Origin of the sequence: Streptomyces sp. NPDC017936 (assembly GCF_044328485.1) — a bacterium.
Taxonomy (GTDB): Bacteria; Actinomycetota; Actinomycetes; order Streptomycetales; family Streptomycetaceae; genus Streptomyces.
On record NZ_JBIRHK010000002.1, the window covers coordinates 453,417 to 510,249 of the forward strand.

Below are 56,833 nucleotides of genomic sequence, written 5' to 3' on the forward strand. Positions count from 1 at the left end.
TCTTCGCCGACTCGACGGCGTGGCCGCCGAACTGGTTGCGCAGCGCCGCGATCATCTTCATCTGCGGCGAGTCCTCCTGGCGGGAGGCGAACCGCGCGAACAGGGACGCGGTGATCGCCGGAAGCGGTACCGCGTTGTCGATGGCGGCCTCCACGGTCCAGCGGCCCTCGCCGGAGTCCTGGGCGTAGCCGCGCAGCTTGTCCAGGTGCTCGTCCTCGTCGAGGGCGTTGACCGCCAGGTCGAGCAGCCAGGACCGGATGACCGTGCCCTCCTGCCAGGAGCGGAACACCTCGCGGACGTCCGTGACGGAGTCGACCTTCTCCAGCAGCTCCCAGCCCTCGGCGTAGGCCTGCATCATGGCGTACTCGATGCCGTTGTGGACCATCTTCGAGAAGTGGCCCGCGCCGACCTTGCCGGCGTGGACGTAGCCGTAGGGGCCCTCGGGCTTGAGGGCGTCGAAGACCGGCTGGAGCCGGTCGACGTGCTCCTTCTCGCCGCCGACCATCAGCGCGTAGCCGTTCTCCAGGCCCCACACGCCGCCGGAGACGCCCGCGTCGACGAAGCCGATGCCCTTGGCGCCCAGCTCCGCGGCGTGCTTCTCGTCGTCGGTCCAGCGGGAGTTGCCGCCGTCGACGACCGTGTCGCCGGCCTGGAGGAGGCCGCCGAGCTCGTCGATGACGGACTGGGTGGCGGCGCCGGCCGGGACCATCACCCACACCGTGCGCGGGGCGTCGAGGCGCTCGACGAGTCCCGCGAGGTCCTCGACGTCGGAGAGGTCGGGGTTGCGGTCGTATCCGACGACGGTGTGGCCCGCGCGGCGGATCCGCTCGCGCATGTTGCCGCCCATCTTGCCGAGACCGATCAGACCGAGCTGCATGTCAGTTCACTTCCTTCAGTTCGCGGTGGGCGGCCACGGGGGCGGCGGGGGAGGGGTCAGACATGGGCGGCGTGCTCCTTGGCGCCCTCGCCCCGGAGGGCGACGGCGTACATCTCGTCCGCGTCGAGGCGCCGGAGCTCCTCGGCGATGAGTTCGGAGGTGGTGCGGACCTTCAGGGCGAGGGTGCGCGGGGGCTGCCCCGGCAGGGTGAGGGTGGCCAGCGGGCCCTCGGGGCGGTCGATGACGATGTCGCCGTCCGCGGTGCCCAGGCGCACGGCCGTGACGACCGGCCCGGCACTGACCACGCGGTCGATCGCGACGTCCAGCCGTGCCTCCAGCCAGCGGGCCAGCAGCTCGGCGGCCGGGTTGTCCTCCTCGGCCTCCACCGCGCCCGACACGACCGGCACGCGGGCCTGGTCCAGGGCGGCCGCCAGCATCGAGCGCCACGGCGTCAGCCGGGTCCAGGCCAGGTCGGTGTCGCCGGGGGCGTAGGAACGCACCCGGGCCTCCAGCGTCAGCTGCGGGTTCTCGACGGCGTACAGGTCGGTGATCCGGCGCTGGGCCAGCGCGCCCAGGGGGTCCTTGGACGGGTTCTCCGGCGCGTCCACCGGCCACCACACGACGACCGGCGCGTCCGGCAGCAGCAGCGGCAGCACGACGGAGTCGGCGTGGTCGGACACCTCGCCGTAGGTCCGCAGGACCACCGTCTCGCCGGTGCCGGCCTCGGAACCGACGCGGACCTCCGCGTCCAGCCGGGACCGGGTGCGCTCCCGCGGGCTGCGGGCCTGCCGCTTGATGACGACCAGGGTGCGCGAGGGGTGCTCGTGCGAGGCCTCCTCGGCCGCCTTGATCGCGTCGTAGGCGTTCTCCTCGTCCGTGACGATGACCATCGTCAGGACCATGCCCACGGCCGGCGTGCCGATCGCGCGCCGGCCCTGCACCAGCGCCTTGTTGATCTTGCTTGCCGTGGTGTCGGTCAGATCGATCTTCATGGCCTGCGCCAGCTCCGTCCGTCTCGTGCGAGCATCTCGTCGGCTTCCCCGGGTCCCCAGCTGCCCGCCGTGTACGTGGCCGGCCTGCCGTGCGCGTCCCAGTACTCCTCGATCGGGTCGAGGATCTTCCAGGACTCCTCCACCTCCTGGTGGCGCGGGAAGAGGTTGGCGTCGCCGAGCAGCACGTCCAGGATGAGGCGCTCGTACGCCTCCGGCGAGGACTCGGTGAAGGACTCGCCGTAGGCGAAGTCCATCGTCACGTCCCGGATCTCCATGGAGGTGCCCGGCACCTTGGAGCCGAAGCGGACGGTGACGCCCTCGTCGGGCTGGACCCGGATGACGATGGCGTTCTGTCCGAGCTCCTCGGTGGCGGTCGTGTCGAAGGGGGAGTGCGGGGCGCGCTGGAAGACGACCGCGATCTCGGTGACGCGCCGGCCGAGCCGCTTGCCGGCGCGCAGGTAGAAGGGGACGCCCGCCCAGCGGCGGTTGTCCACGTTCAGCCGCAGGGCCGCGTACGTGTCCGTCGTGGAGGCCGGGTCGATGCCGTCCTCCTCCAGGTAGCCGCGCACCTTCTCACCGCCCTGCCAGGCGCCCTCGTACTGCGCGCGGACCGTGTGCCGGCCCAGGTCCTCCGGCAGCTTCACGGCCTTGAGGACCTTCAGCTTCTCGGTGAGCAGCGAGGCCGCGTCGAAGGAGGCGGGCTCCTCCATCGCGGTCAGGGCGAGGAGCTGCAGCAGGTGGTTCTGGATGACGTCGCGGGCCGCGCCGATGCCGTCGTAGTACCCCGCCCGGCCGCCGATGCCGATGTCCTCGGCCATCGTGATCTGCACGTGGTCCACGAACGACCGGTTCCACACCGGCTCGAACATCTGGTTGGCGAAGCGCAGCGCCAGGATGTTCTGGACGGTCTCCTTGCCCAGGTAGTGGTCGATGCGGAAGACCTGGTCCGGGGCGAACACGTCGTGCACGATCGCGTTCAGCTCGCGCGCGCTCGCCAGGTCGTGGCCGAACGGCTTCTCGATGACCGCCCGCCGCCACGAGCCCCGGGGCGCCTTCGCCAGGCCGTGCTTCTTCAGCTGCTCGACGACCTTCGGGAAGAACTTCGGCGGCACCGACAGGTAGAAGGCGAAGTTGCCGCCCGTGCCGCGGGAGGCGTCCAGCTCCTCGACGGCGTTCTTGAGCTGCTTGAACGCCGTGTCGTCGTCGAAGTCGCCGGGGATGAACCGCATGCCCTCGGCGAGCTGCTGCCAGACCTCCTCGCGGAACGGGGTCCGCGCGTGGTCGCGCACCGCGTCGTGGACGACCTGCGCGAAGTCCTGGTCCTCCCAGTCGCGGCGGGCGAAGCCGACCAGCGAGAAGCCCGGCGGCAGCAGACCCCGGTTGGCGAGGTCGTACACGGCCGGCATGAGCTTCTTGCGGGACAGGTCACCGGTCACACCGAAGATCACCAGCCCGGACGGGCCCGCGATCCGCGGCAGGCGCCGGTCGCGGGAGTCCCGCAGCGGGTTGCTCCAGAGGGGGGTGTTCATTCCGCGTCAACTCCCTTGCTGTCCATCGACTTGGCGACCGCGTCCAGGAGGTCCTGCCACGCCGCCTCGAACTTGGCGACGCCCTCGTCCTCCAGCCGGGTGACGACCTCGTCGTAGGAGATGCCGAGCGCCTCCACGGCGGCGAGGTCGGCGCGGGCCTGGGCGTAGCCGCCGCTCACCGTGTTCCCCGTGATCGCGCCGTGGTCGGCGACGGCGTCGAGGGTGGCCTGCGGCATGGTGTTGACGGTGCCGGGGGCGACCAGCTCGTCGACGTACAGCGTGTCCTTGTACGCGGGGTCCTTCACACCGGTCGACGCCCACAGCGGACGCTGCTTGTTCGCCCGGGCGCCGCCGAGGGCGGTCCAGCGGTCACCGGCGCCTGCCGCGCGGCCGGCGGAGCCGAACCTCTCCTCGTACGCCTCGTAGGCGAGCCGCGCGTTGGCGAGCGCCGCCCGGCCCTTCAGCGCGAGCGCCTCGTCCGTGCCGAGGACCGTCAGCAGCTTGTCGATCTCGGCGTCGACCCGGGAGACGAAGAAGGAGGCGACGGAGTGGATCGCCGCCAGGTCCAGGCCCGCCGCCTGCGCCTTCTCCAGGCCCGCGAGGTAGGCGTCCACGACCTCGCGGTAGCGCTCCAGCGAGAAGATCAGCGTGACGTTGACGCTGATGCCGAGGCCCACGACCTCGGTGATCGCCGGGAGACCGGCCTTCGTCGCCGGAATCTTGATCATGACGTTCGGGCGGTCCACCAGCCAGGCGAGCTGCTTGGCCTCGGCGACGGTGGCCGCCGTGTCGTGCGCGAGACGGGGGTCGACCTCGATGGACACCCAGCCGTCCCGGCCGCCCGTGGCGGTGTGTACGGAACGCAGGACGTCGGCGGCGGCCCGCACGTCCGCGGTCGTCATCATCCGCACGGCCTCGTCGACCGTGACGCCCCGCACGGCCAGATCGGCGAGCTGCTCCTCGTAACCGGCACCGGAGCCGATGGCGGCCTGGAAGATGGACGGGTTGGTGGTGACGCCGACGACGTGCCGGCCGGCGACCAGTCCGGCGAGGTTGCCGGACGTGATCCGCTCGCGCGACAGGTCGTCCAGCCAGATCGACACGCCCTCGTCGGAGAGGCGTTCGAGTGCTCCCGCGGTCGCGGTCGCTTCGGTCACAGTGATCATCTTCTTTCTGGCGGTCGGATCAACCACGCGCGGCGGCCAGCGATTCCCGGGCTGCGGCGGCGACGTTCTCGGGGGTGAAGCCGTACTCGGCGAAGAGGGTGCCGGCGTCGGCGGAGGCGCCGAAGTGCTCGAGGGAGACGATGCGTCCCGCGTCACCCGTGAACCGGTACCAGGTCAGGGCGATGCCCGCCTCGACCGCGACGCGCGCCTTCACGGACGGCGGAAGGACGCTGTCGCGGTACGCCCGCGGCTGCTCCTCGAACCACTCCACGCACGGCATCGACACCACGCGCGCACCGATGCCGTCGGCCTCGAGCAGTTCCCGCGCGGCGACGGCGAGGTGCACCTCGGAGCCGGTGGCGACGAGGACGACGTCCGGGGTCCCGGTGGAGGCCTCCTCCCGCACGTAACCACCGCGCGCCACGTCCGGGTCGGGCGCGTACGTCGGGACGCCCTGGCGGGTGAGGGCCAGGCCGTGCGGGGCCGGGCGGGTGGTGTGGCGCCTGAGGATCTCGGCCCAGGCGATCGCCGTCTCGTTGGCGTCGGCCGGGCGCACCACGTTCAGACCGGGGATCGCGCGCAGCGAGGCCAGGTGCTCGACCGGCTGGTGGGTGGGGCCGTCCTCGCCGAGGCCGATGGAGTCGTGCGTCCACACGTACGTCACCGGCAGCTGCATCAGCGCCGACATGCGGACGGCGTTGCGCATGTAGTCGGAGAACACCAGGAAGGTGCCGCCGTAGATCCGGGTGTTGCCGTGCAGCGCGATGCCGTTCATCTCGGCGGCCATCGAGAACTCGCGGATGCCGAAGTGGACGGTCCGCCCGTACGGGTCGGCCTCGGGCAGCGGGTTGCCCTCGGGCAGGAAGGAGGAGGTCTTGTCGATGGTGGTGTTGTTGGAGCCGGCCAGGTCGGCGGAGCCGCCCCACAGCTCCGGGACGACCGCGCCGAGCGACTGCAGGACCTTGCCGGAGGCGGCCCGGGTGGCGACGGACCTGCCGGGTTCGAACACCGGCAGCGCGTCCTCCCAGCCCTCGGGGAGCCGGCCGGCGACGACCCGGTCGAACAGCGCCGCCCGCTCGGGCTGGGCACCCCGCCACTTGTCCAGCTGCTTGTCCCAGGCGGCGTGGGCCTCGGCGCCCCGGTCGAGGGCGGCGCGGGTGTGCGCGAGGACCTCGTCCGCGACCTCGAAGGTCCGCTCCGGGTCGAAGCCGAGGAGGCGCTTGGTGGCGGCCACCTCGTCCTCGCCGAGCGCGGAGCCGTGGGAGGCCTCGGTGTCGCGCGCGTTCGGCGCGGGCCAGGCGATGATCGTGCGCATCGCGACGATCGACGGGCGGGCGGTCTCGGCCCGCGCCGCCGTGAGGGCCGCGTACAGGGCGTGCACGTCGACGTCGCCGTCCGCCGACGGTTCGATCCGCTGCACGTGCCAGCCGTAGGCCTCGTAGCGCCCCAGCACGTCCTCGGAGAACGCGGTCGCGGTGTCGCCCTCGATGGAGATGTGGTTGTCGTCGTAGAGGAGGACGAGGTTGCCGAGCCGCTGGTGGCCGGCGAGGGAGGAGGCCTCCGCGGAGACTCCCTCCTGGAGGTCGCCGTCGGAGACGATCGCCCAGACGGTGTGGTCGAACGGGGAGGTGCCCTCGGGGGCGTCCGGGTCGAACAGGCCGCGCTCGTAGCGGGCGGCCATCGCCATGCCGACGGCGTTGGCGACGCCCTGGCCGAGCGGGCCGGTGGTGGTCTCGACGCCGGCCGTGTGCCCGTACTCGGGGTGGCCGGGCGTCTTGGAGCCGTGCGTGCGGAACGCCTTCAGGTCGTCCAGCTCCAGCTCGTAGCCGGCGAGGAAGAGCTGCGTGTAGAGGGTCAGCGAGGTGTGACCGGGGGAGAGGACGAAGCGGTCACGACCGGTCCACTCCGGGTCCGCAGGGTCGTGCCGCATCACCTTCTGAAAGATCGTGTACGCGGCGGGCGCGAGGCTCATGGCGGTGCCGGGGTGGCCGTTCCCCACCTTCTGCACGGCATCGGCCGCCAGAAGGCGCGCGGTGTCGACGGCACGCCGGTCGAGGTCGGTCCATTCCAGGCTGTCCGCTGTATGCGTGCTCATCTTCAAGAAGTCCTCGGTGTGAGCGGAGGGGCTGGTCTGATGCGTTCAAAGGTAAAAGTCTGACTTTTTCGCCGGAAGGTCTCGGTGTGTCAGGCTGTGGTGAAACTGGGACACCCGGCGGGCGCGGGGTGCGAACGAGGCGGCACGAGACGGACATGACGGACAACGCGATCCGGGGCAGCGGGATCAGCACCTTCCCCTTCCCGGTCGGTCTCAGCGTCGGGGGCGTCGGCATGCACGTCGGCCCCATGGGTGCCCAAGGCGCCTGGCACGACGCCCACGCACCCCTGGAGCGTGTGCACCGGATCGACTTCCACGTCGTCCTGCTCTTCACCGACGGCCCCGTCCGTCACATGGTCGACTTCTCCGAGTACGAGGCGACGGCCGGCGACGTCCTGTGGATCCGCCCGGGCCAGGTCCACCGCTTCTCGAAGTCGAACGAGTACCGCGGAACCGTGCTGACCATGCAGCCCGGCTTCCTGCCCCGCGCCACGGTCGAGGCCACCGGCCTGTACCGCTACGACCTCGCGCCGCTGCTCCACCCCGACGGACCCCGGCTGGCCGGCCTGCGCGCGGCCCTCGACCAGCTGCGACGGGAGTACGAGGACACCGCCACCCTGCCCCCGAGCCTGCACGCCGCGGTGCTGCGGCACTCCCTGACCGCGGTCCTGCTGCGGCTCGCGCACCTCGCGGTCAGCACCACGGAGGCGGCCCGCCGGCAGGCGGACACCACCTTCACCCTCTTCCGGGACGCCGTGGAACGCGACTTCGCCGTCAACCACAGCGTCAGCGCCTACGCCGACGCGCTCGGCTACTCCCGCCGCACCCTCGTGCGCGCGGTCCGCGCCGCGACCGGCGAGACGCCCAAGGGCTTCATCGACAAGCGGGTCGTCCTGGAGGCGAAGCGCCTGCTCGCCCACACCGACCTGCCGATCGGCCGGGTCGGCGCGGCCGTCGGCTTCCCCGACCCGGCGAACTTCTCCAAGTTCTTCCACCAGCACACGGACATGACACCGGCGGCGTTCCGCGCGGAACTGCGCTGAAACGCCGCCGGGCCGGCCGCCGTCACCGGGCCCCGGGGCCCGCCTCCGGGCTCAGCGGCCGAAGGTGAACCAGTTCACGTTCACGAAGTCCGACGGCTGACCGCTGGTGAAGGTCAGGTAGACGTCGTGGGTTCCGGTGACCGGGGTGATGTTCGCCGGGACCGTGCGCCACGACTGCCAGCCGCCGGTGTTGCCCACCGCGAAGCTGCCGACCGGCGCGTTCCCGCGGCTGTCCAGGCGCACCTCGACCAGGCCGCTGACGCCGCTCGCCGCGCCGCTCGCGACGCGGCCGTGGAACTGCGTGGCCGCCGAGGAGCCGAAGGTGACGCCCTTGAACAGCGCCCAGTCGCCGTTGGCGAGGGAACCGATGTTCTGGCCGCCGCCGGTGTCGGTGGTGGTCTCGGTGATCACTCCGGACTGGCCGTCGTGGGACTCGGCCTGGATCGCGGCGTAGGCGTCGCGGTTGCCGGTCGGGGGCGGCGTGGTGCCGCCCCCGCCGCCCGAGGCCTGGAGCACCTGCACGTAGTCCACGACCATGGGGACGCCCGAGCGGGTGTCGCCGTCGAGGCCGCCGCCGAACGCGTCGGGGAAGCCGCCGCCCATCGCCACGTTCAGGATGACGAAGAAGCCGTGGTTGGTGGCGTTGTTCCAGGTGGTGGCGTCGACCTGGTTGGCGCTGACGGTGTGGTAGGTGACGCCGTCGACGAGGAAGCGGATCGCCTCGGGGCTCGCCGAGCGGTCCCACTCCATCGTGTAGGTGTGGAAGCCGGACTGGCAGGTGGTGTTGGGACAGGCGGTGGAGTTGCCGATGCCGCTGGTCTCGTTGCACGGGCCGCCCGGGTTGGTGCCGCAGTGCATCGTGGACCAGACCCGGTTCAGGCCCTGGACGTTCTCCATGATGTCCAGCTCGCCGACGGCGGGCCAGTTCTGGTAGTTGCCGCGGTAGGGGGCGCCCAGCATCCAGAACGCCGGCCAGTAGCCCTCGGCGGCCGTGCCGGTGACGTTGGGCATCTGCAGCCGTGCCTCGACGCGCAGTTTGCCGCCGGACGGGGGCTGGAAGTCGGTGCGCCGGGTCTCGATGCGGCCGGAGGTCCAGCGGCCGGCCGAGTCGCGCAGCGGTGTGATGCGCAGGTTGCCGTTGCCGTCGAGCGAGACGTTGCTGGTGCTGCTGGTCATCGTCTCGACCTCGCCGGTGCCCCAGTTGGCGGGACCGCCCGGGTACGAGGTGCCGGTCGCGTACTGCCAGTTGGAGGTGTTGACGCCGGTGCCCGCGGCGCCGGTGAAGTCGTCGAGGAAGACCTGCGTCCAGCCCGTGGGGGGCGTGGGCGCGGAGGCGTTGGCCGACGGGGTGGCGACGGTGGCGGCGGCCGCCGCGAGGCCCAGCGTGCCGACGGCGGCGACGACCGCCCGCCACAGGGAGCGGCGCCGTCTGGGGGAGGTGCCGGAGGGTTCACTCATGGGTGTGCCTCTCGGGTACGGAAGTGGGGGTGCGCGGGTGCCTCGAAAGCGCTGCGGGGAGTTTCTGAGAGCGCTCTCAGAGTGGGCCCAATGTGCTCCCGACCCCTCCGGCCGTCAAGAGGTGAAGCGGTGAAAGTCCCCCCGGTGCCGGTGAGTTCATTCCATGAATGGGTGCGAATCGGCTGAAAGCCGTGGTGGACCGCTCCGCCGCGGCACGGGCGGCGGGGGCCGGCGTGGTCGGCCCGCGCGGCCCGCGCGGCCGCCCGGGGCGCGTCAGGCGGCCAGTCGCGTCAGGGTCTCCTCGAAGGACACCGCGTCCCGGGGCGGCCGGTTGTGCGGGAGCCTGGCCAGGAGGGCGGCCATGCCGCAGGTGTCGGTCACGCCGGAGAAGACCAGGCCCGCGCCGACCAGTCCGGACAGCCAGTGCGCACGCGACCGGGCCAGGCCCGCCGCGAAACCGGCGACGACCAGCGACCCGGCGGCGAGGCGCACCTGGCGGTCCATGGGCCACGGTGCACGGGATCCCGTCGACCGCTCGACGGGGTGGCCGGCCGCCGCCCAGGCGCCGGTGCCGCCCTCCAGCGTGGCGGCCGCGATGCCGAGCGACGCCAGCCGGTCGCAGGCCTCGGCGGACCGGGCGCCGGACGCGCATACGATCAGCAGCGGACGGTGCGCGGTCGCCGAGCCCAGGGCGCTCGCCGCCTCGTCGAGCCGGTCCAGGGGGACGTTGTGCGCGCCGGGGAGGTGGCCGCCCGCGTACTCGCCGGGAGTGCGGACGTCGACGACGGTGTACTCGCCGAGGCGGCCGGAGACCGCGGGAAGGGTCACCGCGGTGGGTGTGGTCACGGGAAGAGAACCTTTCTGTGGAGCGTTTCCCCCACGGGTAGAATACCTACGGGGGTATCGGGCGGAGAAGGAGGAAGTGTGCAGCTCGACATGTCGGCCGAGGAGCTCAAGTCGGCGCTGAACCGGCTGCGGCGGGCCCAGGGCCAGCTGGCGGGGGTCATCCGGATGATCGAGGAGGGCCGGGACTGCGAGGACGTCGTCACTCAGCTCGCGGCCGTCTCCCGGGCCCTGGACCGGGCCGGTTTCTCGATCATCGCGACCGGCCTGGAGCAGTGCATGACCAGTGAGGACCCGCAGGTGCGGGACTCCGCGCAGATGAGGGCCCGGCTGGAGAAGCTCTTCCTGTCCCTGGCGTGAGACGCCCCCCGGCGCGCGCCGCGCGCCGGGGCCCTCCCCTTCGCGCGGCTCGCGTCGGGACCGTTCCCGTTCCGCGCGGCCCGCGTCGGGAATCCTCCCGCCCCGGGCGGCTCGCGTCGGGACCGTTCCCGTTCCGGGCGGCTCGCGTCGGGACCGTTCCCGTTCCGGGCGGCTTGCGTCGGGGTCGCTCTCGGTCCGGGCGGCTCGCGGTGGAGCCGTTCCCGTTCCGGGCGGTGGCTCGCGGTGGGGTCCGTTCACGGCGAGGTCCTCACCGCAGGGCCGTGACGCTCATCGCGAGGGCCACGGCCGTCGGGGCGGCGCCGAAGACGCGCCGCGGCGTCCCGGCACGCGGCCGCCGCGGCCGGCCGCGTGCCGGGCGGTCCCCAGGAGGTCCGGACGCGTCCCGAGCGGCTTCCGCGCGGGTCCGCGGCGGCTCCCGGGCGGGTCCGCGGCGGCTTCCGGGCGGGTCCGCCGCGGGTTCGAAGCGGGGTCCGCGCGGGTTCGAAGCGGGGCCCGAGCGGTCGGAGGGGGTTTGACCGGTCGGAGCGGGTTCAGGCGCCCGTCGTCGCGGGCGGCCGTGCCGTGGCCTCCTCCTCCCGCAGCCCGAACCGCTCGTGCGCCCGGCGCAGGGGAGCCGGCGCCCACCAGGCCCGCCGGCCCAGCAGGGCCATGGTCGCCGGGACCAGGAGCATGCGGACGACGGTGGCGTCGATGAGGACCGCGAGGGTGAGACCGAGACCGATCTGGAGGATCGGGGAGAAGCCGCCGGTCATGAACGCGGCGAAGACGACGGCGAGCAGCAGGGCCGCGCAGGTGACCACCCGGCCGGAGCGGCGCAGGCCGGTCACCACGGCCTCCCGGTCGTCGCCGGTCAGCTGCCGGGCCTCGCGCATCCGCGCCAGGATGAACAGCTCGTAGTCCATGGCCAGGCCGAACGCGATCGCGACGATCAGCGGCGGGGCGGTGAGGCTGAGCGCGCCCAGGCCCTCCGCGCCGAGCAGGCCGGCCAGGTGGCCGTCCTGGAACACCCACACCACCGCGCCGAGCGCCGCGCCCAGGCTGAGCAGCGTGGTGACGATCGTCCGCAGCGGGAGCAGCACCGAACCGGTGAAGGCGAACAGCAGGGCGAAGACGCCGGCCAGCACGGTCAGGGCGGCCCACGGCGCCCGGTCGGCGAGCATCGCGCGGAAGTCGACCAGGCGGGCCGCGGGCCCGGTGACCCGCACGGGCTCGTCACCGCGGAGGTCCCGCACCCGTTCCACCAGGCCGGTCGCGGCCGCTCCGTCGACGCCGCCGGCCGGCGGCAGCTCCACGACCGTCGTACCGTCCGGCAGGTCGTGCGAGGCGGCGCGCGGGGACAGGGCGCGGATCCGGCCGGCGGTCGCCGCCGTCGTGCCCGGCTCCAGGACGACCGTCACGGGGGAGACGCCGGTGCCCGGCGGGAAGTGCGCGCCCACCGTGTCGTACAGCCGCCGCGCCTCGGTGTCCGCCGGGAGCTGCCGGGCGTCGCCGAGGTGGAGCCGCAGCCCGGCGACGGGCAGCGCCGGCACCAGCAGGACCGGGACGACCACCGCCAGGACGGCGACCCGGTGGCGGGCGGAGAAACGGGCCAGCCGGGCGAACACACGGCCCTCCTCGCCCCCCGGGCGGACCTTCGCCGGGGGGATCCGCCCGCCGAACCGGGCGAGCAGCGCGGGCAGCAGCGTCACCGCGGCCAGCATGTCGACGACGACCACCGCGGCCACCGCGAGCCCCATGCTGCGCAGGAACGTGCTCGGGAAGACCAGCAGCCCGGTCAGACTGACCGCCACCGTCAGCCCCGAGAACAGCACCGTCCGCCCGGCCGCGCCGACCGTGCGGTGCACCGCCGCCACGACGTCGTCGGTGCGGCGGCGCTCCTCACGGAAGCGGACCAGCATCAACAGGGCGTAGTCCACGGCGAGTCCGAGCCCCAGCATGGTGGTCACCTGGATCGCGTGGACCGAGATGTCGGTGACCTCGCTGAACGCGAACAGCGCGAGGAACGCGCCCGCGATCCCGCTCACCGCGATCACCAGCGGCAGCACGGCCGCGCGCAGCCCGCCGAACACCACGAGCAGCAGCGCCAGAACGACCGGCAGGGAGATCAACTCGGCATCGCGCACGTCCTCCTGGGCCCGCTCGCCGATCTGCGTACCGAGCAACGGCCCGCCGCTGACGTGGACTTCGGGCGCGTCGATCTGCCGTATCCGGGCCGCCGCCGCGTCGACGGCCGCCTCCTCGTCGTCGTCGTCCAGACCGCCCTCGAGGGTCACGGGGATGATCAGCGCCCGCCCGTCCCCGGCGGTCAGCCCGCGCGTCGCGTAGGGGTCGGGTACGGCGGCGATCCCGGCGATCGTACGGACCTCGGCGACGGCCCGCTCGACCTGCGCGCGCAGCCCGGCGTCGGCGACGGCGACGCCCCCGACGACCGCGGTGATCGACTCCCCGGCGGGGTCGGCGCGGTCGAGGTACCGGGCGGCCGCGTCCGACTCCGTGCCCGGCACCTCGGGGACGTTGTCCGACAGGCGCCCGAAGACGCCGGTGCCCAGGCCGAGGCCGAGCAGCAGGAAGAGCACCCAGAGCAGGATGACGGTGAGCGGGCGGCGGGTGGCCGCCCGGGCGAGTGGGGACAGCACGGTTCCTCCCGGCGGGGCATCGGTCGACATGCCGTCAGCCTCCTGCGCAAGGGGCCGCCGCCGGATCGCCGTCGGGAGGGGTTTCCGCGCCTCCGCCGCACGGGGGAGACACGGGCGCGGCTCACTCCCGCGGGGGAGGGGACGCGGGCCCGACACCCGCCCGGACGCGCCGGGCGCCCCGCGGCCGTCCCTCCTCGAGGAACCGGACGGCCGGGATTCGCGCGAGGGGACGGCCGTCGGCCACGGTCACGGCGTCCCCAGCTCGCCGGGCGCCCCCGGCGTCACCAGCCCCGTCTCGTACGCGCAGATCACCGCCTGCACCCGGTCCCGCAGCCCCAGCTTGCCCAGCACGTTGCTGACGTGCGTCTTGACGGTGTGCTCGCTCACGAACAGCGTCGTGGCGATCTCCGCGTTGGACAGGCCGCGGGCCAGCATCCGCAGGGTCTCCACCTCGCGGGCGGTGAGCACGTCCAGACGCCGCGGGGCGGCCCCGGCGGCGGCCTCGGCGGCGGCCTCCGCACGCCGGCGGCGCACGAGGTCCGCGACCAGCCGGCGGGTCACCGCGGGCGCGAGCAGCGAGTCACCGGCCGCCACCACCCGCACGGCGTGCACCAGGTCCTCACGCCGTACGTCCTTCAGCAGGAACCCGCTGGCGCCCGCGCACAGCGCCTCGTACACGTACTCGTCGAGGTCGAACGTGGTCAGCATGACCACCTTGCAGCCGGACCGGGCGCAGATCCGCCGGGCCGCCTCCAGGCCGTCCAGCACCGGCATCCGGATGTCGAGCAGGGCCACGTCCGGCGCGTGCCGCTCCACCGCGGCCACCGCCTGCTCCCCGTCGCCGGCCTCGGCGACCACCTCGATGTCCGGCTGCGCCTCGAGGATCATGCCGAAGCCGCTGCGCACCAGTTCCTGGTCGTCGGCGACGACCACACGGAGGCTCACCCCCGCGCCGCCCGACGGTCGCCGGCGACCGGCAGGCGTACGACGACCCGGAAGCCGCCGTCCGGGCCGGGGCCGGCCTCGGCCGCGCCCCCGCAGGCGGCGGCCCGCTCACGGATGCCGATCAGTCCGTGCCCGCCGGCCGCCCCGGGCACGGGACCCCGCCCGTCGTCCGTCACCGTCAAGGTCAACGCGTCCTCCGCCCAGTCGAGTTCGACGACCGCTGAGGAAGCGTACGCGTGCTTCACCGTGTTGGTGAGGGCCTCCTGCACCACGCGGTAGGCGGCCACCTCGCCGTCCGGGGGCAGCGGGCGCGGCTCGCCCGAGGTCCGCAGCCGCGTGCGCAGACCGGTGGACTCGCCGACCCGGCCGACCAGTTCGGCGAGCGCGGCCAGCTGCGGCTGCGGCAGCCGGTGCGCGCCGGCCCCGCCCGGCTCCTCCTTGAGGACGCCGAGGATGCGCCGCAACTGGGTCATGGCGTCCCGCCCGGTCGTGGCGATCGCGTCGAACGCGGCCTCCGCGCGCGCCGGGTCGCTGCGCACCACCACCGGTCCGGCCTCCGCCTGCACCACCATCAGGCTCACCGCGTGCGCGAGGACGTCGTGCATGTCCCGGGCGATACGGGCCCGTTCCTGCGCCCGCGCCCGCTCGGTGTCCGCGGCCCGCTCCCGCTCCAGCCGCCGGGCCCGGTCCTCCAGCTCGGCGGCGTAGGCGCGCTGGACCCGGGCCAGCACGCCGAGCGCGTACGCGCAGACCACGCTGAGGAGCTGGAAGGCGTACTCGTAGGGATCGGTGCCCTCCTTGTGCGCCATGGTGACCGAGACGCCGATCAGCCAGCCCACCAGCATGAACCGGCGCTGCCCCGGCGTGGACAGGGCCGCCGTCGCATGCAGGACGACCAGGCCGCCGTACATGACGTCCGGCGGCGGCGCGTGGTGGACCGCCTGCGCCGTGGTGGCCGCCGACACCGCCCACGCGGCCGCGAACGGCGCCCGTCTGCGCCACACCAGCGGTACGGCGGTGGCGGCGCCGAGGAGCCAGCCCGCTGCGCTGAGCCGGTCACCGCCCTCCTCCGGGAAGATCCACTGCAGGGAGGCGGCGAACAGCACCAGCGCGGCGAGCGCGGTGTCCACGGCGTACGGGTTCGCCGTGCGCAGCCGGGCCACGGCGGACGTGAGCAGGGGCCCGACCGGGCGGAGCCGGGACGGGGGGACGCGTGACGGCACGGGCGGCTCCTCGGGGGAAGGGCCGTCCCAGTATCGCGAGCGGGCCGCGGCCGGTCCTCACCGGTGAGAGGGAGATCGTGGGAGGCCGGTCCGGCTGCCGGACCGGGGTGCGGCGGACGCCGCGCCGCGCGCGCCGCACCGCCCGGCCCGTGGGAGCGGGGCGGGCGCTCGCAGCGGCGGGGCGTGCGGGCGCTCCCTCTCCGAGCCGGGGCGAGCGTGGATTCGGCCGGAGAGGATGAGTAGCGTTCGTCGCGTGCTGGCGGAACGGCGACACCGACTCATCCCGCGCGCCCCGCGCTCCGGCGGGCCCGCGGCCGTCACCGGTTCCCCGCGGCGGCCCGGCGCCGGCCCGGCCACCGCCGGGCGCCGCCCGTTCGGGCCGCAGGAGGGGGACCGGCTCACGCGGGACCACGTCGGCGCCGTCGTCGCCGCGGTGGTCCCGGAAGGAAAGGAGACCACGTGAAACTGACGATCCTGGGCGGCGGCGGATTCCGGGTGCCGCTCGTGTACGGAGCGCTCCTGGGGGACCGTGCCGAGGGGCGGGTGACGCGGGTCGTCCTGCACGACCTGGACGCCGGTCGACTGCATGCGGTCGCCCGTGTCCTGGCCGAACAGGCCGTCGGCGTCCCCGACGCCCCCGAGGTGACGACCACGACCGACCTCGACGAAGCCCTGCGCGGCGCCGACTTCGTCTTCTCCGCGATCCGCGTCGGCGGCCTGGAGGGCCGCGCCGCCGACGAACGGGTGGCCCTGGCCGAGGGCGTCCTCGGCCAGGAGACGGTCGGCGCGGGAGGCATCGCCTACGGGCTGCGCACGGTTCCCGTCGCCGTCGACATCGCGCGGCGCGTGGCCCGGCTCGCCCCCGACGCCTGGGTCATCAACTTCACCAACCCGGCCGGCCTGGTCACCGAGGCCATGTCCCGCCACCTGGGCGGGCGCGTCATCGGCATCTGCGACTCCCCGGTCGGCCTCGGCCGCCGGATCGCCCGCGTGCTCGGCGCGGACCCGCGCGAGGCCTTCATCGACTACGTCGGCCTCAACCACCTCGGCTGGGTGCGCGGTCTGCGCGTGGCCGGCCGTGACGAACTCCCGCGCCTGCTGGCCGACCCCGGCCTGCTCGGCTCCTTCGAGGAGGGCAGGCTCTTCGGCGTCGACTGGCTCCGCTCGCTCGGCGCGATCCCCAACGAGTACCTGCACTACTACTACTTCAACCGCGAGGCCGTCCGCGCCTACCAGCGGGCCGAGAAGACCCGCGGCGCCTTCCTGCGCGACCAGCAGGCACAGTTCTACGAGGAGATGCGCGACCCGGACGCGGCGGCCCTGGCGGCCTGGGACCGCACCCGGGCCGAGCGCGAGGCCACCTACATGGCCGAGAACCGGGAGGCGGCCGGCGCCGGCGAACGCGAAGCCGACGACCTCTCCGGCGGCTACGAGAAGGTCGCCCTCGCCCTGATGCGGGCCATCGCCCGTGACGAACGCACCACCCTGATCCTCAACGTCCGCAACAACGGCGCGCTGTCGGCGCTGGACTCCGAGGCGGTCGTCGAGGTGCCCTGTCTGGTCGACGCCAACGGCGCCCACCCGGTGGCGGTCGCCCCGCTGCCCGGCCACGCCACCGGCCTGGTCTGCTCGGTCAAGGCGGTCGAGCGGGAGGTGCTGGCCGCCGCGGCGTCCGGCTCCCGCGCCACGGCCGTGAAGGCCTTCGCGCTGCACCCGCTGGTCGACTCGGTCACCGTGGCCCGGCGGCTGGTCGAGGGCTACACCGCCGTGCACCCCGGCCTGGCCTACCTCGAGTAGCCTCCCGGGAGAAAGCGCTTTCCCCCCTCTCTGTCCGCCTCCTCCCCTGGAGACCCTCCATGCACGACGAACGCCGCCGGATCGAGCAGCGCGTCGAACGCGCCCACACCCAGCGCATCAAGCCCGCGATCTACGCCGCCGCCGTCCCCCTCGAGGTCGAGGCCTGGCAGGCGCCGGGGGAGCCGGTTCCCTTCGAGGAGGCCGCGGCCGCACGGTACGCGCCCTTCGCGATGGGCACCCCGTGGGGCCCGCCCTGGGGCACCACGTGGTTCCGGATGCGGGGGCAGGTGCCCGCCGAGTGGGCCGGGAAGCGCGTCGAGGCGGTGATCGACCTCGGCTTCGTGGGCGGCTGGCCCGGCAACCAGGCCGAGGCGCTGGTGCACCTGCCCGACGGCCGGCCCCTGAAGGCGGTCAACCCGCTCAACCACTACGTGCCGGTCGCCGACCCGGCGACGGGCGGCGAGCGGATCGACTACCTGGTCGAGGCGGCCTCCAACCCCGACGTCCTGGCCGACGACTTCGCGGCGCCGACGCCGCTGGGCGACGTACTGACGGCAGGCGACCGTCCACTGTATGCATTCCGCCGCGCCGACCTCGCCGTCCTCGACGAGGAGGTCTGGCACCTCGACCTCGACCTCCAGGTGCTGCGCGAACTCATGGTCCACCTCGGCGAACACGAGCCGCGCCGCCACGAGATCCTGCACGCCCTCGACCGGGCCATGGACGCCCTCGACCTGGACGACGTCTCCGGCAGCGCCCCGGCCGTCCGCGCGGTGCTCGCCCCCGTCCTGGCCCGGCCCGCGCACGCCAGCGCGCACACGATCTCCGGCGTCGGCCACGCGCACATCGACTCCGCCTGGCTGTGGCCGATCCGCGAGACCAAGCGCAAGACGGCCCGCACCTTCTCCAACGTCACGTCGTTGGCCGACGAGTACGACGACTTCGTCTTCGCCTGCTCGCAGGCCCAGCAGTACGCGTGGGTGCGCGACCACCACCCGCACGTGTGGGCCCGCATCCAGGAGTCGGTGAAGAAGGGCCAGTGGGTGCCGGTGGGCGGCATGTGGGTCGAGGCCGACGGCAACCTGCCCGGCGGCGAGGCCCTCGCCCGCCAGCTCGTCCACGGCAAGCGGTTCTTCATCGAGCACTTCGGCATCGAGACCAAGGGCGTGTGGCTGCCGGACTCCTTCGGCTACACCGCCGCCTACCCGCAGCTCGCGCGGCTCGCCGGCAACGAGTGGTTCCTCACCCAGAAGATCTCCTGGAACCAGACCAACAAGTTCCCCCACCACACCTTCTGGTGGGAGGGCATCGACGGCACCCGCGTCTTCACCCACTTCCCGCCGGTCGACACCTACAACGCCCGTTTCAGCGGCGAGGAGATGGACCGCGCGGTGCGCAACTACTCCGAGAAGGGCGCCGGCACGCGCTCCCTCGCGCCCTTCGGCTGGGGCGACGGCGGCGGCGGCCCCACCCGCGAGATCATGGAACGCGCGCGCCGCCTCGCCGACCTGGAGGGCTCGCCCAAGGTCGTCGTCGAACACCCCGACGCCTTCTTCGCCAAGGCCCGCGAGGAGTACCCGGACGCCCCGGTCTGGAACGGCGAGCTGTACCTGGAGCTGCACCGCGCCACCTACACCTCCCAGGCCCGCACCAAGCAGGGCAACCGGCGCAGCGAGCACCGGCTGCGCGAGGCCGAGCTGTGGGCGACCACGGCGGCCCTGCACGCCCCGGGCTACGCGTACCCGTACGAGAGGCTCGACCGCCTGTGGAAGACGGTGCTGCTGCACCAGTTCCACGACATCCTGCCGGGATCGTCGATCGCCTGGGTGCACCGGGAGGCGGAGGCCGAGTACGCGCGGGTCGCCGGCGAACTGGAGGCGCTGACGGCCGAGGCCGTCGCGGCGCTGGGCGGCGGCGGCCCGCGGGTCTTCAACACGAGCCCGTACGACCGCGCCGAGGTCGTGCGGACGGCCGGAGGCGCACCGGTGTTCGTGGAGGTCCCCGCGAACGGCAGCGCGCCCCTCACCGGCGCCGAGCCGCCCCGGCCGGTCACGGTCGACGGGCGGGTCCTCGACAACGGACTGGTGCGGGTGCGGGTGGCGGACGACGGGACACTGTCCTCCGTCCACGACCTGCGGGCGGACCGTGAGGTCCTCGCCGGCGCGGGCAACCTGCTCCGCCTGCACACCGACCTCCCGAACCACTGGGACGCCTGGGACATCGACAAGCACTACCGGAACCGCTTCACGGACCTGCTGGAGGCCCAGTCCGTGACGGTGACCGAGGAGGGCCCCCTCGTCGGCGCGATCCGGGTCACGCGCTCCTTCGGCAGGGGCTCCTCGATCACCCAGACGATCACCCTGCGCGCCGGCAGCCCCCGCGTCGACATCGAGACCGACATCGACTGGCACGAGGCGGAGAAGATCCTCAAGGCGGCCTTCCCGGTGGACGTCCGGGCCCCGCACTCCTCCGCCGAGATCCAGTTCGGTCACGTCCAGCGCCCCACCCACACCAACACCAGCTGGGAGGCGGCCCGCTTCGAGGTCTCCGGCCACCGCTGGGTGCACATCGGCGAACCGGGCTACGGCGTCGCCGTCCTCAACGACTCGACGTACGGGCACGACGTCTCCCGCACGGTCCGCGAGGACGGCGGCACGACCACCACCGTCCGCCTCAGCCTGGTCCGCGCCCCGCGCATCCCGGACCCCGGGGCCGACCAGGGCAGGCACCGCTTCACCTACGCGCTGCTGCCCGGCGCGAGCATCGAGGACGCGGTCGCCGAGGGCTACGCCCTCAACCTCCCGCTGCGCGTGGCGGACGCGGACGGCGCACCCGCACCGGTCGTCTCCGTGGACGGCGAGGGCGTCACCGTGGAGGCGGTCAAGCTGGCCGACGACGCGTCGGGCGACGTCGTGGTGCGCCTGTACGAGTGCCGCGGCGGCCGCGCCCGGGGCGTGCTGCGCACCGGGTTCCCGCTCGCCGGGGCCCGGATCACCGACCTGCTGGAACGCCCGCTGGAGGACGTGGACCTCGACGGCGACGGCGCGGTCCCGGTCGTCCTGCGCCCCTTCCAGATCCTGACGCTGCGTCTGCGGCGCGCCGAGACCGGCTGACCCGTCCGCACCACGCCGGGGGGGCGAGTCCGCCCCCCCGGCGACGCCGTGCCGTCGGCGGTCCGCACGAGCGCCGGCGCGCCGCGGACCGGTCCGCCCCGGTCCCCGCACGCTTCGGGCCGGCCGGTCGCTCCCCGTGACAGCGGCCGGCCGGCCCGATCCCCCGTTCCCCCGTCCGGGAATCCCCCGTCGATCCCCGGTCCCCCCACTGGCCGGTGCAGGACGTGCGGGGGGCGCTCCCACGGAGGTCCCCCGTGATCCCCCGTGTCCCCCCTCGTTCCTCCGTCGGCCTTCGGTGCTACACGGTTAAGAGCGCGCACCTCGGCGCCTGATACACCCCCGGACGAAAAAAATCCCCCGGACTCGTGCGTCCGGGGGTTCTTCGCCACGGAGGTCCCGTGACCGAGGAGGTCAGAGCGGCAGCGCCGCGGCGACCGCGGGAGCCGGGGACGACGCCTCGACGGACTCGGCCTGCGCGGGCACCGCGGGCAGCAGCGTCTCCGTCTCCTCGACGCGCTGCTGCGGAAGCGACACCGGCCGCAGCGGCCGCGGCCCCGCCACCACCGTGTAGTCCTGCCCCAGGAACGGCGGCACGACCTCCCCGGGGTCCTCGCCGAGCGCCAACTGCACGGCGGCCCACGGGGCGTTGACCCCGCACAGCGACAGCTGGTGCAGCCCGCCGGCCGGACGCGTGTTGACGTCCATCAGGACCGGCCGCCCGCCGAACATCCGGAACTGGATGTTGGACAGGTAGTGCAGGCCGAAGCCCTCGGCGATCCGCCGGGCCGGCTCCAGCCACTGTTCCTGGAGCGTGAAGCCGCGGCGGCGGCCGTTCTTGACGCGGCCGATGGCGAGGCGGACCAGGTTGTCGGGTCCGGTGAGGCAGTCCACGGACACCTCGGGCTGCTCCAGGCGCGGCATCACCAGCCAGTCCACCGGCTCGTCGGCCTGCCGCAGCACCTCCACGACCATGTCGAGCTGGACGTACGGGGTGGGGAAGCCGTTGAGGTGGGTGAGCGAGAAGGGCGCCCGCGTGATCACGCGGAAGCCCACCCCGCCCGCGCCGGACGCGGGCTTGAAGCACGCCTTGTGGCCGCCGGCCTCCAACTCCTCGACGGCGGCGACGAGTTCGTCGGCCGTCCGCACCCGCCACCACGGCGGTACGGGCACCCCGATCGCCTGGACGGCCTCGTAGGCGACCACCTTGTCCTGGAACACGGCCACGGCCTCGGGGGTGGGCGCCAGCAGCGCCGTGCCGAGCGCCGCGAAGTCGGCGCGGCGGGCCACGATCGCCGCCTGGTGCAACCGGGGCACGAACACGTCGATGCCGCGGCGCCCGCACTGGTCGAGCGCGTACTCGACGTACGCGGCCGGGGACAGGCCCTCCGGTTCCCGTTCGGCGGTGTCGGCGGCGGCCAGGACGGGCGAGTCGGCGTCCCCGTGCGTGGCGTGGATCTCGACGGCCCGGTCGTTCGGATTTCGTCGCAGCTGATCCATGAAGAACACGTTCTCCGCGTACGTGCGGTTGAGCCAGACGCGTACGCGAGAGGCCATGCAGGCCGCCTTTCACGGTTCGCGGGCACGGCGGAGCGGGCCCGTGCCCGGGCAGGGTGGAGGAAGGGACACCGAAGCGCCCCGTGCGAAGGGGCGTCCGAAGCGGAGGTGTCGGGGCGATCATACGGCTTCCCGGGGGTGCGGCGCGCAACGCCCGTGTTACGGATTTTCCGATCGTCTTCACGCCGTTCGGGGGTTCCGGTAAGGGCGCCGGACGGGCCGCCGCCGGACGTCCGCGGGGGACGTCCTTGTCCCGCGCGCGGGAATGTGTTGTCGTGGTGCCGTTCGTGTGTCCGTCAGGGGCGCACGTGTCCGAGCGGGAGCGGGGGAGCGGACGTGACGACGACGGCCGGTGGTGCCGGACAGCTGCTGGCCATCAGCGATCTGCACATCGGGTACCCCGAGAACCGCGCCCTGGTCGAGCGCATGGCCCCGGAGTCCGACGACGACTGGCTGCTGGTGGCCGGCGACGTCTCGGAGAGCGTGGCCGACATCGGCTGGACGCTGAAGACCCTCGCGAGCCGCTTCCGCAAGGTCGTCTGGGCCCCCGGCAACCACGAACTGTGGACCCACCCGAAGGACACCGTCGCCCTCAGGGGGGTCGCCCGGTACGAGCACCTCGTCGAACTCTGCCGCGAGCTGGGGGTGACCACTCCCGAGGACCCCTACCCGGTGTGGGAGGGCCCGGGCGGCCCGGTGGCGGTCGCGCCGTTGTTCCTGCTGTACGACTACTCCTTCCTGCCGTCCGGCTGCACCACCAAGGAGGAGGGGCTGGCCTACGCGCACGGCACCGGGATCGTGTGCAACGACGAGTACCTGCTGCACCCCGACCCCTATCCGACCCGCGAGGACTGGTGCCGGGCGCGGGTCGCGCAGACGGAGCGCCGGCTCGAGGCCCTCCCGGACGACCTGCCGACCGTCCTCGTCAACCACTATCCGCTGGACCGGCACCCCACGGACGTCCTGTGGCACCCCGAGTTCGCCATGTGGTGCGGCACCCGGCTGACCGCCGACTGGCACCGCCGGTTCCGGGTCGCGGCCATGGTCTACGGCCATCTGCACATCCCGCGGACCACCTGGCACGAGGGCGTCCGCTTCGAGGAGGTGTCGGTCGGCTACCCCCGCGAGTGGCGCAAGCGCCCCCAGCCGCCGGGCCGGCTGCGCCGCATCCTGCCGACGGAGGACGACGCCGCGTGATCGAGGAACTGCTGCCGCAGACGGTCGTCGCCGTGGAGGCCCACGGCGAGGAGGGCGTCCGGGAGTTCGGGGACGGTCCGCTGTACCCGCAGGAGGAGGCGCTCGTGGCACGGGCCGTCGCCAAGCGCCGCAGGGAGTTCACCCTCGTGCGCTCCTGCGCGCGGCGCGCCATGGAGAAGCTCGGCGTGCCCCCGCAGCCGGTGCTGCCCGGCGAGCGCGGCGCCCCGCAGTGGCCGGCCGGCCTGACCGGCAGCATGACCCACTGCGACGGCTACGGCGCCGCGGCCCTGGTGCGCGCCGACGACCTGGCCTCCGTCGGCATCGACGCCGAACCCCACGCGCCGCTGCCCGACGGGGTCCTGTCGGCCATCGCCCTGCCGGCCGAGGCGGAGCGTCTGCGCGCGCTGGCCGCGGACCGGCCGGACGTGCACTGGGACCGGCTGCTGTTCAGCGCCAAGGAGTCCGTCTACAAGGCGTGGTTCCCCCTCACCCGGAAGTGGCTGGACTTCTCCGAGGCCGACATCACCGTCGACGCCGGCCTCGCGGGCGGCACCCGGGGCACCTTCCGCGCCCGGCTCCTCGTGCCCGGCCCGCTGCTCGGCGACCGGCGGATCGGCCACTTCGACGGCCGCTGGACCGTGGAACGCGGGCTGGTGGCGACCGCGATCACGGTCCGGCACGCCTGATCCGGGCGGCGCGAGCAGGCGCGGAGCCCTCCCGTCCCGGCCCCGCCCTCACCCCCTGCGGCCCTCACCCCTGCGGGCAGCAGCTGTTCAGCAGCCGGAAGAACTCCTCCTCGTTGCCCGCCAGACCGGCGGCCGCCAGCGCCTGTTCCGCCTCGGCCAGGACGGCGGGCGGAACCACGGGAGGCAACCCGTCGTGCGCCGGTCCCCGGGCGTGGCCGCGGTCCTCGTCGCCGAAGGCGGCCCGGACGGTGTGCAGCAGCCGCAGGTAGGCCTGGACGGCGGTGCGCTCGCGGTCGGTCAGTACGGCAGTGGGCATCGGTCGGCTCTCCCCGTGTCGGCGTTTCCTCCCCCGCGCCCCGGCGGCGCGTACGCCACCGTGCGGCGGCGCACTCCCCAGCTTGCCGCCCGCCACTGACAATCGGGTTCCGCTCCGCACCGGTTCGCCCGCTCAGCGCAGGCCCGACCTCGTCGGACACCCCGGGGCACGACGGCCGGCGCGCCCGTGCGACGGGCGGTGAGCGACCGTCCGCCGGACGGGGACCGCGAGCCTCAGGCCCCGCCCCGCTCCTGCCGCCCCAGGTACCCCAGCGACGCCTCGATCCGCCCCGCGAGATGGTCGCGCTGCCCGCGCCCGCGCCCGCGCGCCGACGGCCCCGCGAGCCACGCACGGCACCTGCTGGCCAGCAGCAGGCCGAACCGCTCGGCGTCCCGCTCGTCGGCCAGGTCGAAGCGGGTGCGCGCGGCGACCTTGTGGACCGTCGCCTGCAGGTCCGCGCCGTCGTGGAGCAACCGGGCCGCGACGGCCGCGCCCTCGACGTGGTGACTGCAGTGGCCCGCCTTCATGTGCCACAGCTCGTGGCCGAGGATCACCAACTGGTGGTCGGGGGCGGTGCGTTCCTCGACGACGACGAGGTCCTGGTCGGCCATGTCGAGCCACAGCCCGCTGGCGGTGCCCGGCGGGAAGGCGGCCGTACGGAAGTGGACGGGGCGGCCGCGGCGCCTGCTCATGCCGTCGCACAGGGCGGTGTACAGGTCGGCCGGCGCGGCGGGGGCCGGGAGGCTCAGCTCCGCGACCAGCTCGTCGCACAGGCGGCGCATGTCCTTGGCGATGCCCACAGTCCTCCCCCGGATCACGACTCGGGCCGCTTCACGCTCTCCAGGAGCATGTCCAGCCACTCGGCGACCTTGTCGCGGTGCTGGTCGGTGGGCAGCTGTGCGGCCCGCCAGGCGATTCCGCGCACGCCGTGGTCCTGCAGCAGCCGCTCCAGCGGGTCCTCGGCGGCCGCGGCCGCCTCCCGGGCGGCGAGCTTCTGCAGCAGCTCCTGCTCGATGTGCTGAAGGGCGCCCGCGAGCGCCTCGGGGTCCTCCGCGGTGAGGAAGCCGGCGTGGACACGGAAGAAGCGCTGGATGGCGTCGCAGTGCTCCATCGTGGGGCGTCGGTCGCCGTTGATCAGGGCGCCCGCCTGCTGCCGCGACATGCCGGCGCCGTCGGCGATCTCCTGCTGGGTGTACTTGCGGCCGTTGGGCTTGAGCCGGGTGCGGCGCAGCAGGTCGAGGCGTTGCAGGAAGCGGGCCTGCACATCCGGCTCGCCGGCCGGCCGGCCGCTCAGCAGGGCCTTGACGACGGACTCGGGAACACCGCAGGCGACGGACAGCCGCCTGGTGTCGAAGACCTCCGCGTGCGGCACGCCGAGCCGGTCGGCGAGTGCGGTGACGCGGGCGACGACGGCCGACAGCAGCACCGTCGCCGTGGCGTCCGGAACCTCGAAGCCATCCGTCACCGACAGGTCTCCTACGTCTCTCACGACCCTCTCACAGGCACACCCGATCGCCGTGAACTGACCGGAGAGTAGCGGGTCTTTCGAACTCACATCCAGGTCTCGCCACAACTGTGGCCAATTTCAGCCGTCAACGAGCGTGGAATGCCACGATAGTTGACATGCCTCCCGTCGGGGCACCAGGATCGGGGCGCCGCGTGAAGGCCGCAGAGGCAAGAGGGGTGACCTCCCGATGGCATATCAGGCAGGTGGGCAGCGGTCGGTGCCGCGGCCCGTCCCCGAGGGTCCGGAGGCCCAGGCCTACCTCCAGGACTACGCCGTGTACCTGGAGGCCGTCCCCTTCCCGTCCGTCGTCCTCGACCACCGTTGGGACGTCGTCCTGGCCAACACCGCTTTCCGGTCACTTTTCCGGGAGGTGGGCCCGCACCCGACGGCCCTGCCGGGCGACAACTTCCTCCGCTTCGTCCTCTTCCACCCCGACGCGGCGTCGGTCCTCGGCGACCACGAGTCCAGCTGGTGCCTGCCGATGCTGGCCCGCTTCGCCTCGGTGCTGGAACGGCACGGCCACGACCACGGTCTCCAGGCGATCCGTCGCGAGATCGCCCAGGACCCGATCATGGAGGCCGCCTACCGGCAGGGCCTGCCGCACTGGATGCGCGCGGTCGGCGAGGAGGCGGTCGAGCACGACGGGGCCGTGCGCCCCCTGCTGCACCCGGACCCGCGCTGGGGCGCCACCGAGTGCCGCATCGTCGGCGAGACGCCGAGGACCTTGCAGGACATGGGGTACACGCGGCTGACGATGGTGCTGCGCGAGGCTCCCGCGCCCGCGCCCCGCAGGGCGCGCCGGCCCCGTCGCTCCGCGGGGCACCTCAGCGTGGTGCCCGCCCCAGAGGCCTGACCGGGCACCGTCGGCGTTCAGGTCGCCGACGGCGCCCGGGTCAGTGCGGGCCCTCTCGTACCGCGCGCGACTTCTCCTCCGGGTGATCCGCTCCTTCGGGTGATCCGCTCCTTCGGGTGATCCGCCCGGCGGGCCGGGGCGCCGGACGGGAGGCGCGACCGCCGTGACCGGCCTGCCCACCGGTCCGCTCACCGGCCCGTCCGCCCGCCCCTCGCGCGGCGCGTCCCGAGGCGGCCCGCCCGGGAACCGGGGCGGCCGAGGCCGCGGGGCCGCCCGCGCGCTCACCGACCGCGCTCACGCGCGTTCCCCGCGTCACCGGCCGCCGTGCTCCGCGGCGCCGCTTCCGCGGCGGCGGTCCGGTGGCGGGTTGCAGCCGGTGCCGCACGGCAGTTCCCTGGAAGTATCCAGACGCGGAGGTGATCCAGGTGAAAGCCGTCGTCTACGAGAAGCCCTTCAGCGTGACGGTGAAGGACGTCGACGATCCGCAGATCCAGCACCCCAACGACGTGCTGGTACGTGTCACGTCGACCGCCATCTGCGGTTCCGACCTGCACATGTACGAAGGCCGCACGGCGGCCGAGGCGGGCATCGTCTTCGGACACGAGAACATGGGCATCGTCGAGGAGACCGGCGCGGGGGTGACCTCCCTGTCCGAGGGCGACCGCGTGGTCATGCCGTTCAACGTCGCCTGTGGATTCTGCAAGAACTGCCTGGCGGGGAAGACCGGCTTCTGTCTGACGGTCAATCCGGGCTTCGCCGGCGGAGCCTACGGCTACGTGGCCATGGGGCCGTTCATCGGCGGGCAGGCGGAGCGGCTGCGGGTGCCCTACGCCGACTTCAACTGCCTGAAGCTGCCGCCGGGTGATGAGTTCGAGACCGACTTCATCCTGCTCGCCGACATCTTCCCGACCGGCTACCACGGCTGTGAACTCGCCGAGGTGATCCCCGGGGAGAGCGTGGCCGTCTTCGGCGCGGGGCCCGTGGGGCTGATGGCCGCCTACTCCGCGCTCCTGCGGGGCGCGTCGAAGGTGTTCTCGGTGGACCGGGTGCCCGAGCGGCTCGCCAAGGCGGAGGAGATCGGGGCGATCCCCATCGACTTCACCCAGGGCGACCCGGCCGAGCAGATCAGGGAACAGACAGGAGGAGAAGGCACCGACAAGGGCGTGGACGCCGTCGGGTACCAGGCCCAGGCGCACGACGACACCAGCCACGAGGAACCGGCCGTGGTCCTGAACACGCTCGTCGCGACGGTGCGGCCGACCGGCAAGCTGGGCGTGCCGGGACTGTACGTGCCGTCCGACCCGGGCGGACCCGACGAGCACGCCAAGCACGGCCAGCTGCTGGTCTCCATCGGCCAGATGTTCGAGAAGGGGCAGCAGATGGGCACGGGCCAGTGCAACGTCAAGCGGTACAACCGCCAGTTGCGCGACCTGATCATCGCGGGGCGCGCCAAGCCCAGCTTCGTGGTCTCCCACGAACTCCCGCTGGAGGAGGCGCCGAACGCCTACCAGAAGTTCGACAAGCGGATCGAGGGTTACACCAAGGTCGTGCTGCATCCGGAGCACGCGCTGGCGGCCTGAGCGCCACCGGCCGTTCCGCGGTCCGCGTTCCTCGCCCTCCGGCACCGGGGCGGCGGGGGACGCGGACCGGTGTGCGGGCGCGGATCCGCGGAGGAGGGCGGCATCCGAAGGACCGCGCGGCAATGTCGTTGAATGATCTACCAAGTGGTTATGCTGCCCGGAGGGGCCGCCGCCGTCCCCTCCGGGCGGCGGGACGTCCGCCCCCGTCGCCGCCCGAGGAGAGCCATGACCAGCACACACGGGGACGCGCAGCCGGACCGGACGGCCCTCGAGGCGCGGCGCCGGCGGATCCGCGACCGGCACCTGCGGCCGAGCGGCGAACGGCCCGCGTCGTCCGCGCGGGGCCTGCACCACACCGCGTTGATCAGCAGTGACGTCGAGCGGACGATCCGCTTCTACCAGGACGTCCTGGAGTTCCCGCTGACCGAGCTGATCGAGAACCGCGACTACCCCGGCTCGTCGCACTTCTTCTTCGACATCGGCAACGGCAACCTCCTCGCCTTCTTCGACTTCCCCGGCCTCGGCGTCGGCCCCTACGCCGAGGTGCTCGGCGGGCTCCACCACGTGGCGATCTCCGTCGAGCCCGACCGCTGGCGCCACCTGGTCGACAAGCTCGCCGGGGCCGGCGTCGAGCACGTGGTGCACAGCGAGGTCTCCGTCTACTTCCGCGACCCCGACGGCGCCCGGCTCGAACTCATCGCCGACCCCCTCGGCGAGATGTACGGCACCGAAGTGCTCTGACCCCGGGACGGACCGCCGCGTCCGTCCTCCTCGCCGGACGGACCGCCGCGTCCGTCCTCCCCGTCAACGGGCCCCTCGCCGCGTCCGCAGGGAAACCGGCGCAGCCCCGGCCCGGCCCGCACCTTCCGTACCGGCGGCCGTCACATCGCCGTCATCCGGCCCTTCCCCGGCGTTCCGTGGCCCTGGAACACTCCTTGCGCGCGCACTCCGTCATCCACCGGCCGGCCGTGGAACCCCCGGTACGAGAGGTCCCTCACCCATGCCCGACGTCAACCGGCGCAGATTCCTCCAGATCGCGGGTACCGGCACGGCCTTCGGCGCGCTGTCGAGCAGCATCGAACGCGCCGCGGCCCTGCCCGCGAACCACCGCACGGGATCGATCGAGGACGTCGAGCACATCGTCGTCCTGATGCAGGAGAACCGCTCCTTCGACCACTACTTCGGCACGCTGCGGGGAGTGCGCGGCTTCGGCGACCCGCACCCGGTCACGCTCCCGAACGGCAAGCCGGTGTGGCACCAGTCGGACGGCGCCAGGGACGTGCTGCCCTTCCACCCCACCGCCGACGACCTCGGCATGCAGTTCCTGGAGGGCCTGCCGCACAGCTGGCCCGACGGCCAGGCCGCCTACAACGGGGGCCGGTACGACACCTGGGTGCCGGCGAAGGGCACCACGACCATGGCGTACCTCACCCGTGAGGACATCCCCTTCCACTACGCCCTCGCCGACAGGTTCACCGTCTGCGACGCGTACCACTGCTCCTTCATCGGCTCCACCGACCCCAACCGCTACTACCTGTGGTCGGGTCACACGGGCAACGACGGCAAGGGCGGCGGCCCCGTCCTCGGCAACGAGGAGCTCGGCTACGACTGGACGACCTACCCCGAGCGCCTGGAGAAGGCCGGCATCTCCTGGAAGGTCTACCAGGACGTCGGCGACGGCCTCGACGCGCAGGGCTCCTGGGGCTGGATCCAGGACGCCTACCGCGGCAACTACGGCGACAACTCGCTGCTGTACTTCACCAGGTACCGCGACGCACGGCCCGGCGACCCGCTGTACGACAAGGCCCGCACCGGCACCGACGTGAAGAACGGCGACGGCTACTTCGACCGGCTGCGCGCGGACGTACAGGCCGGCACGCTGCCGCAGATCTCCTGGATCGCCGCCCCGGAGGCCTTCTCCGAGCACTCCAACTGGCCCTCCAACTACGGTGCCTGGTACATCTCCCAGGTCCTGGACGCGCTCACCTCCGACCCGGCCGTGTGGGCGAGGACCGCCCTGTTCATCACGTACGACGAGAACGACGGCTTCTTCGACCACGTGGTGCCGCCGCTTCCGCCGCGGTCCGCGGAACAGGGCCGGTCCACGGTCGACGTCACCCTCGACCTCTTCCCCGGCGGCGGAAGCCGTGTCGCCGGCCCCTACGGGCTGGGCCCGCGGGTACCGATGCTGGTCGTCTCGCCCTGGAGCAAGGGCGGTTACGTCTGCTCCGAGACGCTGGACCACACCTCCGTCATCCGGTTCATGGAGCGCCGCTTCGGGGTGCGCGAGCCGAACATCTCGCCGTGGCGGCGGGCCGTCTGCGGTGATCTGACCGCCGCCTTCGACTTCTCCCGCACGGACACCGGGCCGGTCGTGCTGCCCGGCACCGACGGCTACGCGCCCCCGGACCGCGAGCGTCACCCCGACTACCGGCCGGCCCCGCCGGCACAGGGCGTCCTGCCCCGGCAGGAGCGCGGGCTGCGGCCCACCCGGCCGCTGCGGTACGCGCCCGCCGTGGACGGTTCGGCCGACGCGTCCGCCGGGACCCTCACCCTCACCTTCTCCTCCGGGCCGAAGGCCGGCGCCGCCTTCCTCGTCACCTCCGGCAACCGCGCGGACGGGCCGTGGACGTACACCACCGAGGCCGGCAAGAGGATCTCGGACACCTGGGACCCGGCGTCCTCGGACGGCGTCCACGACCTGACCGTGCACGGTCCGAACGGCTTCCTGCGGGTCTTCCGGGGGTCGGGCGGCAAGGCCGGACCCGAGGTGGTCGCCCGGCACGCCGGGGACGCTCTCGAGCTGACCTTCACCCACCGGGGCGCCGGCACGGCCGAGCTGAAGGTGGCCGACGGGTACGGCGGCCGCACGACGACGGTCAGGGTGCGCGCCGGCGCCGTCGTCAGGCGCACCGTCGACCTCACCGCCGGCCGGCGCTGGTACGACCTCACCGTCACCCGCGCCGCCGACCCGGCCTTCCTGCGGCGGTTCGCCGGACACGTCGAGAACGGGCGCCCCGGCGTCAGCGACCCGGCCATCGCGACGGAGTGAGGGCCCCACGGGCCTGACGGCCCGGTGACCTCGCGGACGACGTCCGCCGCCCCGACGCCGGCGGGCCGGCGCGTGGGGCGGCGGTCCCTACAGCGGCGTGAGATGCTCCGGCCCGGTCGTCGGCCGGGGCAGCAGCACGGGCTCCGGGGAGGCCGTCGCCGGCTCCAGCGCCAGCACCGCCGCCACGGGGTGCTCCTCGTCGTCGGCGGCGGTCGGTGCGGGGTCCGGCGCCGCCCGGGACAGCAGCACCACGCCCCACCCGGCGAGGCCCGCTCCGGCGAGCGCCAGCAGCGCGCCCGCCGCCCCGCCCCGCAGCCGTTCGCCGAGCAGCGCGAGGCCGATCACCGCGGCGGCCACCGGGTTCGCCAGCGTCACCACCGCCAGCGGGGCGCCGAGACCGCCCCGGTACGCGGTCTGCGACAGCAGCAGCCCGGCCGCGGCGAAGGCGGCCACCAGGAGCGCCACCCCGACCACCTGCACGCTGAGCAGCGGCCCCGACCGGTCCGTCGCGGCGACCGTCACCGTCTGGGTGAGCGCCGAGGCGACCCCGGAGGCGGCCCCGGACGCCGTCGCGTGCCGCAGCCCGGGCCGGGCGCCGGGCCGCGCCAGCACACCGGCCAGCGCGGCCGTGGCGCCCGCCACCGCGAGCGCCTCGGGCACGCTCAGCACGTCCTCGGGCGCCGACCCGGACGCCGCGACCAGGATCGCGGTCAGCCCGAGCAGGGTGAACGCGGTGCCCCGCCACTCGGCGGCGCCGACCCGCCGCCCCGCGACCCGTGCGCCCAGCGGCACCGCCGCGACCAGGGTGAGCGCGCCCAGCGGCTGGACGACGGTGAGCGGACCGTACCTGAGGGCCACCACGTGCAGCAGCGCGCCGCCGGCGTTCAGCCCCACGGACGCCCACCAGGCGCCGCGGGCCAGCAGGCGCAGCAGGCCCGTGCCCGCGGAGCGGGACGCCAGCCGCTCCTGGGCGACCGCCGCGGCCGCGTAGGCGACGGCCGACACCAGCGACAGGACGACGGCGACGAGGAAGGCGCTCACCGCCCGGCCCCCACGAGCACCGGCCCCCCGGCCGCCGGTTCCCCGGCCGCCGGCTCCCCGGCCCGCAGCGGCCGCCGCGTCCCGGGGCCGGCCGCGGCCGGCGTGCGCCGCGGCGGGGGGAGCACCGCGAGCGCCACGCCCAGCAGGGCCGCGGCCACCAGCGCGTCGAGCCAGTAGTGGTTCGCCGTTCCGACGATCACCAGCAGCGTGACCAGCGGATGCAGCAGCCACAGCCACCGCCGGCGCGACCGGGTGGCCGCGATCAGACCGACCGCCACCATCAGCGCCCAGCCGAAGTGCAGCGAGGGCATCGCCGCGAACTGGTTCGAGAGGTGGTCGGTCCGCGGCGGCCCGTACACCGACGGCCCGTACACCCGCGCGGTGTCGATCAGACCGGTGGCCGCGAGCATCCGCGGCGGGGCGAGCGGGAACAGGAGGTGGAGCACCAGGGCGGCGGCCGTGACGGCGGCCAGGATCCGGCGGGCCCACCTGTAGTGCGCCGGGCGCCGCAGGTAGAGCCAGACGAGGAAGGCGGCGGTGGCGGGGAAGTGGACGCCCGCGTAGTAGGCGTTCGCGGTCCGGACGAGGCCGTCGCCGTGCAGCAGCAGGGACTGCACCGCGTCCTCGCCGGGCCACCGCAGCCACCGTTCGGCGTCCCACACGCGGTGCGCGTTGCGCAGCGCCTCGCCGGTGTGGCCCGAGGCCAGCTGCCGGCCGAGCTTGTAGACGAGGAAGAGCCCTGCGACGAGCAGGAGCTCCCGGACTATCGGCGGTCGTGCCGGCGTGGCCGGCTCCGTTTGCGCAGGCTCGGTGCGGGCATTCATCCCCCGGCCCCTTCACTGACGATGGGTGCGTGCGGTGGTGCGGCGCGGGCCGGGCGACCCGCGCGGACGACATCGATACGATGCCGTACCGATACGCCAGTGTACCGATACGCCTCAGTACCGGTACACTGGCGTATCGATGAGGGTCGGACACCCGGGAGCGGGGCCCGCCGACGGAGGATGCGGACAGCAACGAGAGCCGGAAGAGGGGACGAAGCGATGACGTCGCAGGCCGCGGAGGGACCGGAGCCGGTCGCCGCCTCGCGCCGCTCCAAGCTCACGCCCGAGCGTGAGCAGGAGTTCTTCGACGCCGTCCTCGAACAGATCCGGGAGTGCGGGTACGACGCCGTCACCATGGAGGGGGTCGCCTCGACCACCCGGTGCAGCAAGTCGACGCTGTACCGCCAGTGGAAGACCAAGCCGCAGTTCGTGGTGGCCGCGCTGCGCTCCCGCCGCCGCGCGCGGCTGGGCGGCATCGACACCGGGACGCTCGCCGGGGACCTGCGTGAGGCCGCGCGGGGCGCGGCCCGGTGGTCCCTCACGGACACCAAGCTGCTGCAGGCGCTCGGCCACGCCGTCACCCAGGACGAGGAACTCGCCCGGGCGCTGCGCGAGGCGCTCGTCGAGCCGGAGATCGCCGCGCTGCGCGAGATCCTGCACCGCGGTGTGGAACGCGGCGAGATCCGGGCCGACCACCCGGCGCTGGAGTACATCCCGGCCCAGATGTTCGGCGTCGTCCGCGCCCGTCCCGTGGTGGACGGCAGGTACGCCGACGAGGAGTACCTGCTCCGTTTCGTGGAGGCCGCCGTGCTGCCGGCGCTGGGCCTCACCTAGTTGACTCAGGCCGCCGTCCGCGGGATGACCGGACGGTGACCTGCTCGCGCCGCACCGTGGGGACGGGGGCGGCGCGCACCCCCCGGCCGGGTGGGGTCCCCTTGAGCGGAGGGGCGCCCCACCCGGCCGGTCCGTGTGCGGGCGGCTCAGACGTCCTGGCCGCTGCCGCCGCCCGTGGACACCTTGATGCCCTGGGTGATGGTGTCGATGACCGACACCGGCTGGTCGGCGTCGACGCCGAAGCGCAGCACCACCATCCGCCCGGTGTTCGCGGGCGCGGGGAACGCCAGCGACTCGACGTAGCCGTCGGCGCCCTTGCTGGTGACCGCCTTCCAGCGCACCAGGTAGCCCTTCTGCCCGGCCACGGTGACCGCCTTGGAGGCGAGCACCTGGTGCGAGGTGATCTCACCGTAGGTGGTGCCGCCGTAGGACTCCTCGGCGTTGGCCTCGATGTCGGCCTTCGCGACCGCCTCGGCCGTGCTCCCCTTGGTGCCCAGCACCTCGGCGGGCGCCGAGTACACGCCCCCCTTGGTGCAGGACTTCGACGTGTCGCCGGGGCACTCGTAGGAGGAGTCGGAGGTGATCTGGACGCCCACGCTCAGCTCCTGCCCGCTCCATCCGTCCGGGATGGGGATGCTGATGCCGTTGAGCGCGTCCGTCACCGCACCGCTCCTGATCCTGGGCGCCTCGGACCCGTCCGGCGCGGGCGAGGACCCGTCCTGCCCGTCGTTCCCGTCCGGTCCGCCGGACCCGCCCGAGTCGCCGAACGGGCCGCCCCGGCCGCCGTCCTGCCCGCCTTCCTGTCCGCCGGGCCCGCCCGGCCCCTGCGCCGTCCCCGGACCGTCCGAGCCGCCGTCGTCCTGGGTCAGCGCGTACACGCCGAACCCGATGCTCGCGAGGACCGCCACCGCCGCGGCGACCGCGATGCCGGTGCGCAGTCCGCGCCGCCCGCCCGGCCCCGCCGGTGCCGCCGGATACGTCGGATAGGCCGGATACGCCCCCGCGGTCGGCCCCTGCGCCGGCGGACCCCATGCGGCGGCCGTGCCCGCGGGCCGGGTCCGGTCCGTCCACGCCTTGCCGTCCCACCAGCGCTCGGTGGCGGGACCGTCACTTGTCTGCCCCGGGTCGGGGTACCACCCGGGTGGAGTCACCTGCGTCATGCCCCCACCGTATGAGGCGTCGGTGAAAGTCGTATGAGAGGGATGACATCCTCGGCGGTCGCCCGGCCGGCACCCCGTGCCCCTCTGGCGCGAAATCGACGTCAATTCGCGGCGCCGAACGCGTCGTTGACGTCCGCGGGCTCCTTCGCAGGCCCGTCGGGTCCTCCGGGCGCACGCCTCCTCACCCGCCGGGGCAACGGCTCTGCGGACCCTCCTCCGCACGCGCCCCCGGAGGACTACGCTCGAGGTCTGTACGTCGTTCGGGCGACTTGGGGAGGTACCGGGATGACGGAGGTGCGGCCGGCGGCGGCCGCCTCGGCTTCCCTGTGGGAGCGCGACGAGGAAGTCGCCGCCATCCGGCGGGCGGTGGAAACACTCCGCGCCGACCGGTCCTCCCCGGGCCGGGTGCACGTGCTGCGCGGCGAGGCCGGACTCGGCAAGACCGCGCTGCTGGCCGAGACACGCCGTATCGCCGAGGCCCGGGGCTGCACGGTGTGGTCGGCCCGCGGCGGCGAGACCCTCCGGTCCGTCCCCTTCCACGTGGTACGGCAGTTGCTCCAGCCCGCCCTGCTCTCCCTGCACCCGGAGGAGGCCCGCGAGTACCTCGGCGACTGGTACGACATCGCCGGCCCCGCCCTCGGCATCGTGGAACCGACCGGGCGCCAGGCCGACCCGCAGGGCGTGTGCGACGGCCTGGTCGCCGCGGTGACCGGGCTGGCCCGCCGGGACTGGCCGCTGGTGCTGCTGGTGGACGACGCGCACTGGGCCGACCAGGAGACCCTGCGCTGGCTCGCCGCGTTCGTCTCACGCCTCGACGAGCTGTCCGTCCTGGTCGTCGTGGCCCGCAGGCCCGGCGAGGTCAGGGGCGACGGCGCCCGCCACCTCGACGCCGTCGCCGAGGCCGCCGGAGCCTCGGTCACCAGCCTCAGCGCCCTCACCCCGGACGCGGTCGCCGGCCTGACCCGCGCCACCGTGGGCGTCCACGCCGACGACCCGTTCTGCCGCGAGGTCTGGGCCGTCACCGGCGGGAACCCCTACGACACCGTCGAACTCCTCGCCAAGGTCCGGGACGGCGAGCTGGAGCCCAGCGAGTCCTCGGCCACCGAACTGCGCCCCCTGAACCGCAGGGCCCGCGGCGGCGGACTCGTCGACCGCCTGGAGGAACTCGGCGTCGACGCCACCCGGTTCGCCATGGCCGCCGCCATCCTCGGCGCCGGCATCCGCGTCGACGAGGTAGCCCGGCTCGCCGGCATGGCCCGCGACGACGCGGAGCGCTGCGCCGACCTGCTGCGCGACGCCCGCATCCTCACCGACCCCGACCCCGCGGTGGGCCCCGTCGCCGAGGGCGGCGGGCTGGAGTTCGTCCACCCCCTCATCGCCAGCGCCGTCTACGACTCCATCCCCGACAGCCTGTGCCGGGCGATGCACGGCATCGCCGCCGAGGTGGTCCTGGACGGCGGCCGGGGCGTCGCGGCCGCCTCCCGCCACCTGCTGAAGGTCCACCCGGACGACGACGAGGAACTCGTCGAGCAGCTGCGCGAGGCCGCCCGCGAACACCTCGCCGTCGGCGCCCCCGACGCGGCCCGCCGCTGCCTGGAGCGCGCCCTGAAGGAACCGCCCCCGCCCGACACGCACGCCCGGGTGCTCTTCGAACTCGGCTGCGCCACCCTGCTGACCGCGCCCGCCCGGACCATCGGCCACCTGCGGGAGGCGCTCGCCACGCCCGGCCTCGCCGGCGCCGAACGCGTCGACGCCGTCTACCGCCTCTCCCAGGCCCTCCTGCACAACGACCAGCTGGAGGAGGCCGTCCGCACCGTCGAGGCGGAGGCCGCCCGGCAGCCGCCGGGACCGGCACGGATGCGGCTGCAGGCGGTGCAGTTCATGTGGGAGGGCATCCACGCCGGGGAGAGCGCCTCACCCGGCCGTTCGGAGAAGCTCGCCGCGCTCGCCGCGACCTGCACCGGCCGGGACAACGCCGAACGCGCCCTGCTCGTCCTGCGCGGCTTCGACGCGATGACGCACGGCGAGAACGCCGAGATCGTCGTCGAACTGTGCGACCGCGCCCTCGTCAACGGCCGCCTCGCGCCCGGCCTCGGCTGGACCGACACCGAGTGGGGCATCGAGCTGCTGATGATGCTCTCCAGCGCGTACGTCTACACCGACCGCCTCGACCGCGCCGAGTCCCTCCTCACCGAGGCCCTGCGCACCTACGAGTCCGCCGGCTGGAGCGGCGGCCACCTGGCCATCGCCCACACGTACCTGGGTCTCGCGCACCGTCGGCGCGGCCGCCTGAAGGACGCCGAGAAGTCGCTGCGCGAGGCGCTGCGCCTCGCCGGGCGCGTCGGCCCCGGACTGCCCCTGTACTGGTCCGCGACCTGCAACCTCATCGACACGCTGCTCGCCCGGGGCCATGTCGACGAGGCCTGGCGGATCGCCGGCGAGCACGGTTTCGCCCCGCCCTACCCGTCCACGATCGTGCTGCCCGACCCCCGGTCGGTGCGCGGCCGCCTGCTGCTCGCCGTCGGCCGCGCCCAGGAGGGCGTCAACGAACTGGAGGAGGCCGGGAAGGCGGCGGCCGTCCGCGGCCACCACAACCCGGTGATGGTGCCCTGGGCCGTCGACCTCGCCCGGGCGCTCGCCACCGAGGACCCGGCCCGCGCGGCCCGGCTCGCCTCCGAGGCCCGCCGCCGGGCCGAGCGCTTCGGCACCGACACCGCCATCGGCGAGGCCCTGCGCTGCGCCGCCGCGCTGGAGACCGGCCAGCGCGCGGCCCGGCTCACCGCCCAGGCGGTCGCCTACCTGGAGTCCTCGCCCTGCCAGTACGAACACGCGGCCGCCCGCATCGAGCACGGCATCGCCACCCGCTCGGCGGCCGAGCTCGACCGCGGTCTGACGCTGGCGCGTTCCTGCGGCGCGGACGGGCTGGTCGCGCAGGCCCGGCAGGCGCTGGACCAGCAGGGAGCCCCACCGGCGGGACGCGTCCCGGGACAGGTCCGCGGCCGTGGATGACACCCGGGACCGCGGCTGACCCCCGGGAAGGGGAGGGGGCGCCCGGCAGCGGTGAGCGGAACCGCCACCGGGCGCCCTGCGGCCACCGGCCGGGTCACCCCCGGCCGGCCTCGTCCTCCTCGGCCAGCACCCGCTGGGCCGTCGCGAAGGCCGAGTTCGCCGCCGGAACCCCGCAGTAGACGGCCGTCTGGAGCAGCACGGCGCCGATCTCCTCCGGGGTGAGCCCGTTGCGCCGGGCCGCCCGCACGTGCATCGCCAGCTCGTCGTAGTGGCCGTGCGCGACCAGCGCGGTCAGCGTGATCATGCTGCGTTCCCGGCGGCTGAGCGTCGGGTCGGTCCAGATCTCCCCCCAGGCGTAGCGCGAGATGAAGTCTTGGAAGCGGGCGGTGAAGGGGGTCTGCCGGGCCTGCGCCCGGTCCACGTGCGCGTCGCCCAGCACCTGCCGCCGCACCTCCATGCCCCGCTTCGCCCCACCGGCGAAGTGTGCGCGCAGCGCGGTCAGCACGGCCTCGGGGCGCTCCGCGGGCGCGAGGTGCGAGGCGCCCGGGACCTCCACGAGCGCGGCGCCCGGCACCGCGTCCGCGATCTCCCGCAGGTGCGCGGGCGGCGTCGCGGGATCCTCGCGGCCGGCGACCAGCAGCGTGGGCACGGAGATCTCCGCCAGCCGCTCCCGCAGGTCGAACGCGGCCAGCGCGTCGCAGCAGGCCGCGTACGCCTCCGGGTCGGCGTCGCGGTGGTCGGCGACCAGCTCCGGCACGGTGAAACCGGGCGTGAACCAGCGGGCGTTCGCGCTCTCCGCCAGGCCGGCCAGTCCCTCGCGCCGGACCAGCGCGGCCCGCTCCTGCCACGGCCCGGCCCCGTCGAAGTGGGCGGACGAGCAGATCACGGCGAGCGACGACACCCGCTCGGGGTGGTGCAGCGCCAGGTGCAGTCCGACCGCGCCGCCCAGCGACACCCCGGCGTACGCGAAGCGTTCCACGCCGAGGGAGTCGGCGAGATCCAGCACCAGGCCGGCCAGGTCGCCGACGGTGGCGCCGGGGCCGATCAGGCCGGGGTCGGAGCCGCCGTGCCCGGGGAGGTCCCAGCGGATCACCCGGTGGGCGATGGACAGTTCGGGCGCGACCTTGTCCCACAGGGCGCCGGAGGTGCCCAGGGAGGGGCCGAGCAGCAGCGGGGGAGCGGAAGCGGGCCCCTCGGCGCGGTGGTTGAGCAGTTTCTCGGTCAACGTCGCTCCAGCGCACGGTCGGTGAGGGCTCCGGCGGAGCCGGTGTAGCGGGCGGGGTCGGTGAGGTCGCCGAGGTCGACGCCCTCCCCCTCGGCTTCCTCGGCGAGGAGGTCGGCCAGCGAGCGGCCCTCGGCGTAGGTGCGCGGTGCGAGCCGGGTGAGGAGTTCCTTGGCGCGGGCGCGGCCGAGCACGGCCGACAGCTCGGCGGAGAGCCGCTCGGAGACGATCAGGCCGTGGGTGAGGTCCAGGTGCGCGCGCATGGCGTCCGGGTGCACCCGCAGCCCCCCGGTCAGTTCGGCGGCGTCGCGGGCGGCCCCGCCGGTCAGCCGCAGCAGGTCCCGCAGCGGCTCCCACTCGGCGTGCCAGGCCCCGGCCGGCCGTTCGTCCTCGGCCGCCAGCGACCCGTACAGCGTGGCGGCGAGCTGGGGGGCGCGCCGGGCGGCGGCCGCGATCAGCGTGGACCGCACCGGGTTCGCCTTGTGCGGCATCGCCGACGAGCCGCCCCCGCTGCCTTCGGCGACCTCGGCGATCTCGGTGCGGGCGAGGGTGAGGACGTCCGTCGCGACCTTGCCCAGCGCGCCCGCCGTGAAGGCCAGGCAAGCGGCGAGGTCGGCGATCGGCGTCCGCAGCGTGTGCCAGGGCAGGGCCGGTTCGCGCAGGCCGAGTTCACGGGCGTAGGCGGCGGGCAGCGCGAGGGCGTCCCCGGCGCCGTACGCCGTGAAGGCCGCCAGGGTTCCGGCCGCGCCGCCGAGCTGGGCGGGCAGGCCGTCGCGCACGGCCGTCACCCGGTCCCGCGCGTCCAGCACCAGCGACCGCCAGCCGGCCGCCTTCAGTCCGAAGGCGGTCGGCACGGCGTGCTGGGTGAGGGTGCGCCCCGGCATGGGCGTGTCCCGGTGCTCGGCGGCGAGCCGGGCGAGCGCGCCCTGGGTACGGCCGAGGTCGGCCAGGACGAGGTCCAGGGTCCGCACCGCGACCAGCATCGTCGCCGTGTCCATGATGTCCTGGCTGGTCGCGCCCCGGTGGACGTACGGCCCGTACTCGGGGCCGACGGCCTCGGTGAGGTCCGCGACCAGCGGGATCACCGGATTGCCGCCGGCGCGGGCGCGTTCGGCGAGCCGGTCCGCGTCGAAGTCGCCGGCCGCGGCCGCGGTGACCGCCGCCCCGGCGCCCCGGGGCGCGAGCCCCAGCGCCTCCTGGGCACGGGTCAGCGCGGCCTCCGCGTCCAGCAGCGCCCGCAGGAAGGCGCCGTCACCGGTCGCCGAGGCGGCGGGGGAGCCGGTCCACCCCGGGGAGAGCAGACCGGATTCGGGCTGGGCAGTGGTCACCGGAACTCCAGGAAGACCGTCTCGCCCTCGCCCTGGAGACGGATGTCGAAACGGTAGGTCCCCTTGCCGTCGTCCGTGGCGACCAGCGTGGCGCGCCGCTCCGCGTCGAGCTGCGCGAGCAGCGGGTCGGCGGCGAGGGCGGCCGTGTCCTCCGGCAGGTAGATCCGGGTGAACAGGTGCACGAGCAGCCCGCGCGCGAAGACGCACACGCTGAGGTAGGGGGCGCTCCGCCCGCGCGCGCCGGGCCGCAGGGTGCGCGCGGACCAGTGGCCGTTGGCGTCCGTCTGGATCCGGCCCCAGCCGGTGAACTCCACCCCGTTGCGGCCCAGGAAGCCGCCGCTCGCGGGGTCGCGCCGCATCGAGCCGTCGACCCGCGACAGGTTGCCGTCGGGGTCCGGGCCCCACAGCTCCACGAACGCGTCCGGCAGCGGGTTGCCCTCGCCGTCGTACACGTAGCCCTGCAGGGCGATGGTGTCCGGGTGGCCGGCCGGGGCGATGTCGCCGCCGCCGGGGAACGGCAGGGCGTGGCCGTAGAAGGGACCGACCGTGTGCGACGGGGTGGGCAGCACGGTCTCCGGACGGCTGGTGTCGATCTTCGTCATGGCAGGTCAGCGTCCTTCTTCGATCCAGGTGGCGTGCGGTCCGTCGAGCACGATGTCCCAGTGGTACCCCAGGGAGAACTCCGGCACCGACAGGTTGTGGTCGTACGTCGCCACCAGCCGCTGCCGGGCCGCGTCGTCCGTCACCGACTGGATGATCGGGTCGTACGGGAACAGCGGGTCGCTCGGGAAGTACATCTGCGTCACGAGCCGCTGGGTGAACGCCGTGCCGAAGAGCGAGAAGTGGATGTGCGCCGGCCGCCAGGCGTTCACGTGCTGGCGCCACGGGTACGGGCCCGGCTGGATGGTGGTGAAGCGGTAGGAGCCGTCGTCGCCCGTGAGGGTGCGGCCCACACCGGTGAAGTTCGGGTCGAGCGGCGCGTCGTGCTGCTCGCGCTGGTGGGCGTACCGGCCCGCCGAGTTGGCCTGCCAGATCTCGATCAGCTGGCCGCGGACCGGACGGCCGTCGCGGTCCAGCAGCCGGCCGGAGACGGTGATGCGCTCGCCGATCGGCTCGCCGGCGTGCTGCCGGGTGAGGTCGTTGTCGATCTCGGTGATGTCCCGCTCGCCGAAGGCGGGGGAGGACAGTTCCACCAGCTCCGGGTCCTTGGTGACGTCGATGCCGATCGGCGGCTGCTTAGGGTGGCGCAGCACGGAGGACCGGTAGGGGGCGTAGTCGCGGCGCGGGTGGTGCTCGACGGGCGCGCCGCCGGCGATCCGCTTCTCGTACGCGGCGTGCTCGGCCGCGATCTCCAGGTCGATGTCCGCTTGCGTGAGGGTCATGGGGATTCCTAGCGTTCGAGGACGAGGGCGAGGCCCTGGCCCACGCCGATGCAGAGGGTGGCGACGCCGACGCCGCTCCCGCGGCGGGCGAGCTGGTGGGCGACCGTGCCGGCGAGGCGGGCGCCGGAGGCGCCGAGCGGGTGGCCCAGCGCGATCGCTCCGCCCTGCGGGTTGAGGATCGCGGGGTCGAACTCGGGCCACTCGGCCACACAGCCCAGCACCTGGGCGGCGAAGGCCTCGTTCAGCTCCAGCACCGACAGGTCGCCGAAGCCCTTGCCCGCCTTGGCCAGCGCCCGGTCGACCGCCTCGACGGGGGCGAGCCCGAAGTACTGCGGGTCGATCGCCGACACGCCGGTGGCGCGGACGCGGGCGAGGGGTTCGCGGCCGGTGGCGGCCAGGCCCTCCTCGTCGACCAGCAGCAGGGCCGCGGCACCGTCGTTGAGGGGAGAGGCGTTGCCGGCCGTCACCGTGCCGTTCTCCGTGCGGAACGACGGCTTGAGCTTCGCCATCGCTTCCAGGGAGGCGTCGGCGCGGACGCTCTCGTCGGCGGCGACGACCTGCGGGTCGCCCTTGCGGCGCGGGATCGTCACCGGCGCGAGCTCGGCGTCGAACAGGCCCTGCGCCTGCGCGGCGGCGGCCTTGCGGTGCGAGGCGAGCGCGAACTCGTCCTGCCGCTCCCGGCTGATCCCGTGCTTCTCGGCGATGAGTTCGGCCGACTCGCCCAGCGGGATCGTCCACTGGGGGTCCATCTTCGGGTTGACCATCCGCCAGCCCAGCGTGGTCGAGTACAGCTCCGTGTGCGCGGCCGGGAACGGCCGGTCCGACTTCGGCAGCACGTACGGCGCGCGGGTCATGGACTCCACGCCGCCCGCCACGGCGACGGAGGCGTCCCCGACGGCGATGGCGCGGGCCGCCTGGATCACCGCCTCCAGGCCGGAGGCGCACAGCCGGTTGACGGTCACGCCGGGCACGGAGGTCGGCAGGCCCGCGAGGAGGGCGGCCATGCGGCCGACGTTGCGGTTCTCCTCGCCGGCGCCGTTGGCGTTGCCGAAGTAGACGTCCTCGATGCGCGAGGGGTCCAGGTCGGGGGTGCGGTCCAGGAGTTCCCGGACGGCGTGGGCGGCCAGGTCGTCCGGGCGCACCCCGGCCAGGGCGCCGTTGTAGCGGCCGATCGGGGTGCGGACCGCGTCGACGATGTAGACGTCCTTCACCGTGCTTCCTCCGTCCAGCTCACCTTGGCGTCGGTCTTCGCGACGATCTCGTCGACGCTCACCCCGGGCGCGGTCTCCACCAGCACCAGTCCGTCGTCGGTGACGTCGAGGACGCCGAGGTCGGTGATGATGCGGTTCACACAGGCCTTGCCGGTGAGCGGCAGCGCGCACTCGGTCAGGATCTTCGGGCTGCCGTCCTTGGCGGTGTGCGTCATGACGACGATGACCGTGCGGGCGCCGTGCACCAGGTCCATCGCCCCGCCGATCCCGGTGATCATCTTTCCGGGGATGGCCCAGTTCGCCAGGTCGCCCGTCTCGGACACCTGCATCGCGCCGAGCACGGCGACGTCGATGTGCCCGCCGCGGATCATGCCGAAGGAGAGCGCCGAGTCGAAGAAGGAGGCGCCGGGCAGGACCGTGACGGTCTCCTTGCCCGCGTTGATCAGGTCCGGGTCGACCTGTTCCTCGGTCGGGTAGGGACCCGTGCCGAGGATGCCGTTCTCCGACTCCAGCACCACCTCGACGTCGTCGGGGAGGTAGTTGGGGATCAGGGTGGGCAGGCCGATGCCGAGGTTGACGTACTGCCCGTCCCTCAGCTCGCGCGCCGCCCGGGCGGCCATCTGCTCGCGTGTCCAGGCCATCAGCTGCTCACCGTCCGCTGCTCGATCTTCTTGTCCGCCGCCTGCTCGGGGGTGAGGGCGAGCACCCGCTGCACGAAGACGCCGGGCAGGTGCACCGCGTCCGGGTCGATCTCCCCGGGCTCCACCAGTTCCTCGACCTCGGCGATCGTGATCTTCCCGGCCGTCGCGGCGAGCGGGTTGAAGTTCCGGGAGGACTTGTTGAAGACCAGGTTGCCGTGCCGGTCGCCGCGGGCGGCCCGCACCAGCGCGAAGTCGGTGCGGATGCCCCGCTCCAGCACGTACTCGGTGCCGTCGAACTCCCGCACCTCCTTCGGCGGCGAGGCCAGCGCGACGCCGCCCTGGCCGTCGTAGCGCCACGGCAGCCCGCCCTCGGCGACCTGCGTCCCCACGCCCGCCGGGGTGTAGAAGGCGGGGATGCCGGCGCCGCCGGCCCGCAGCCGTTCGGCGAGGGTGCCCTGGGGGATCAGCTCCACCTCCAGCTCACCGGCCAGGTACTGCCGGGCGAACTCCTTGTTCGCCCCGATGTAGGAGCCGGTCACCCGCGCGATCCGCCCGGCGGCGAGCAGCACCGCCAGTCCCGACTCCATCGCCCCGCAGTTGTTGGAGACGACGCTCAGGCCGCTCACGCCCCGCTCGTACAACGCCTGGATCAGCACGTTCGGCACACCGCTCAGCCCGAAACCACCCACCGCCAGCGACGCGCCGTCCGGCACGTCGGCCACCGCCTCCCGGGCCGTGGCGACCACCTTGTCCATCCGTGAAACCCATCCGTCGTCCGCGTGCCCGTGGCGGCCGGAGCCGTCAATTAATCAGGGCACTGATTATTTCAGCGAGGTGTCCTCACGCTGCCATCGGCGGAGCGAAGCGTCAAGACCTCGAGAAAGCCGAGGTCAGGTCGTACGGGTGACGGAGGACACGTCGGCCGTCGACGGGTATCGTTCAGTACACGGATGAATGTTCAGCGCATCAACGAAGACGACCTCGGGAGCACGCATGGCGTCGGTGGACCTCTCCGCCCACCCCGGGCACCTCGCCCGGCGGCTGCAGCAGGCGCACTACCTGCTGTGGAACACGATGGTGTCCGAGGAGATCACCTCACCGCAGTTCGCCGTGCTCAACGCGCTGGTCGCCGAGCCCGGCCTGGACCAGCGCACGGTGGGGGAGCGGGTGGGCCTGGACCGCTCCACCATCGCCGAGGTCATCAGCCGTCTGAGCCGGCGGGGGCTGCTCGACAAGGTCCGCGACCCGCAGGACGGCCGCCGCTTCCTGCTGGGCCTCACCGACGAGGGCCGGCGCACCCACCGCAAGCTGGCCGTGCGCACGGCCCGGATGAACCAGGTCTTCCTGGCCCCGCTCTCCGCCGAGGAACAGACCGTCTTCTGCGACCTCATCCGGCGGGTCGCGGACGCGGCCGAGGGGCTGCGTCGTCCGGCGGAACCCCTGGCCACCGGCCCCTGACCGGGTCCGCCCGGAAGGCCCGGCGCGCGCACCGTGAGCCGCCGCGACGGCCGCGGTCCGCGAGGCCCGCCACGGCGCGCCCCGACGCGCTCCGCGTCCCGCGCCCGCGGCGGTCGCCGCCGCGCCCGTTCTCGCCGCGTCGGCCGCCGGCATCCCGTTCGTCCCCGCACGGTGCGCCGGGCGGCTCTCCGGCGGCCGTTCCGGACCCGCTCCCTCCGCGGCGAGGTTCGGCAGCGGGCTGTCGGGTACCCGGACGGCGCCCACGACCAGGCCCTCCCCGACGGGCGGGGCCCCGGAACTCGGCGGAGGGAGCGCGGCACGATGAAGGCAGTGACCTGGCAGGGGAAGCGGGACGTACGGGTGGAGACCGTGCCCGACCCGACCATCCAGGAACCGACGGACGCCGTCATCCGCATCACGTCCAGCGGACTGTGCGGCTCCGACCTGCACCTCTACGAGGTGCTCACCCCGTTCATGACCCCGGGCGACATCCTCGGCCACGAACCCATGGGCATCGTCGAGGAGGTCGGCCCCGGCGTACCCGACCTGAAGGCCGGCGACCGGGTCGTGGTGCCCTTCCAGATCGCCTGCGGCGACTGCTGGATGTGCCTCAACTCCCTGCCCACGCAGTGCGAGACCACTCAGGTCACCGGTGAGGGCATGGGCGCCGCCATCTTCGGCTACACCCGCCTGTACGGCGCGGTGCCCGGCGCCCAGGCGGAGTACCTGCGCGTCCCGCAGGCCCAGTTCGGCCCGATCAAGGTTCCCGAGGGCCCGCCCGACGACCGGTTCGTCTACCTCTCCGACGTGCTGCCCACCGCCTGGCAGGCCGTCGCCTACGCCGACATCCCCCCGGGCGGCTCCGTCGCCGTCCTGGGCCTCGGCCCCATCGGCGACATGGCCTGCCGCGTCGCCCAGGTGCGCGGCGCCGGGCGGGTGTTCGGCGTGGACCTGGTCGGCGACCGGCTGCGCCGGGCCCACGCGCGGGGCGTGGAGACGTACGACCTGAGGAACTTCGACAGCGAGAAGGAACTCGTCGCCGCGATCCGCGACGAGACCGACGGCCGCGGCCCCGACGCCGTGATCGACGCCGTCGGCACCGAGGCCCACGGCAGCGCCGCCGCCCGCCTCGTCCAGAACGCCTCCGCCCTGCTGCCGCGCAAGATAGGCGGCCCCCTCGCCGAGCGCTTCAGCATCGACCGGCTCGCCGCCCTGCACACCGCCATCGAGCTGGTCCGCCGCGGCGGCACCCTCTCGCTGGTCGGCGTCTACGGCGGCATGGCCGACCCGCTGCCCATGCTCACCATGTTCGACAAGCAGCTCCAGATCCGGATGGGCCAGGCCAACGTGCGCCGCTGGGCCGACGACATCATCCCGTACCTGACCGACGAGGACCCCCTCGGCGTCGACGACTTCGCCACCCACCGGGTGCCCCTGTCGGACGCGCCGAAGGCGTACGAGATGTTCCAGCACAAGCGGGACGGCGCGGTGAAGATCCTGATGACGCCGTAGCCCGCGCGCGGCACGCGCCGCCCCGCCCCGGGGCGGCGCCGTCCACTGCCGGACGGCGGCGCCCATGCGGCGGACGGCGGCCTCCGGGGCCGTGCGCCCGGGATCTCCCCCGAGGCCGTGGCGCACCGGCTCCGCAGGCCGCGCCTACGCGCAGCCCTCAGGCGTCCGGTCCGGGCGCCGTGGGCCGGCACCGGGCCGTGTGCCGGAACCGGGCACCCTTCTCCCCCGTGGCCGTACGCCGCCCCGGCCACCCGCCCCGGCCCGAGAGGCACCCACGACGGGTCCTTCCCGCCCGGCCGGCGGCTCGGCGCACCGGGCGGCCGGGCCGTCCCGTGGGCGGCCTCGCGCGGCCGGGCCGTCCCGTGGGCGGCCTCGCGCGGCCGGGCCGCCCACGGACGGCCCCGCGCGGCCGGGCCGCCCACGGACGGCCTCGCGCGGCCGGGCCGCCCACGGACGGCCCCGCGCGTCCTCCCCGCGCAGCGGCTCCGGCTCCTCCACCGGCTCCGCCCGCCGCTCCGAGCCGCGGTCCCCGCCGAGGCCCCGGGCGGGCCGCACGGGCCCCCTCCCGGCGGCGAGAGCGCTCTCGCCTCGTCCCGGCCCGGAGCTATCCTGATCCGCACCCGCCGAGGAGGAGCCCCGAAGTGACCGAGACAGCGCCGCCGCGTCCCACACTGGAGGCCGTGGCCGCGCGCGCCGGGGTCTCCCGGGCCACCGTCTCACGGGTCGTCAACGGCGGGGACGGGGTCAGGGAACCCCTGGTCGAGCGGGTCCGGCGGGCCGTGGAGGAACTCGGCTACGTCCCCAACCAGGCCGCCCGCAGCCTGGTGACGAAGCGGCACGACGCCGTCGCCGTCGTCATCGCCGAACCGGAGGCCCGGGTCTTCGCCGACCCCTTCTTCGCGCTCCAGCTCCGCGGCATCAGCAAGGAGCTGACGGCGCACGACAACCAGCTCGTCCTGCTGCTCACCGAGGGCCGCGACGACCACGCCCGCGTCGCCCGCTACCTCGCCGGCGGCCATGTCGACGGCGCCCTCGTCTTCTCGCTGCACCTCGACGATCCGCTGCCCGGCCTGATCCAGGGCGCGGGGGTGCCGACGGTGTTCGGCGGCCGCCCCGGCTGGAGCGACGGCACGCGTGACGTCGTGTACGTCGACAGCGACAACCGCGGCGGCGCCCGCGAGGCCGTCCGCCATCTCGCCGGACTGGGCCGCACCCGCATCGCCCATGTCACCGGCCCCCTCGACCAGACCTCCGCGGCGGACCGGCTCGAGGGGTACCGGGACGTCATGGGCGACGCCGACCCGCGGCTGGTCGTGGAGAGCGACTTCACCCCCGGCGGCGGTGAGCGGGCCATGCGGGAACTCCTCGACCGCTGCCCCGACGTCGACGCCGTGTTCGCCGCCAACGACCTCACCGCCGCGGGCGTCCTGCGCGTGCTGCGCGAACGCGGACGGCGCGTGCCCGAGGACGTCGCCGTGGCCGGCTTCGACGACATGCTGCCGGTCGCCGAACAGAGCGACCCGCCGCTGACGACGGTCCGTCAGGACATCGAGGAGATGGGCCGGATCATGACCCGTCTCCTGCTGCGCGGCCTGGACCGCCGCACGGGGCACACCGCGCCGGGCGACGAACCCGCCCCGCCGTCCGGTGTGGTCCTGCCGACCACGCTGGTGCGCCGCGCCTCGGCCTGACCCGCGCCCCGGCCTGACCCGCGGCCCGGTCCCGGACGCCGCGTCACTCCCGTCCCGGCGCGCTCCTGATCACGGCGAACCGCGCCCCGTCGGGGTCGGCGAGACGGGCGATCCGGCCGACGCCCTCGACGTCCTCGGCGGCCATCCGCACCGCGCCCCCCAGCTCCTGTGCCCGCGCGACGGCCGTGTCCACGTCGGTGACCTCGAAGTACGGCAGCCAGTATGCCCCCGGCTCCGCCTCCGCGCGGTCGCCGGCGCGCGGGACGACACCGCCGAACACGGACTCCTCCCCGCCGTCCGCCGGGTTGACGCAGGTGTACGTCCCGCCCGGGAAGGCGACGGCCGAGGTCTCCAGGCCCAGCGCGGAGCGGTAGAAGGCGGCGGCCGCGGCCTCGTCCGGCGTGTACAGCTCCACCCAGCACAGGGAGCCCGGCTCGCCCGCCACGTCCAGGCCCTTGAGGGGGCCGGGCTGCCAGATGCCGAACGGTGCCCCCGCGGAGTCGGCGAGGATCGCCATCGTGCCCTGACCCCGCACGTCCATGGGCGGGAACAGCACCCTGCCGTGCGCGCGCTCGACCGCCTCGCAGGTGGCCTCCGCGTCCGGTGACTGGAAGTACACCGTCCACGAGGGCGGCCCCTGCTCGGGCGTGGTCTGCATCCCGCCCGCCGCGGTCCCGCCGTCCCGCTGGAAGAAGCCGTAGCCGCCGGCGTCGGGCCCCGCCGACCGGAACCGCCAGCCGAAGAGGGCGCCGTAGAAGCCGGAGGCGCGGTCGATGTCGGTCGTGCCGACGTCGATCCAGTTCGGAGCGCCGTTGACGAAACGGGTGGTGAGCATCTTCGCCCTCCTCGTGGCGGTCCCGCCTGTGCTACTGCCGAGTCTCGCACCGCCCACCGGCGAGCGCTGCCGGAGCGCGGAGGCGGGCGCACGGCGCGGGGGAGGCGGGGCACGGCGGACGCGGGGCGTCCCGTCGTCCGCGTCCTCGCCGTCGTTCCCGCGCGCCGCCGTGCGCCACGGGACCCGGCGCGGGCACCATCGAGGTGGCCGAAGGCCCCGCCGTGCCGCGTATATCAGGCGTTGATCGAACGTTTTTCGCCGCGCGGCACGATCCTCGCCATGTACACCGACACGATCCCCACGCCCGATCTCGCCTGGCAGCGGGACGCGCTGTGCGCGCAGACCGGGGCGGACTTCTTCTTCCCCGACCCCGGCAGCTCGGTGCGGGAGGCCAAACGCATCTGCGGCATGTGCCGGATGCGGTCCGCCTGCCTCGAGTACGCCCTGGCCAACGACGAGCGCTTCGGCGTGTGGGGCGGTCTGTCCGAGAAGGAACGCTCACGGATGCGGCGCGCGTCGCGCTGAGCCCGCACATCCGGGCGACCGCGTTGCGGGGATGGGGAACTGCCGGCGGTTGAGTGCGCACGGGTGCGCTCCGGGGCGCATGAGTGTGGGTGCGGGCTGCGGCCCGTCCGGCGGTCCGGGACGGGAACGGAAGTTTCTTGATCGAATGCGTGACCCGTGCGGGTGGTGGTCGTTGGGCGCGGTGAAGGGGTCGTTCGGCTGACCGGCGTGGGGCGGGGTGCAGGGATGGGCGTGCTGCGCAGACTGTCGGCGTCCTTCGTCGCCCCCGGACCGTCCGGAGTGGCGATCCGTACCCGGCTCGAGTATCTGGCCGGCGAGGACGAGAACGTCCTGCGGCTGGTCGGTGATCATCTCGGCTCGCTCGCCTGCCGGGATCTGAAGGCCCGCTGCGCGGCCGGGTCGGAGCACGACGCCGCCCGATGGGCCGAACGCAAGCGCGCCCTCACGGTGGAGTCGTCCTCCCGGTGGGCCGGGTCGATCACCAAGGCCGGCCATGATCAGTGGACGCTGGCCCGGCGCGCCCAGCTCGCCCACCTGCAGGGCCTGGAGGCGGCCGTGCGCATGATCGCCCACCGGCTGCCCCTGCCGGTCGGGGCGAAGGGCACCAAGCGGGCCACCGGGACGGGCCGCGTCCGGCCCGGCCCGAACGGGACGCCGCGGGCGAGGGCCCGGCGCAGACCGGCGTCGAGGCGACGCAGCGCCACACCACGGAGTTCAGCTCCGGACCGTCCTCCTGGAGGACCCGGAGCACGAGGGAGGACGGGACGTCCGACCCCCACGCCCCGGTCCGGTCCAGCCGGCGCTGCCGCGACGCGGCGGTCTCGGGCGCGGGCAGGCCGACGCGCTCCCTGATCCGCCCGGCGGTCCGCCCGTCGGTCGGACCGAGCAGGAGACCGAGCGCCTGCTCGACGGTGTGGCTGTGACGCATGGCGGGATGATGCCGCAGGCCGTGAACGGCTCGCACGGGGAAATCGGTTCCCCGTGCGAGCCGTTCACCGGGGGTGCGGGCGGTCAGCCGGCTTTGCGTGCCGCCATCCGCGCCTTGCGCGCGGCCAGCTTCTCGTCGAACTTCAGGGCCTCGGCGTCCAGGCCGCCCATGAACAGGCCGAGTTCCTCCTGCGCCTGCCGCCCCTCGGGGCCGAGGCCGTCGATCTCCATGACCCTCAGGTGCCGCAGGACGGGCTGGAGGACGTCGTCGTGGTGGATGCGCAGGTTGTAGACCTCGCCGATCGCCATCTGCGCGGCGGCCCGCTCGAAGCCGGGGATGCCGTGGCCGGGCATGCGGAAGTTCACGACGACGTCCCGCACGGCCTGCATGGTGAGGTCGGGGGCGAGTTCGAAGGCCGCCTTGAGCAGGTTGCGGTAGAAGACCATGTGCAGGTTCTCGTCGGTCGCGATGCGCGCCAGCATGCGGTCGCAGACCGGATCGCCGGACTGGTGGCCGGTGTTGCGGTGCGAGATGCGGGTGGCGAGCTCCTGGAAGGCGACGTAGGCGACCGAGTGGAGCATCGAGTGCCGGTTGTCCGACTCGAAGCCCTCGCTCATGTGGGCCATGCGGAACTGCTCCAGCTTGTCCGGGTCCACCGCGCGCGAGGCGAGCAGGTAGTCGCGCATCACGATGCCGTGCCGGCCCTCCTCCGCCGTCCACCGGTGCACCCAGGTGCCCCAGGCGCCGTCCCGGCCGAAGAGGCTGGCGATCTCGTGGTGGTAGCTGGGGAGGTTGTCCTCCGTCAGCAGGTTCACCACCAGCGCGATCCGGCCGATCTCGGTGACCTTCGACTGCTCCTTGTCCCAGGCCTCGCCGTCCTCGAAGAAGCCGGGGAAGTTGCGGCCGTCGCTCCACGGCACGTACTCGTGGGGCATCCAGTCCTTCGCGGCCTTCAGATGCCGGTTCAGCTCCTTCTCGACCACTTCCTCCAGGGCGTACAGCAGCCGGGCGTCGGTCCAGACGGAAGGGCTGCCGAGGTGAGGAGAGGCGATCGTCACGGGTACTCCAGGGGGACGTGGTGCGGGGGACATCGGTCCGGCGGGCGGCGCCGGAACCTACGGGATCGTAGGCTACGTGGCCGTAGGTTACGAAGCCGTAGGTTAAGAGCGCCGTAAAGATCGCTGATCAGCACCCGTGCCGACGGCTCCCGCACGCCGTCGCCGGGCACGCCGGAGGGCCCCGGGACACGCAGGTGCCGGGGCTGGACGGGTGGTCAGGTCACCCGGTCAGGCGTACAGCTCCCGCAGGCGCACCGAGAGGCACGTCACACAGCCCTCGAGCTTCTCGAACTCGCCGATGTCGACCACGACGGGCTCGTACGCGAGGTCGGCGAGCAGGCCGGCCGTCCGGGGGGCGCTCGCCGCCATCAGCAGTCTGTGGCCGCCCAGGAGCACCACGTGGGCGCCGGACTCCTCGGGCACGGCCAGGAAGCGCGGGAACAGCGACGGCCGGTCCACCTTCGGGATGTGCCCGATCACCGTGCCGTCGGGCAGCGCGGTGACCGCCGACTTCAGGTGCAGCACCTTGCTGACGGGGACGGCCACGACCCGCGCCCCGAGCGGTTCGAAGGCCTCCCGCACCTGCTGCACGCCGGCCGCGTTGGTGCGGCCGCCCCGGCCGACGTAGATCGTGTCGCCCACCTTCAGGACGTCACCGCCGTCCAGGGTGCCCGGCTCCCAGATCCAGTTCACCGAGCAGCCGAGCCGGGCCACGGCCTCCTCGACGCCCGCGGTCTCCTCGCGCCGGGACTCGGCGCCGGGGCGCGTGATGAGGGCGACGTTCCTGTACATCACCACCGTGTCCTCGACGAACACGGAGTCGGGGCAGTCGTCGGCCGGGTCGACCTCGACGGTCTCCCAGCCGTGCGTCCGCAGGGCGTCGGCGTACGCCTCCCACTGCTCCAGGGCGAGACCCACGTCGACCGCCTCCCGCTCGAGGTGCGTCACCAGGCCCTCGGCGAGGCGCGGGCCGGGGCGGCGGATGAGGGCCTTCTTGCTGGGCACGTCCAGGTCTCCGAATCGGCGATGGCTGACCGGCGCCGCGTCGGCGGCGCCGGCCAGCCATCATGCAGGGCCGCTCCGCGCGGACAGAACCCTCGTCATCGGGATGTGCCCGTCCTGAGACCCGCCGGTCCTACGCCGGGTCCGCCACCTCCCGCGCCGACGTCTCCCGCAGCTCCCCGTCCAGCAGCAGCCACCGGGTGATCCCGATCGACTCCAGGAACGGCAGGTCGTGGCTGGCCACGATCAGCGCCCCCTCGTACGACTCGAGGGCGGTCGTGAGCTGGCGGACGCTCGCCATGTCGAGGTTGTTCGTCGGCTCGTCCAGCATCAGCAGCTGGGGCGCCGGCTCGGCGAGCATCAGGGCCGCCAGGGCGGCCCGGAACCGTTCCCCGCCGGAGAGCGTGGCCGCCTTCTGGTCGGCGCGGGCGCCGCGGAACAGGAAGCGCGCCAGCCGGGCGCGGATCCGGTTGTTGGTGGCGCCGGGCGCGAACCGGGCCACGTTCTCGGCGACCGTCAGCTCGCCGTCCAGGACGTCCAGCCGTTGCGGCAGGAACCGCAGCGGCACGTGCGCGTGTGCCTCGCCCGCGACCGGCGCCAGCTCGCCGGCGACGGTGCGCAGCAGCGTCGTCTTGCCGGCCCCGTTGCGCCCGACCAGCGCGACCCGCTCGGGCCCGCGCAGGTCGAGGCCGCCCCGCACGCGCGCGCCGTACGCGAGTTCCAGGTCCCGGAGGGTGAGGACCTCCCGGCCCGGCGGCACGGCCGTGTACGGCAGGTCGACGCGGATCTCGTCGTCGTCCCGTACGGCCTCCACGGCCTCGTCGAGCCGGCCCCTGGCCTCGGCGAGCCGCTCCTCGTGCAGGATGCGGTGCTTGCCCGCGGACTCCTGCGCCGCGCGCTTGCGGGCCCCCATGACGATCTTCGGCTCGCGCTTGCTGTCCCACATCTTCTGCCCGTACCGCTTGCGGCGGGCCAGTTTGACCTGGGCGTCGGCCAGTTCGCGCTTCTGCTTGCGCAGGTCGGCCTCGGCGACGCGCACCATGCGCTCGGCGGCCTCCTGTTCGGTGGCGAGGGCCTCCTCGTAGGCGGAGAAGTTGCCGCCGTACCAGGTGACCTCCCCGGCGCGCAGGTCGGCGATCTGGTCGACGAGTTCCAGCAGTTCACGGTCGTGGCTGACGACGACCGTCACGCCGGGCCAGGACGTGACGGCCGCGTACAGCCTGCGGCGGGCGTACAGGTCGAGGTTGTTGGTGGGTTCGTCGAGCAGCAGGACGTCCGGGCGGCGCAGCAGCAGCGCGGCCAGGCGCAGCAGGACGGACTCGCCGCCCGACACCTCGCCGACGGTGCGGTCCAGGCCGATGTGGCCGAGTCCGAGTTCGCCGAGGGTGGCCAGGGCGCGTTCCTCCACGTCCCAGTCGTCGCCGACGGTCTCGAAGTGCTCCTGGGAGACGTCTCCCGCCTCGATCGCGTGCAGCGCGGCCCGCTGCGCGGCGATGCCGAGGGCCTCGTCGACCCTCAGGGAGGTGTCGAGCGTGACGTTCTGCGGGAGGTGGCCGACCTCCCCGGTGACGCGTACGGAGCCGTCGGTGGGGGTGAGTTCCCCGGCGATCAGCTTCAGCAGGGTGGACTTGCCGGAGCCGTTGACGCCGACGAGTCCGGTGCGGCCGGGGCCGAAGGCGACGTCGAGTCCGTCGAGGACGGGGGTGCCGTCCGGCCAGACGAAGGACAGGGAGGAACAGGTGATCGAGATACTCAAGCGGGCCTCGCGGTTGCGTGTGCGGTCAGGGCAACGCGTGTCGAGACACCGGGGGCGGCGACCACCGCGGGAGCGGACGGGGAGCGGGAACCGGGAGGGATCCGGAGGAGAAGGGCCCTGCTCCGCAAGGACGGCTCGAACGCCGAGGTCGCACGCGGCGCACACCTGACAGGTGTGGCGCGGTGTCTCAGGACCTCAGACGAGCAACGGCCTTCTCCGATCGGCGGCAACAGAAGCGTTCCCCACCGTAGGAAGACGCGGGAGGACTGTCAACGGAATTGACGCGGGCCCCCGTCACGCGGGTGTCCGGCCGACGGGGAGGCCTCCGTCACGCGGGCGGGCGTCCGCCGGGGGCGCCTGTCAGGCGTCCCGCATCAGCTCCGCCAGCTCGTGGTCCAGGTCGAGCTGGCGGTGCTCCAGACCGGCCGGCACCAGGTCGCTCGTGGCCCGCAGGAAACGCCGGATCTCCTCCGAGCGCACGTGCACGATCGCGGTGCCCTCCGGCGCGTGGAACTCCATCACCGTGCGGTCGTAGCCGTAGGGGCGGACGCGGACGTCGCCGTGGCCCTCCGCGTCGTGCAGCCCCGCGGCGAGCAGCTCGCGGGCGAAGGTCCAGCAGACCTCCACGCCCTCCAGGGTCGCCGGGGCCGGGAAGGTCATGCGGACGGCGAAGGGATCGCGCCGGTCGTAGTGGAGCGTGGCGGGGATGTTCGGCATCCGGGGCGCGGCGGCGACCAGGCGGGCCTCGACGGGCTGCTCGATGACGGTGGACAACGCCTTGCTCCCTCGTGACGGCGGGACGGACTTCCGGACGGGCGGGGTCGGACACCGGAAGAGACGCCGGAACCGGCCGATCCGTGCACACGAAGTCCGAGTGACCTCGGTCACCGCCTTTCATGCACGCGAGTGACCCGCTTCCGCTCCCGTGCCCCGTAGGGCGGTTGAGGCGCGCGGGGCCCTCTGGACGCCGTCCGGGCCGTGGACTAGCTTCGCCCGCCATGAGGCGCTTGGGGAGCACGCGACGCACGGCGGGGACGGAACGGGCGAGGCGCGGGGGACGGACGGCGGTCGCCGCGGCGGCCTGCGCGGCGGCGCTGGCCGTCCTCACCGCCGCCCCCGCCCGGGCGGACGGGGCGGGCGCGGACCGTGCGGCGTGGGCGCGCGGGACCGCCTGGGCGCTCAAGGACACCGGCACGCCCTCCGTCCGCTTCCGCGGCCTGGCGGCGGTCGACCGGAACACCGCCTGGGTGGCCGGCACTCGGGGCACCGTCCTGCGCACCGCCGACGGCGGACGGAGCTGGCGCGACGTCTCCCCGCCCGGCGCCGCGGAGCTGCAGTTCCGGGACGTCGAGGCGTTCGACGCGCGGCGCGCCGTGGTGCTCGCCATCGGCGAGGGCGAGGCCTCGCGCGTGTACCGCACCGACGACGGCGGCGCGACCTGGACGGAGTCCTTCCGCAACACCGACGCCCGGGCCTTCTACGACTGCCTCGCCTTCTTCGACCGCCGCCACGGACTGGCGATGAGCGACCCGGTGGACGGCAGGTTCCGCATCCTGTCCACCAGCGACGGCGGCCGCTCCTGGACGGTCCTGCCGAGCGCGGGCATGCCGCCCGCCCTGGACGGCGAGGCGGGCTTCGCCGCGAGCGGCCAGTGCCTGGTCACGGCCGGCTCCCGGGACGTGTGGCTGGCCACCGGCGGCGCCGCACGCGCACGCGTGCTGCACTCCGCCGACCGCGGACGGACCTGGACGGCCGCCGACACCCCGGTCCCGGCGGGCGATCCCGCGCGCGGCGTCTTCGCCCTCGCCTTCCGCGACCGCGCCCACGGCCTCGCCGTCGGCGGCGACTACCGGCCCGACCAGCCCTCCCCGCGGGCCGCCGCGGCCACCGGCGACGCGGGACGCTCCTGGCGCCCGGCCGCCACGCCGCCGCCCGCCTACCGTTCCGGCGTCGGCTGGCTGCCGCACAGCCGGACCGCCGCCCTCGCGGTCGGCCCCACCGGAACCGACCTGACCACCGACGCCGGCCGCACCTGGCGCACGGTCGACACCGGCTCCTACGACACCGTCGACTGCGCCCCCGACCTCGGCTGCTGGGCCGCCGGTGAACAGGGGCGGGTGGCACGGCTGGAGAAGTGAGCCGCTCGGCGCGCCGTTCCGGGGTACCCGTCGGGTGCACGCGAAAGGAGTGAGCGCACATGCCACGTGGTTCCAGTCCCAAGCGGGAGCGCCAGTACGAGCACATCAAGGAGAGTGCGCAGGACCGGGGCGAGAGCACCGGGCGGGCGAAGGAGATCGCCGCCCGGACGGTGAACAAGGAACGCGCCCGGTCCGGTGAGTCGAAGACGGCCAGCCGCACCTCCACGCAGGACATGTCGTCCGGCGAGCGCGGCGGCCGGCGGTCCGGCGGGGGCGCGCAGGGGCCCACGTACGACCAGCTGTACGAAGAGGCCAAGCGCCGCAACATCCACGGCCGTTCGGACATGAACAAGAGCCAGCTCCAGCGGGCCCTGGGCAAGAGCTGACCCGGCCGACCGGAACGGGATCGCGGGCGGCCCCCCGGGAGCCGTACGC

Annotated in this window: 47 protein-coding genes and 1 pseudogene (1 of these 48 running past the window's edge); 19 read left to right on the top strand and 29 right to left on the bottom strand. The window is 74.1% G+C overall.

Features of this window, described 5'->3' with window-relative positions; all coding sequences use genetic code 11:
• The 5 genes in view from gnd to tkt are tightly spaced (at most 56 nt apart) and all read right to left on the bottom strand, a layout consistent with a single transcriptional unit that may run on beyond the window.
• Positions 1-877 carry the 5' portion of a phosphogluconate dehydrogenase (NAD(+)-dependent, decarboxylating) gene (gnd, locus tag ACH4F6_RS05525; protein ID WP_397958568.1) on the bottom strand. Its footprint begins 5 nt before the window's first position, so 877 of the gene's 882 nt are visible here — the first part of the coding sequence; the start codon lies at positions 875-877; its stop codon lies beyond the left edge, outside the window.
• Positions 878-933: 56 nt separating this feature from the next.
• Positions 934-1,869, bottom strand: a complete 936-nt coding sequence (gene opcA, locus ACH4F6_RS05530) for a glucose-6-phosphate dehydrogenase assembly protein OpcA (protein WP_397958569.1) — start codon at positions 1,867-1,869, stop codon at positions 934-936.
• On the bottom strand, positions 1,866-3,398 hold the full coding sequence (zwf, locus tag ACH4F6_RS05535; protein ID WP_397958570.1) for a glucose-6-phosphate dehydrogenase: 1,533 nt from the start codon (positions 3,396-3,398) through the stop codon (positions 1,866-1,868). The genes opcA and zwf overlap by 4 nt, the downstream gene beginning before the upstream one ends.
• Positions 3,395-4,564, bottom strand: coding sequence for a transaldolase (gene tal / locus ACH4F6_RS05540; RefSeq protein WP_397958571.1), 1,170 nt, complete (start codon positions 4,562-4,564; stop codon positions 3,395-3,397). The genes zwf and tal overlap by 4 nt, the downstream gene beginning before the upstream one ends.
• 19 nt (positions 4,565-4,583) lie before the next feature.
• Entirely contained in the window at positions 4,584-6,659 is a 2,076-nt protein-coding gene (gene tkt, locus ACH4F6_RS05545; protein WP_397958572.1) for a transketolase, read from the bottom strand.
• A gap of 155 nt (positions 6,660-6,814) precedes the next feature.
• Here tkt and ACH4F6_RS05550 point away from each other — a divergent pair, with 155 nt between their 5' ends.
• Positions 6,815-7,702: a helix-turn-helix domain-containing protein gene (locus ACH4F6_RS05550; protein WP_397958573.1), complete on the top strand. Its 888-nt coding sequence runs from the start codon at positions 6,815-6,817 to the stop codon at positions 7,700-7,702.
• Between the two features lie 51 nt (positions 7,703-7,753).
• On the opposite strand, the gene ACH4F6_RS05555 is transcribed toward ACH4F6_RS05550, so the two are convergent.
• The gene (locus tag ACH4F6_RS05555) at positions 7,754-9,160 is read right to left on the bottom strand and encodes a glycoside hydrolase family 16 protein (protein WP_397958574.1); all 1,407 of its coding nucleotides are present in this window, start codon (positions 9,158-9,160) and stop codon (positions 7,754-7,756) included.
• 273 nt (positions 9,161-9,433) lie between these two features.
• On the bottom strand, positions 9,434-10,006 hold the full coding sequence (locus ACH4F6_RS05560) for a rhodanese-like domain-containing protein (protein WP_397958575.1): 573 nt from the start codon (positions 10,004-10,006) through the stop codon (positions 9,434-9,436).
• Between the two features lie 78 nt (positions 10,007-10,084).
• Between ACH4F6_RS05560 and ACH4F6_RS05565 the strand changes: the two genes are divergently transcribed.
• Positions 10,085-10,363 carry a metal-sensitive transcriptional regulator gene (locus tag ACH4F6_RS05565; RefSeq protein WP_384654800.1) on the top strand — a complete coding sequence of 93 codons (279 nt, stop codon included), beginning with the start codon at positions 10,085-10,087 and terminating at the stop codon, positions 10,361-10,363.
• A gap of 551 nt (positions 10,364-10,914) precedes the next feature.
• Here ACH4F6_RS05565 and ACH4F6_RS05570 read toward each other — a convergent pair.
• The 3 genes from ACH4F6_RS05570 to ACH4F6_RS05580 form a co-directional block, all read right to left on the bottom strand.
• Positions 10,915-13,020, bottom strand: coding sequence for an MMPL family transporter (locus ACH4F6_RS05570; protein WP_397958793.1), 2,106 nt, complete (start codon positions 13,018-13,020; stop codon positions 10,915-10,917).
• Between the two features lie 246 nt (positions 13,021-13,266).
• Positions 13,267-13,965, bottom strand: coding sequence for a response regulator (locus tag ACH4F6_RS05575; RefSeq protein ID WP_397958576.1), 699 nt, complete (start codon positions 13,963-13,965; stop codon positions 13,267-13,269).
• Entirely contained in the window at positions 13,962-15,188 is a 1,227-nt protein-coding gene (locus ACH4F6_RS05580; protein ID WP_397958577.1) for a sensor histidine kinase, read from the bottom strand. The genes ACH4F6_RS05575 and ACH4F6_RS05580 overlap by 4 nt, the downstream gene beginning before the upstream one ends.
• 459 nt (positions 15,189-15,647) lie before the next feature.
• On the opposite strand from ACH4F6_RS05580, the gene ACH4F6_RS05585 reads away from it, so the two are divergent.
• Together ACH4F6_RS05585 and ACH4F6_RS05590 are read left to right on the top strand one after the other, a co-directional pair.
• Positions 15,648-16,985 (top strand): 6-phospho-beta-glucosidase, encoded by a 1,338-nt coding sequence (locus ACH4F6_RS05585; protein WP_397958578.1) that lies wholly within the window; start codon positions 15,648-15,650, stop codon positions 16,983-16,985.
• A 59-nt stretch (positions 16,986-17,044) separates the two neighbouring features.
• Entirely contained in the window at positions 17,045-20,098 is a 3,054-nt protein-coding gene (locus ACH4F6_RS05590) for an alpha-mannosidase (protein ID WP_397958579.1), read from the top strand.
• A gap of 411 nt (positions 20,099-20,509) precedes the next feature.
• On the opposite strand, the gene ACH4F6_RS05595 is transcribed toward ACH4F6_RS05590, so the two are convergent.
• Complete coding sequence (locus ACH4F6_RS05595; RefSeq protein WP_397958580.1) at positions 20,510-21,652, bottom strand: ATP-grasp domain-containing protein; 1,143 nt, start codon at positions 21,650-21,652, stop codon at positions 20,510-20,512.
• A gap of 336 nt (positions 21,653-21,988) precedes the next feature.
• Here ACH4F6_RS05595 and ACH4F6_RS05600 point away from each other — a divergent pair, with 336 nt between their 5' ends.
• Positions 21,989-22,849, top strand: coding sequence for a metallophosphoesterase family protein (locus ACH4F6_RS05600; protein WP_397958581.1), 861 nt, complete (start codon positions 21,989-21,991; stop codon positions 22,847-22,849).
• Positions 22,846-23,535: a 4'-phosphopantetheinyl transferase gene (locus ACH4F6_RS05605; RefSeq protein ID WP_397958582.1), complete on the top strand. Its 690-nt coding sequence runs from the start codon at positions 22,846-22,848 to the stop codon at positions 23,533-23,535. The genes ACH4F6_RS05600 and ACH4F6_RS05605 overlap by 4 nt, the downstream gene beginning before the upstream one ends.
• A 64-nt stretch (positions 23,536-23,599) precedes the next feature.
• On the opposite strand, the gene ACH4F6_RS05610 is transcribed toward ACH4F6_RS05605, so the two are convergent.
• The 3 genes from ACH4F6_RS05610 to ACH4F6_RS05620 all read right to left on the bottom strand — a co-directional run bounded on the left by ACH4F6_RS05610 (position 23,600) and on the right by ACH4F6_RS05620 (position 25,316).
• Positions 23,600-23,851 (bottom strand): hypothetical protein, encoded by a 252-nt coding sequence (locus ACH4F6_RS05610; RefSeq protein ID WP_397958583.1) that lies wholly within the window; start codon positions 23,849-23,851, stop codon positions 23,600-23,602.
• Positions 23,852-24,084: 233 nt separating this feature from the next.
• Positions 24,085-24,633, bottom strand: coding sequence for a toxin-antitoxin system, toxin component (locus ACH4F6_RS05615; RefSeq protein ID WP_397958794.1), 549 nt, complete (start codon positions 24,631-24,633; stop codon positions 24,085-24,087).
• 32 nt (positions 24,634-24,665) lie between these two features.
• The gene (locus ACH4F6_RS05620; RefSeq protein WP_397958584.1) at positions 24,666-25,316 is read right to left on the bottom strand and encodes a helix-turn-helix domain-containing protein; all 651 of its coding nucleotides are present in this window, start codon (positions 25,314-25,316) and stop codon (positions 24,666-24,668) included.
• 229 nt (positions 25,317-25,545) lie between these two features.
• Between ACH4F6_RS05620 and ACH4F6_RS05625 the strand changes: the two genes are divergently transcribed.
• From ACH4F6_RS05625 to ACH4F6_RS05640, 4 genes are all read left to right on the top strand, one after another.
• Positions 25,546-26,211 carry a hypothetical protein gene (locus tag ACH4F6_RS05625; RefSeq protein ID WP_397958585.1) on the top strand — a complete coding sequence of 222 codons (666 nt, stop codon included), beginning with the start codon at positions 25,546-25,548 and terminating at the stop codon, positions 26,209-26,211.
• A gap of 425 nt (positions 26,212-26,636) precedes the next feature.
• On the top strand, positions 26,637-27,791 hold the full coding sequence (locus ACH4F6_RS05630; protein ID WP_397958795.1) for a glutathione-independent formaldehyde dehydrogenase: 1,155 nt from the start codon (positions 26,637-26,639) through the stop codon (positions 27,789-27,791).
• A 225-nt stretch (positions 27,792-28,016) separates the two neighbouring features.
• Positions 28,017-28,532, top strand: coding sequence for a VOC family protein (locus ACH4F6_RS05635; RefSeq protein ID WP_397958586.1), 516 nt, complete (start codon positions 28,017-28,019; stop codon positions 28,530-28,532).
• Between the two features lie 259 nt (positions 28,533-28,791).
• Positions 28,792-30,843, top strand: coding sequence for a phosphocholine-specific phospholipase C (locus ACH4F6_RS05640; RefSeq protein WP_397958587.1), 2,052 nt, complete (start codon positions 28,792-28,794; stop codon positions 30,841-30,843).
• An 87-nt stretch (positions 30,844-30,930) separates the two neighbouring features.
• Here the strand turns inward: ACH4F6_RS05640 and ACH4F6_RS05645 are convergent, their stop codons facing one another.
• Together ACH4F6_RS05645 and ACH4F6_RS05650 are read right to left on the bottom strand one after the other, a co-directional pair.
• Positions 30,931-31,884, bottom strand: coding sequence for a hypothetical protein (locus ACH4F6_RS05645; protein ID WP_397958588.1), 954 nt, complete (start codon positions 31,882-31,884; stop codon positions 30,931-30,933).
• Positions 31,881-32,708 carry a phosphatase PAP2 family protein gene (locus ACH4F6_RS05650; protein WP_397958589.1) on the bottom strand — a complete coding sequence of 276 codons (828 nt, stop codon included), beginning with the start codon at positions 32,706-32,708 and terminating at the stop codon, positions 31,881-31,883. The genes ACH4F6_RS05645 and ACH4F6_RS05650 overlap by 4 nt, the downstream gene beginning before the upstream one ends.
• A 219-nt stretch (positions 32,709-32,927) precedes the next feature.
• On the opposite strand from ACH4F6_RS05650, the gene ACH4F6_RS05655 reads away from it, so the two are divergent.
• Positions 32,928-33,542, top strand: coding sequence for a TetR/AcrR family transcriptional regulator C-terminal ligand-binding domain-containing protein (locus ACH4F6_RS05655; protein WP_397958590.1), 615 nt, complete (start codon positions 32,928-32,930; stop codon positions 33,540-33,542).
• A gap of 146 nt (positions 33,543-33,688) precedes the next feature.
• On the opposite strand, the gene ACH4F6_RS05660 is transcribed toward ACH4F6_RS05655, so the two are convergent.
• Entirely contained in the window at positions 33,689-34,702 is a 1,014-nt protein-coding gene (locus tag ACH4F6_RS05660; protein ID WP_397958591.1) for a DUF2510 domain-containing protein, read from the bottom strand.
• Between the two features lie 285 nt (positions 34,703-34,987).
• Here ACH4F6_RS05660 and ACH4F6_RS05665 point away from each other — a divergent pair, with 285 nt between their 5' ends.
• Positions 34,988-37,711, top strand: coding sequence for an ATP-binding protein (locus tag ACH4F6_RS05665; RefSeq protein WP_397958592.1), 2,724 nt, complete (start codon positions 34,988-34,990; stop codon positions 37,709-37,711).
• 94 nt (positions 37,712-37,805) lie between these two features.
• Here ACH4F6_RS05665 and pcaD read toward each other — a convergent pair whose 3' ends face one another.
• The 7 genes from pcaD to ACH4F6_RS05700 are packed head-to-tail and all read right to left on the bottom strand — an operon-like array spanning position 37,806 to position 44,250.
• Positions 37,806-38,936, bottom strand: a complete 1,131-nt coding sequence (gene pcaD, locus ACH4F6_RS05670; protein WP_397958593.1) for a 3-oxoadipate enol-lactonase — start codon at positions 38,934-38,936, stop codon at positions 37,806-37,808.
• Entirely contained in the window at positions 38,933-40,261 is a 1,329-nt protein-coding gene (pcaB, locus tag ACH4F6_RS05675; RefSeq protein WP_397958594.1) for a 3-carboxy-cis,cis-muconate cycloisomerase, read from the bottom strand. The genes pcaD and pcaB overlap by 4 nt, the downstream gene beginning before the upstream one ends.
• Entirely contained in the window at positions 40,258-40,863 is a 606-nt protein-coding gene (pcaG, locus tag ACH4F6_RS05680; RefSeq protein WP_397958595.1) for a protocatechuate 3,4-dioxygenase subunit alpha, read from the bottom strand. Before pcaG ends, pcaB begins: the two co-directional genes overlap by 4 nt.
• Before the next feature lie 6 nt (positions 40,864-40,869).
• Positions 40,870-41,643, bottom strand: coding sequence for a protocatechuate 3,4-dioxygenase subunit beta (gene pcaH / locus ACH4F6_RS05685; protein ID WP_397958596.1), 774 nt, complete (start codon positions 41,641-41,643; stop codon positions 40,870-40,872).
• 8 nt (positions 41,644-41,651) lie between these two features.
• The gene (locus ACH4F6_RS05690) at positions 41,652-42,854 is read right to left on the bottom strand and encodes a thiolase family protein (RefSeq protein WP_397958597.1); all 1,203 of its coding nucleotides are present in this window, start codon (positions 42,852-42,854) and stop codon (positions 41,652-41,654) included.
• On the bottom strand, positions 42,851-43,495 hold the full coding sequence (locus ACH4F6_RS05695; RefSeq protein WP_397958598.1) for a CoA transferase subunit B: 645 nt from the start codon (positions 43,493-43,495) through the stop codon (positions 42,851-42,853). Before ACH4F6_RS05695 ends, ACH4F6_RS05690 begins: the two co-directional genes overlap by 4 nt.
• A complete protein-coding gene (locus tag ACH4F6_RS05700; protein WP_397958599.1) occupies positions 43,495-44,250 on the bottom strand; it encodes a CoA transferase subunit A in 756 nt (251 codons plus the stop codon). The genes ACH4F6_RS05695 and ACH4F6_RS05700 overlap by 1 nt, the downstream gene beginning before the upstream one ends.
• Positions 44,251-44,488: 238 nt before the next feature.
• On the opposite strand from ACH4F6_RS05700, the gene ACH4F6_RS05705 reads away from it, so the two are divergent.
• The 3 genes from ACH4F6_RS05705 to ACH4F6_RS05715 all read left to right on the top strand — a co-directional run bounded on the left by ACH4F6_RS05705 (position 44,489) and on the right by ACH4F6_RS05715 (position 48,156).
• Positions 44,489-44,953 carry a MarR family winged helix-turn-helix transcriptional regulator gene (locus ACH4F6_RS05705; protein ID WP_397958600.1) on the top strand — a complete coding sequence of 155 codons (465 nt, stop codon included), beginning with the start codon at positions 44,489-44,491 and terminating at the stop codon, positions 44,951-44,953.
• Positions 44,954-45,274: 321 nt separating this feature from the next.
• Positions 45,275-46,465 carry a zinc-dependent alcohol dehydrogenase gene (locus tag ACH4F6_RS05710; protein ID WP_397958601.1) on the top strand — a complete coding sequence of 397 codons (1,191 nt, stop codon included), beginning with the start codon at positions 45,275-45,277 and terminating at the stop codon, positions 46,463-46,465.
• 641 nt (positions 46,466-47,106) lie between these two features.
• Positions 47,107-48,156 carry a LacI family DNA-binding transcriptional regulator gene (locus ACH4F6_RS05715; protein ID WP_397958602.1) on the top strand — a complete coding sequence of 350 codons (1,050 nt, stop codon included), beginning with the start codon at positions 47,107-47,109 and terminating at the stop codon, positions 48,154-48,156.
• 43 nt (positions 48,157-48,199) lie between these two features.
• Here the strand turns inward: ACH4F6_RS05715 and ACH4F6_RS05720 are convergent, their stop codons facing one another.
• Positions 48,200-48,991 carry a VOC family protein gene (locus tag ACH4F6_RS05720; RefSeq protein ID WP_397958603.1) on the bottom strand — a complete coding sequence of 264 codons (792 nt, stop codon included), beginning with the start codon at positions 48,989-48,991 and terminating at the stop codon, positions 48,200-48,202.
• A 279-nt stretch (positions 48,992-49,270) separates the two neighbouring features.
• Here ACH4F6_RS05720 and ACH4F6_RS05725 point away from each other — a divergent pair, with 279 nt between their 5' ends.
• Together ACH4F6_RS05725 and ACH4F6_RS05730 are read left to right on the top strand one after the other, a co-directional pair.
• Positions 49,271-49,516 carry a WhiB family transcriptional regulator gene (locus ACH4F6_RS05725; protein WP_397958604.1) on the top strand — a complete coding sequence of 82 codons (246 nt, stop codon included), beginning with the start codon at positions 49,271-49,273 and terminating at the stop codon, positions 49,514-49,516.
• 225 nt (positions 49,517-49,741) lie between these two features.
• Positions 49,742-50,137 (top strand): annotated as a pseudogene (locus ACH4F6_RS05730) (IS200/IS605 family accessory protein TnpB-related protein); the annotation flags it as partial.
• 390 nt (positions 50,138-50,527) lie between these two features.
• Here ACH4F6_RS05730 and ACH4F6_RS05735 read toward each other — a convergent pair.
• From ACH4F6_RS05735 to ACH4F6_RS05750, 4 genes are all read right to left on the bottom strand, one after another.
• Complete coding sequence (locus ACH4F6_RS05735; protein WP_397958605.1) at positions 50,528-51,502, bottom strand: acyl-ACP desaturase; 975 nt, start codon at positions 51,500-51,502, stop codon at positions 50,528-50,530.
• 228 nt (positions 51,503-51,730) lie between these two features.
• Entirely contained in the window at positions 51,731-52,507 is a 777-nt protein-coding gene (gene ddaH / locus ACH4F6_RS05740) for a dimethylargininase (RefSeq protein WP_397958606.1), read from the bottom strand.
• Between the two features lie 130 nt (positions 52,508-52,637).
• Positions 52,638-54,260: an ABC-F family ATP-binding cassette domain-containing protein gene (locus tag ACH4F6_RS05745; protein ID WP_397958607.1), complete on the bottom strand. Its 1,623-nt coding sequence runs from the start codon at positions 54,258-54,260 to the stop codon at positions 52,638-52,640.
• A gap of 360 nt (positions 54,261-54,620) precedes the next feature.
• The gene (locus ACH4F6_RS05750; RefSeq protein ID WP_397958608.1) at positions 54,621-55,034 is read right to left on the bottom strand and encodes an SsgA family sporulation/cell division regulator; all 414 of its coding nucleotides are present in this window, start codon (positions 55,032-55,034) and stop codon (positions 54,621-54,623) included.
• Between the two features lie 224 nt (positions 55,035-55,258).
• Here ACH4F6_RS05750 and ACH4F6_RS05755 point away from each other — a divergent pair, with 224 nt between their 5' ends.
• Positions 55,259-56,398 (top strand): WD40/YVTN/BNR-like repeat-containing protein, encoded by a 1,140-nt coding sequence (locus tag ACH4F6_RS05755; protein ID WP_397958609.1) that lies wholly within the window; start codon positions 55,259-55,261, stop codon positions 56,396-56,398.
• A 59-nt stretch (positions 56,399-56,457) separates the two neighbouring features.
• Positions 56,458-56,784, top strand: coding sequence for a plasmid stabilization protein (locus ACH4F6_RS05760; RefSeq protein WP_397958610.1), 327 nt, complete (start codon positions 56,458-56,460; stop codon positions 56,782-56,784).
• Positions 56,785-56,833 lie beyond the last annotated feature (49 nt).

Bases quoted from the DNA above. Each gene is read 5' to 3' on its own strand.
- opcA (WP_397958569.1), bottom strand. From the start codon at position 1,869: ATGAAGATCGATCTGACCGACACCACGGCAAGCAAGATCAACAAGGCG.
- zwf (WP_397958570.1), bottom strand. From the start codon at position 3,398: ATGAACACCCCCCTCTGGAGCAACCCGCTGCGGGACTCCCGCGACCGG.
- tal (WP_397958571.1), bottom strand. From the start codon at position 4,564: ATGATCACTGTGACCGAAGCGACCGCGACCGCGGGAGCACTCGAACGC.
- tkt (WP_397958572.1), bottom strand. From the start codon at position 6,659: ATGAGCACGCATACAGCGGACAGCCTGGAATGGACCGACCTCGACCGG.
- ACH4F6_RS05550 (WP_397958573.1), top strand. From the start codon at position 6,815: ATGACGGACAACGCGATCCGGGGCAGCGGGATCAGCACCTTCCCCTTC.
- ACH4F6_RS05555 (WP_397958574.1), bottom strand. From the start codon at position 9,160: ATGAGTGAACCCTCCGGCACCTCCCCCAGACGGCGCCGCTCCCTGTGG.
- ACH4F6_RS05590 (WP_397958579.1), top strand. From the start codon at position 17,045: ATGCACGACGAACGCCGCCGGATCGAGCAGCGCGTCGAACGCGCCCAC.
- ACH4F6_RS05595 (WP_397958580.1), bottom strand. From the start codon at position 21,652: ATGGCCTCTCGCGTACGCGTCTGGCTCAACCGCACGTACGCGGAGAAC.
- ACH4F6_RS05610 (WP_397958583.1), bottom strand. From the start codon at position 23,851: ATGCCCACTGCCGTACTGACCGACCGCGAGCGCACCGCCGTCCAGGCC.
- ACH4F6_RS05615 (WP_397958794.1), bottom strand. From the start codon at position 24,633: ATGCGCCGCCTGTGCGACGAGCTGGTCGCGGAGCTGAGCCTCCCGGCC.
- ACH4F6_RS05625 (WP_397958585.1), top strand. From the start codon at position 25,546: ATGGCATATCAGGCAGGTGGGCAGCGGTCGGTGCCGCGGCCCGTCCCC.
- ACH4F6_RS05635 (WP_397958586.1), top strand. From the start codon at position 28,017: ATGACCAGCACACACGGGGACGCGCAGCCGGACCGGACGGCCCTCGAG.
- ACH4F6_RS05640 (WP_397958587.1), top strand. From the start codon at position 28,792: ATGCCCGACGTCAACCGGCGCAGATTCCTCCAGATCGCGGGTACCGGC.
- ACH4F6_RS05650 (WP_397958589.1), bottom strand. From the start codon at position 32,708: ATGAATGCCCGCACCGAGCCTGCGCAAACGGAGCCGGCCACGCCGGCA.
- ACH4F6_RS05655 (WP_397958590.1), top strand. From the start codon at position 32,928: ATGACGTCGCAGGCCGCGGAGGGACCGGAGCCGGTCGCCGCCTCGCGC.
- ACH4F6_RS05660 (WP_397958591.1), bottom strand. From the start codon at position 34,702: ATGACGCAGGTGACTCCACCCGGGTGGTACCCCGACCCGGGGCAGACA.
- ACH4F6_RS05665 (WP_397958592.1), top strand. From the start codon at position 34,988: ATGACGGAGGTGCGGCCGGCGGCGGCCGCCTCGGCTTCCCTGTGGGAG.
- pcaG (WP_397958595.1), bottom strand. From the start codon at position 40,863: ATGACGAAGATCGACACCAGCCGTCCGGAGACCGTGCTGCCCACCCCG.
- pcaH (WP_397958596.1), bottom strand. From the start codon at position 41,643: ATGACCCTCACGCAAGCGGACATCGACCTGGAGATCGCGGCCGAGCAC.
- ACH4F6_RS05695 (WP_397958598.1), bottom strand. From the start codon at position 43,495: ATGGCCTGGACACGCGAGCAGATGGCCGCCCGGGCGGCGCGCGAGCTG.
- ACH4F6_RS05700 (WP_397958599.1), bottom strand. From the start codon at position 44,250: ATGGACAAGGTGGTCGCCACGGCCCGGGAGGCGGTGGCCGACGTGCCG.
- ACH4F6_RS05705 (WP_397958600.1), top strand. From the start codon at position 44,489: ATGGCGTCGGTGGACCTCTCCGCCCACCCCGGGCACCTCGCCCGGCGG.
- ACH4F6_RS05710 (WP_397958601.1), top strand. From the start codon at position 45,275: ATGAAGGCAGTGACCTGGCAGGGGAAGCGGGACGTACGGGTGGAGACC.
- ACH4F6_RS05720 (WP_397958603.1), bottom strand. From the start codon at position 48,991: ATGCTCACCACCCGTTTCGTCAACGGCGCTCCGAACTGGATCGACGTC.
- ACH4F6_RS05725 (WP_397958604.1), top strand. From the start codon at position 49,271: ATGTACACCGACACGATCCCCACGCCCGATCTCGCCTGGCAGCGGGAC.
- ACH4F6_RS05755 (WP_397958609.1), top strand. From the start codon at position 55,259: ATGAGGCGCTTGGGGAGCACGCGACGCACGGCGGGGACGGAACGGGCG.
- ACH4F6_RS05760 (WP_397958610.1), top strand. From the start codon at position 56,458: ATGCCACGTGGTTCCAGTCCCAAGCGGGAGCGCCAGTACGAGCACATC.